We start from the raw sequence: 57,671 nt of genomic DNA on the forward strand, positions 1-57,671 counted from the left end.
TATACGGTATAAGCCTGATCAACACCGCCTGACCAGACACTTTTCGATAGTTGTTTACTATATCCAACAATGCGGTTAGGTGCAATTTGCTTCAAACTTGCTTCTTCAATTTCATAAGGATATTCACTTGGGATTTGTAGATCGACCATGACGCGGCCAGTGTCTCCACGATGGTACGTATAACGTTGCAAGCTGCTACGCGTACCCGCGGTTAATTCTGCCGTAATATCATAATCGGACAAATCTACCCGATAATAGCCTAAAGGGGCTTTTTCGGTCGACTTATCAATTCTGGATCGGTAACCACTATCAGGCTGGTGCTCGTCACCGATACGAATCTGCAAAGGACCTGTCGTCGGAAAAGTCCCCAAACCGGTCATGGTCCATTCATGGATATGGCTAAAAGTCCCGATCGACTCAATGGTAGGGTCATATCCAGCTTGCCAGCCGCTATTCTGATTATCCGGACTCAACTTCACCATGCTAAACGGCATCCAAGGACCCGGAGCGATCATCCATCGTGAATGGGCGGCCCCCATCATGGTATTGACATAAGTCGCGGGGCTAGCTTCGCTTTGCGCCGACCGGAGCACCTCACCGCTCTCCTTCAGCTGTCCATTAACAAACAGCGCGTATTTGCTTTTTTTGGATTGCTTAACAGCCGGCATCGGCGCTTCGAAAATGTAGCGTCCTGAATCAAGCTGCCGCTTAAAAATAGATTGTCCCTCCAATTTGACTTCAAGAACGGGGCTTCCTTTTAGGGAAGAAATATCGATCAACAAGGGTTGATAACGCTTACTTGCTTGTTCTATTTCATAGTCAGCGGTTTCTACACTTCGGATTAAGGCATCATTTGTCGATTTTAAGGAAACTGTGGAGGGTCCTTTCAATAAGAGGTTATCGAAAACAAGCCAACCACCTTGAAGGCTTGTCAATTGAATCTCATTGAAACCATTTCTTAACAAATTAGGTGGTATTGATATTTCAATCCGTTGTGCATCTGTATTCGAAAAAGGACCGACGGGTTCGGCCTTTCCTTTACTGCTTTTTAGTTGAAAATGATGAGCCTGTCCGTTGATGGTAACTTTCAATACCGGCGCATGGAGTGGATCAGTCTGCAATATATTAGCTTCGAAATAAAACTTGTCAGCTTTATGCAGATGCGCTAACTCAAAGTCAATATTTAGGACATGCGAACGTATACCCGCAGTTGGTCCGGTACCTCCCCATTTCGTTGCCGGCCCCGGTAGTACATAAGGCCACTCCTTAGTAGGATCTGAATAACCGATCAGAAAAAAACGATCTTCAAAACCGAAATCATGTGCAATAAATTGCTGATATGCATTGGGTGCCAAGGCCATCCCCTGTGGGCTATGATCGGACTTACCAATTTCCCATAAGATTTTTAAATCCTCGTTAGCACGCGCGGTCAGGGAAACCAATACGGTAAGCAAGGCCCATGTGTATTTTTTTATTCGCATCATTCTTTTTATTGATTTAAACAAGCTTCATCTTTCACGAAGGCCACCACCACTTTTGCTTTCTTTTGTCCCAAGTTTCGAAGGCTATAACCATGAGCTGCTGCCGGGATTGCAAACGTTTCTACGAAGTTAAACACATGCTTCGATCCATTAGCAGTTGTCAACTCAATCGACTCTCCTTCTACCAACATCAATACATGACATTGCCCGTGCGTTAAGATATTAACACGATCGTCAAATTCGTAACGGTCAACCGTGTAGAAATGTTCAGGATGTGTTGGCAAGTGAATCACGCTGCTCTGTTCATCGAGCACCTGTTGTACCGGTTTTGAGATCAGTGTATCTATAACAGCCTGCCCCTTTCGTGAGAAATCTAAGTTATCAAAAGCCCGATCAATATTTAAAGGTCGTGGATTTCCTTCTAAATCCGGACGAACCCAATCGTACATCTTGAAAGTAAAAATATAAGGTGTCGCACTGATTTCCAGCACCAGGTTATTCTTACCGGAAGCATGGACTGTCCCGTTCGGAATCAGGTATAATCCATGCTTTTCAGCAGGAAATTTCTGCACGTAATCTTCAATATTCAAGGCTTCATTTTTCTCGAAACTTTGCTCCAGTGCCTGTTTGAAACGTTTGGGTTCGATGTTGTCCTGAAAGCCAAGATAAACCTTCGCATCTACCTCACAATCAACAATATAATAAGTTTCATCTTGTGTAAAACTTTCGCCAAAATTTTCTCGAATGTAAGCGGTTCTTGGATGGCACTGAATGGATAGATTTCCCCCCTCATAGGTATCCAGAAAGTCGAAGCGAATAGGAAACTCGTCACCAAAACGTCGATGTGCTCTTCCTAATACATTTTCGCTTTCCTGATACATCAGTTGATCGAAGGAAATCTCTAGCTGGTTTCCTCCGTCTGTTAGCACCAGGCCGTTTTCAGGGACAATCATCTCAAAAGACCAAGCATAATTAGGAACTTCCTGGTCTAGACCAGGTAAATGATTTTTTAACCATTGTCCTCCCCACACACCGGGTTCGAACCAAGGTCTGACCCTAAAAAAAGATTGTGACATCTGCTTAAGGGTCTTCCGAAGGGCGTCGCCATACATCCAAGAGATTGTATCCGATTCTTGCTGATCTGCCATGATACTGATGTGAGGCAGTAGCGCCTTTTTATGTTTATTCAGGACAACCCAATCAACAAAATAAAAACGTTTGTAGGTTTGTTTGTTATCTTGCAGTCGTTGCGCACCCAGATTGCGTACCAAACCGGCGCGCATACGCTTTTGGATGATGTTTTTAGGAAGATCGATATAGACTATCGGTGCCGTTGAACTACAAAGTGCAGCGCCGCAGCCATATACTACTATTTGCTGTGCGCTGCCATTGTAAATCAAACTTTTAAGTCGGCCTCCATCAAAAAAATCGACTAAGGATAAAGACGTTTTCGTTCCAAAGATCGGATCGTCACCTCCAAGAAAAGGCTGTACCATGGTTTCAATGCTCGATGTTGGCAATAAAGCTTGATCAACCGACACGAATCGTACTTCTTTACCAAGGCTTTTAAACGATGCTTCCAAATTGCTCACCACGGTATGCCAATCGACACCAATATAACCATCAAGTAAACAAAGAGGTAAATCGCCTAAAATATTGGTAACCAACGCATCAAAGCCTTTAAAAATTTCGCCTTGCGCCGGATAAGTCGGGCATATTTCATAATTCAGGTTTACTTTTCCATTGGCTAATTCCATTTCCTTTTGTTGTTGTTCCATAATATTAATCTTTCTTTTTCGTATCTTCTTTTATCCTTAGTCGAATTTTAAGTAATCAGCACATTATTTCCTATTCATGTTAGTAGCCAGGGTTTTGCGTTAAACTAGGATTCCTTTGCAGTTCATCCGTTGGGATTGGTAATAACAAATTCTTTTCTTGTATAATTGCGCCTTTATCATTTGCATGGCCAATAACCGGTTCAAAACGGATATCTCCGCCGCCATCTCCGACTGGTACCGGAAACATCCGCGTGCGTTGGATGTCAAACCATTGCCGGCCTTCAAATACCAATTCGCGGTAGCGCTCTTTCCAAACCTCTTGAACAAATTGCTCAACCGAAAGGCCAGCTAAACTTTGTCTCAATTGATTGATATCAGATTTCCACAGCGCTCTTGCCCTAACCTGCAAGAGGTAATCAACAGCTTCACCCGTTACACCTTCCGAAAGGGCGATAGCCTCGGCAGCAACCAATAGCACATCCGAATAGGTATAAATCGGCAAGTCCTTTCCCGAACTAGCTGTTTCAAAGGTCGCTACATCATCCATCCACATATAAGGAGCCGTAACAAAATTCAGGGTTGTACCATTAGATCGGGTTAATGACGAATGGAAGTATTGTTTTTCCTGAATACGGAGGTCATCCGTACGGTTATAACCTTGTAAAAATCTGGTTGAAGGCCCATAAGCGTTATTGGTAATGGCAAAGACCGTAGAGGATGCCGCTGTAGCCGGGAAAGCCCAGTGTACGTGAGTGGAAGTAGAAATACCTACCGCGAACTCATAATAGTAAATGTATTCCGCACTATTATTATCCACCAAACGCAGTTTATTATAGGCCGTACTATTCAGATTAACCGCACCATCCGCGCTACGATCGTGCGTAGTTAGCTGGTAAACCCCACTACTGATAACGGACTTAGCAACCGATGCACTTTTCGCATACTCCGCTTTTTGTAGGGGGTAACCTCCCATCGTAAGGTAGACATCTGCTAGAAGCGTGGCAGCCGTACCCCTGGTTATCCTTCCACCGTTGTCTGGCATGATCGTCTCCGCAAGTTCTCCTTCATTCACGGCAAACTCCAAGTCAGCGGTAATCAAGGCGTACACTTCTTCCAGAGGGCTCTTGGGAACATTTAAATTCTCTAAGCTTTCATAAGGTTCGGTAATCAACGGCACTTCGCCAAAAAGTCGAGCGAGTTGAAAATAACCCATCGCCCGAAAATAACGCGCTTCTGCCAACAGCTGATTACGCTGCGTATCTGACAAACCGGGTGTTGCAGGAATGTATTTAATCGCATTATTGGCACGGGCAATACCCCTATACAAGATGCTCCAAATATCCTGAAAATAGGTAGACAAATTGGTTGCATTGAAGGTCATGTTTTGGGCATGCTGTACATGCACCTCCTGCCCCTTAAATTCATTGTCGATATACCCGGTTAAATACGGGCCGAAGAACATTTTCGCACCGGAATAATGCGTACCCGACCCATCGTAAAGCTGTGGCGCACCCGTTCTGTACAATCCGTTAACGGCATTGATGGCATGCTCCGGCTGTGTGAAATATTGACTGCCGGCTATTTCATCTTTAGGTTCCTCTTCCAGAAACTTTTCACATGAGCTGAAAATGACAGCTACTGCAATTAAATATATAATGATAATTGGTTTCATTTGATCAACTTTTAAGATTTTCAATGGATTCATATCGCCTTACTTAAAATTGAAAACTAGTGCCTAAAGTGAACGTCCGAGGGCGCGGATACTGGTGAAAGTATATATTCTGTCCCCATTGATTCGTTCCCCAGGAAGTAGCTTCCGGATCGTAACCTTTAAAGCTGTCGGATTTGATTAAGAAGGCATTTTGGACGCTTGCATAAATCCGCCAGTTCTTCAGGCCAATTTTGCTCAATTGTGTGTTGCCAAAATTGTAACCCAAACTGATGGCGTTAACCCGAAGGTAAGAGCCATTGGCCACCCAATGATCGTCAACTTCACTATTCTGTCCGGAATATGGGCCGTTACGAATTTGTTGAATCATGGTATTTTGATTCTCCTCTGTCCAGCTTTCCGTCAATGTCCATCTAAAGCCATTGGAATAACCGGTACGATCTTCCATCGAGTGGAAGAACTGTTGGAGGATATCTACGCCCATTACAAATTGTAAATCAACATTTAAATCAAAGTTTTTATAGCGAAAGTTGTTGATAAAACTACCGGTCCAATCAGGTAATCCTTTACCAATAATGGTACGCTCGCTGCTGCGCTTCGCTTCACCGGGAATGGCGCCCACTTTAGCGGCTTCAGCAGCTTCATCCGTACTCCAAGTTCCCAGTCGTCGGTAACCCCAAAAAGAGCTCAGACTTTCACCAACCCGGAGAATGGTTTGGCTGCCCGACACCCAGTTTGGCCCGGGGAAGATATCTTCATCATTCGCTCCTAAGGCTTCGATCTTATTTTTATTATAATTGAAGTTAAGCGTTGTTTCCCAACTGAAATCAGTGGATTTCACCGGGCTACCGCTGATCAACACTTCAACACCTCTATTCGATACAGAGCCAATATTATCCCGAACGGCAGCAAAGCCGGTAGAAGTTGGAACGGGGCGATCCAGCAATAGATCGGTTGTGAGCTTATGGTAATAATCGAAACCGAAACTTAAGCGACGATTAAATAGCGATAAATCCATCCCAATATCAAACTGTTTTGTTTTCTCCCATTCCAAATTCGGATTCGGCAAACGGTTGATATAACTCTGGGAAACGCGTGTACCATTGATCAATGTTGTTTCTGAAGATATGGTACCTAAGGATTGGTAAGTTGGAATCTCTGTATTGCCTGTTATACCATAACTCGAACGCAATTTTAGTTCATCGATAGCCTCCAAATCCGCTAAAAAACGTTCTTGAGATAACACCCAACCCAAACCCACGGATGGGAAAATACCGTATTTATTGTTGGCGCCGAAGCGTGAGGAACCGTCGACCCGTCCTGTAAAGGTCAGCAGGTATTTACTTTTATAGCTGTAGCTTCCGCGCAAAAAATAGGAATTCATTGACCAACGATCATAGGATGAGGTTGGTGCGCCGGGCTGACTGGCGGCCTGGATGCTATTGAAACGGAAGAAATTATCAGAAAAGCCTCTTGCTGAGATCGCATCGGTTTCGGCAGTTCGTTCTTGCCAACTCAGTCCCAGGACACCGTTGATACGATGATCGCCAAGCTCTTTATTGTAATTTAAATAGGTTTCTTCCTGCCAGTAGAACGAATGTTGATTCTCAATATAGGCATAACCAAGCGGTGCAGAAATGTTGATTAAATCTGTCGGATCGTAATTCTGGATGAGGTTATCTTGCTTATCGAAACCAAATTGTGTGCGTAAGTCAAGTCCAGGCAGGATGTGAAAGGTTGCGTAGGTGTTTCCGAATATCTGTGTCCGCTTCCGAAAACGATCTTGGGTTGTTAGCACATGTACCGGATTAGGGATGGCTTCAAGCGAATACGCATCACTGATCATTCCACTGTGCGCCCAAGTACCGTCAGGAAATTTCACCGGAAAAATCGGAGGCATTTCCAACATCGACCTTCTGGGCATTTGGTGGCCTCCCTCCTCTTCAAATTCATTCCCGCGGTTATAATTCACGAGTATATTGGTTCCCAACGACAACCATTTCTTTGGATTGGCATCATAAGCAAGTTTACCGTTAATACGTTCTAACCAGTTATTGAGCATAATACCCTCCGTTTTATTGTAATTCATAAAAGCACCGAAGGAAGATTTTTCTGATTTTCCCAGTACCGATAATTGATGGTTATGCGATACGGCGGTTCGCGTAGCCTCTTCTTGCCAATCGGTATCATACAGGGGATTTCCCTGTGCATCGAATAGCCGTGGATCTGATTTAGTAAAGACAGGTGGTGTACCGCTCGGATTATATTTGCTATAATTTTGAAAACCTCGCTCAATTACCTCCAAAAATTCCGCCGAATTCAGCACCTCCAATTTTTTAGGCAATACCCCCATACCTACAAAGCCATCGTAACCAATGACAAGACCTTCGGTTGGTGCACCACGCTTGGTGGTCACAAGAATGACCCCATTAGCACCCCTGGCACCATAGATCGCAGTTGATGAAGCATCTTTCAAGACTTCCATGCGCTCAATGTCATTTGGATTAAGGAATTGAATGTTCTCCATTACCACGCCGTCTACCACATAAAGTGGGTTCGACGAAGAATTAATCGTACCTAAGCCTCTGATCAGTACCCGAGGACTGCCCGTCGGCGAACCTGAGTTTAGAAATACATTTACACCTGATACTTTACCTTTTAAGCCTTGTAGCATATTGTTGGCAGGAACATTTAGTAATTCTTTTGAGGAGACAACAGCAACAGAACCCGTGAGGTCAGATTTACGCTGGGTGCCGTAACCCGTAACGACGACCTCCTCTAAGGCTTCATCATCCGATTGAAGATTCATGTTAAAGGTACGTTGCTTACCCACCGTAATTTCTTGCGGTTGCATACCGATGTAACTGAATACCAGCACAGCTCGTTCGCTTGCTACCGTTAGTTGAAATCGTCCTTGAGCATCGGTAATGGTACCATTTGCCGTTCCTTTTTCACTGACACTGGCGCCGGCCAAAGCCATATCGGTCCCCGTACCCTCGAACACGCGCCCGGAAATTGGAATGCCTTGCTTTGCAATGGCATTCGATTGAGTTGCTAACAGGATTAATAATCCCAGGAAGTAAAACTTCCAGCGTTTGTACATTTTTGTTTCTTTCATCTCATTTAAGTTTTAATAAAGGTTAGTTTATAAGTAGACGTTATTATTTATTGTTATTTTCCCCGCGTCTGTTTTGATTGAATTTCTCCTGCCAATAGGTTTCGATGGTTTCCAACGTTTTTCCTTTGGTTTCCGGTAAAAGATAGTACACCGCGAAAAAGGCGATTGCACAGCAGACCGCAAAAAAGCGGAAGGTCCAAGCAGCTCCCCAACTGTCGAGCATAATGGGTGTTAATTGACCAACGATGGCGTCTGCGATCCACATCACCAACACGCTTAAGGCCATCGCCTTTGCACGGATAGCACTTGGAAATATTTCGGAGGCTACGACGAACTTGAGTGGCCCGATGGAAAACGCAAAAAAGAGTAGAAAGCCAAGAATAGGAAGTGCCAGCAACCATCCATAGTTTTCCATGTTAACATTTAAGAACCAAGCTGTTAATAGCAAGCAAATTGTAGCACCGGCAGAACCGACGAGATAAAGTGGACGTCTCCCCCAGCTATCTACTTTCCAAATAGCGATTCCTGTAAAAATGACATTAGCTAAACCAAAATAGATTTGCGTTTGCAAGGATCCGCTTAAGGAAAGTCCGGATTGCACTAAGATCGTCGGGCCGAAATAGATGATGGCATTAATACCGCTCAATTGTGAAAATAAGGGTAATAACAAGCCGAGCAGAAGGGCCTGACGGTACACAGGCTTCCAAAGAGACACCTTAATCATCCGCTCGGGCGATGATGCAGTACTGATCACTTCGGTTAACTGTAGACGTCGCATCACCTCCGCCGCCCGGTCGTCCCTCCCCTTTTGCATCAACCATCTCGACTTTCAGGAATACGATAAAGTCCAAACCAGAACAGCAGGGCCGGTATAGCCCCCATAAGAAACATCATGCGCCAGTGCGAGCCATCAGTCCACTGCCAATTGTACTGGAGCACTGCCGCATTACTGAGATAAGCTATTAAAATGCCAATGGTAACCGCCAACTGATAGCAAGTGACCATACGACCGCGCAAAGAAGCAGGTGATACCTCAGCGATATACAGTGGTACCACAATGGAAGCAACTCCCACGCCAACACCGCTCAAGCACCGCGCTACTAACAAGGTAAAGAAATCAGGGCTCAAACTACACCCTATTGCCGACAGAAAAAAAAGTGCTGCCGCCGCGATCAAAAGCGACTTCCTACCGTAACGGTCGCTCAATTTACCGGCAAAGGCGACACCTACAATACAACCGATTAGCGCAGATGACACAAACAATCCCTCCTGAGAAGCGCTGAGTGCAAAATCTGTCTTAATCAGCGGGATAATGCCCGAAACCACGGCCATATCGAAACCAAACAGGAAGCCTCCAAGTGTAACAACTACAATAATAAAAAGCAGGTATATCCTCATAATTCTTTTTGGTTTGAGAGTACATATATCTAATATGTACACACATACAAACATATGTCTATTTTTTTAATTCTGCAAATAATCTTATTTTAGCCTACCAAATGGAGAAAATGAAACTTCAGATAGATCATAAAAGTGCGGTTCCTTTGCATATACAGGCCGAAATGCTCTTGCGAGAACTGATTAAATCACCGGAATACCAGCAGGGCAAATTGCTGCCCAACGAAGTAGAATTAGCCAAACGATTGGCCATTTCGCGTACAACTTTACGTTTGGCCATTAATAAGCTAGTCTACGAAGAGTTATTGATCCGCAAGAAGGGTGTCGGTACGAAAGTGGCTTCTACCAAATTCAGCTCAAAATCGAAAAACTGGCTGAGCTTCTCCCAGGAGATGAAGAACCGAGGCATTGAAGTCAAGAACTTTGAATTGCATGTGAGCTGGGTATTACCCGAACCGCATGTTGCCGATTTCTTTGAATTAAAAGAAGATCGAAAAGTATTGAAACTGGAGCGTTTACGGGGAAAAAAAGATGATCCTTTTGTCTACTTTATTTCTTATTTCCATCCGCGCGTAGGACTCACGGGCGATGAGGACTTTAAACGCCCCCTCTACGAAATACTTGAGCAGGATTATCATATCGTAGCGGACCTATCGCAAGAAGAAATCAATGCAAAAGCGGCCAATAAATTTGTTGCGGACAAATTAGAGATTAATCAGGGCGATCCTATCTTATTCCGAAAACGATTTGTATTCGACCGAGCGGGCCGCCCAATCGAATACAATTTAGGTTATTACCGCGCCGACAGTTTTACCTTCACGGTAGAAAGTCGACGTGATTGATATAAAACCCTGTCTTCCTTTATTTTAAATTAAAAAACAGTATTCTTCTGTCATAGGTACATCGCTCACTCATGATTTACTAATGAAGACTTCGATTTAAAAAAGTTTGTTCATACAAGCTAGATTTTAAAGGAAACAAAGAGTAAGCTGAGGCCTCCCTTCATTTGCATGCCACTTGATACATAAGAAGATATTACTATATTTGCATAGTATGTACACACATACATAATTTATACAATAATAAGTTGATCGTAAAAAATCGCTTAGATCTATTTAAGCTTAATTATGAAGAATATAAAAAATCTATGCTATCTATTCATTATCTCCCTTAATTGGATTACAATTTTAAAGGCCCAAGAGGTAGAAGATCTTACCCGATACGTTAATCCCAATATTGGTACTGCTCACAGCCGTTATTTCTTTTATACACCTGCCGCGGTACCTTTTGGTATGGCCAAGTTAGCCCCTAGCACCAATGGAAGTTATGGCAATCCATCGGGCTGGGAAGCAGTTGGTTACGACGAGCGGCATCAATCGATCGAGGGCTTTCCTAATTTTCACGAGTTTCAAATCGGCGGTGTTGTTTTTGCACCTACAGTAGGCACTTTACAAACGCGCCCCGGTAAATTAGAAGAGGTTGAAAGCGGCTATCGATCGCGTTTCGACAAAAAAGACGAATATGCTACGGCGGGATACTATCGTGTCTATTTAAAAGATTATAAAGTTACGGCAGAATTAACGGCAACCGAGCGGGTTGGTTTTCATCGTTATACCTTTCCCGTAACAGATTCGGCGAACATAATTTTCGATATTGGTCATCAAATGGGTGAAAGCGGGCCCGTAGTGGATGCCTCTGTTCATTATGAAGGTCAAGTGGTTAAAGGTTACGTGGTTACAAAGCCGGCTTACGTGCAGAAGTATCAGCCGAACGCGAATGTAACCCTCTATTTCTACGCTGAACTGGATAAAAGGCCCACTTCCTTCGGCACTTTCACCGACAGCCTATGCTATCAAGGACAGCAGAAAGCACAGGGTAAAGGCGTGGGTGCCTACCTACGCTTTGGCACACGGGAAGGCGAGCAAGTCAACATTAAAGTAGGACTTTCCTACACCTCCGTGGAAAATGCCCGGGAGAATTTAATCGCTGAGGCTTCCAATCTTTCGTTTGAGGATGCCAAACAACGTGCATATCAACGTTGGAATCAGTACCTTGGCAGAATTCATGTAAATGGAGGCAAAGAGGCGGATAAGGTAAAATTCTATACCGGCCTGTATCATGCGCTTTTGGGCAGGGGGTTAGCAAGCGATGTTAATGGGGCTTATCCTAAAAATGACGGCAGTGTTGGCCGGATTCCGCTAGATGAGGTAGGAAAGCCGATACATGCACATTATAACACCGACGCGATATGGGGGGCTTTTTGGAATCTGACACAGTTATGGTCAATTGCCTATCCCGAGTACTACGAAGATTGGATTCAAAGTCAGTTGCTCGTATATAAAGATGCCGGTTGGCTGGGCGACGGGATTGCCACTAGCAAGTTTGTTTCAGGTGTAGGGACTAATTTCACCGGATTGGCTATTGCCGCTGCCTATAACGTTGGTTTGCGGAACTACGATGTAGCGCTTGCTTATGAGGCCGTGCGGAAAAATGAGTTGGAAAGTGAAAAGCGGATCCCAGGTGCCGGAAAGCTGGATGTCGGCGTCTTTGTAGAAAAGGGCTTCTCTCCTTATATCGCGGATGACACCGGGAAGCCTGAATTGAATCTACATGGTTCACCTTTTGGTGCTTCTCATACGCTTGAGTATGCTTTTTCAAGTTTTGCTGCAGCTCAATTCGCTAAATCTTTAGGTAAAAAGGCGGATTTCAAAAGGTTCTCGCATTTGGCTAATGCCTGGGAAACGCTGTATGATCCAAGCACAAAATTTATCAGACCGAAGGATGAGGAGGGCAATTTCTTACAGGATTTTGACCCATTTGCTCCGTGGCGGGGCTTTCAGGAGGGAAATGCCTGGCAGTACACCTTTTACGTACCTCACAACCCTAAAGGGCTGGTGGATCTTATCGGTGAAAAAACCTTTAATGATCGTTTAGACAGTATTTTCCGTGAATCGCAAAAAAATGTCTTTGGCGGCGGTAAAGAAATCGATGCTTTTGCGGGTATACAAGGTCTGTACAACCATGGAAACCAACCTAACCTTCATGTCGCTTGGCTTTTTCACGCTTCCGGTCGGCCCGACCTAACGCAAAAGTGGGTGCATGCTATTTGTGATGAATTTTATGGTACTGACGGTATACATGGTTATGGTTATGGCCAAGACGAAGATCAAGGGCAGTTGGGTGCTTGGTATGTTTTGGCCGGTATGGGATTATTCGATGTCGCCGGATTAACAGCTCCCAACCCCTCTTTACAGATCGGTACGCCCTTATTTGATGAGGTAGTCATCAATCTGCCACTTGCTGAACGATCAAGGAAATTTACGATAAAGACTAAACGAAGTAAAAATGGACCCTGCTATACGAAGTCTGCTAAGCTGAATGGAAAGGTCTTAGAGGCCCTTCAACTTCCTTTTGAAGCACTTATTAAGGGTGGCACGTTAGAATTGAATATGGTACCTCGATCGTGAAATTTAACAACGATGCATTGTCGTTATATTTAGATAGAAACAGCTCTCCGTTGGAGAGCTGTTTCTATATGAACCTATTTTCTATTCGTATAAGGCCTAAGCTCCTTTAGTAGCCGGGATTTTGCTTGAATTGATCTTTATTAGTGACTGCATCCAGCTCACTTTGTGGAATCGGCCGTATTTTATGAAACTCTTTAATATGGGGCGCCGCATCGGGATTGTGGGCTTGTACCCGCTCGACCAATTTATTGGTTCGTTTTAAATCAAACCAACGCAGTTGTTCACCTGCAAACTCCCTAGCCCGCTCATCTAAAATAAAGTCGAGCGTCACCGATGAAGCGCTTACCGTCATGTCTTCGGGATTTTGTTTATTCAACGCTGCACGTTGTCTGACAATATTTATATAGTTCGCTGCCTCCGCCTGATTACCCAACTGTAATTCGGCCTCGGCAGCAATCATATACATTTCTGCCAGTCTAATGATGAAAACGTCTCTGGCACTTTCTGTTTCGTTCGCAGACGCCCTGGTAGGATCTTCAAACTTTTTCAAGGAAATATAATGAAAGCGATCTGCCGGTATACCGTTCTCCCGATAAACATCGTTGATATCATAAATTTTATAAGCTTTGCCTGCACGAGCATCTGATGAAATCACATATTTACTGCAAAAAATAGCCGTATCACCGAGGTTCATACCTTGCGGTCTCTTTCCGGCATCCGTTTCATTGCAAAACCAAGTAGTTTTAAAGGACGCCTCGTAACGGGCATCTATACGCTCATCAAATAAATTCAACAAAAATTTGGTGGGCATATAGCGCACATTTGGATAACCATTGTTGACATCTCGTAGCATTCCCGGCTGTGTATCATATTCCATCAAATACATCGAATGTCCCACATTACTTCCTTCATTGAACTCCAAATTGGTTGAATAGTTCAACCCCCAGATAACTTCCTGATTTTTCTCATTATCCATTTTCCAAAGGTCAGCATAATTCGGCATCAGACTAAAGCCATAGTCGTTAATCACATGTTGGGCATGATCTAAGGCTTCTTGATAACGACCTCTAGTCAAATAAACACGCGCAATAAACGCTTCAGCAATAGGCTTGGTAATTTTCCCATAATCGGTATTGCTTAGCGGTGCATGCTCCACCGCGAATTGTAGATCTATAAAAATCTGCTCATAAACCTGATCGACCGGCGTGCGATTGGCGACCGTAACAATACTTTCAGTCGGTTCCAACGTGAAGGGAATGTCGCCAAATGATTCTACCAAATGCCAATAATACCAAGCGCGCATAAAACGCAACTCTGCTTCTAAGACCGGAGCCTTAACAGCTTCCACCCCCGCTTCCGGAAGATATTTCAATGCGGTATTGGCTAAATTGATACCGGCATAACAAGGTTGCCAAAGGTTGGACTTCACCCATACATTGTCGGAAATCAAGCCTTGATAGTTCATTAAAGGAGGCTGGGGATAAACACCATTTGTTCCGGAATTGCCACTATTAGCCCCTCCTGTCCAAATATCCGTCCCCATTTCGAGCAAGGCATAACCTTGTTCTTTTCCATATATTTTTTGGTTGTAAGTATAGGTGCCATTGGCCGCTGCTTCAATCCCTTCCGGTGTATTGAATAAACTTTCGACGGTAGCTCCGCCCGGATTATATTCATCCAGAGAGCAAGATCCCAATAAGAAGGAAAGAAAAAGGGCACATAGGCCTTTAGGTTTTCCGATTGCAATTTCAAGATAATTCTTCATAATTTTTGTTGCGCAATGCGCTCATTAAAATCCAACATTAAGACCGAAAACGAACAGACGATTTAAGGGTTGATCTATAACCCCCTCGCCTTCAGGGTCAAAATCCTTCAAGCTACTGAAAGTGTGCAAATTTTTACCCGAAGCATATATCCGAAGGCTTTGTAACTTCCATTTGCTTATAAGGGCTGAGGGAAAATTATAACCCAATGTGATATTTCTGATTTTTACATAAGATGCTTGTCGCTCGGTAAGCGTAGTTACGTAATTGGAGTTTTTATTGGCATTCGGCCTTGGATACTCATTCGTTGGATTTTCAGGTGTCCAGTAGTCGATGCGTGCGCCGTTTTCTAAGCCATTTCTTTTATACTTGGCATAGTAATCGGAACTGATCCATTGGCCAACCCGTGCTACCAACAGAATATTCAAATCAAATCCCTTAAATCGCAAATCATTACTTAAGCCGGCTGTCCATTTTGGAACGCGCTGGCCTATAATCGTACGATCAAAGGCATCGATTTTCCCATCGTTATTCAGGTCCGCGATTTTGATATCACCCGGTTCGGCACCATATTGGGCGGCCTGTTCTTCTTCTCCTAATTGCCAAATGCCTATTTTTTTATAGTCATAATAAATCTGAGCCGGTTGACCTACGATCAGCGATTCGCGATAGTCATCTGCAATCACATTGCCGTTCGGTAAAGCAACAATTTTTTCATTATTACGTGCAAAGGTTAAGTTAGTATTCCAGGAGAATGAGTTCTTTTGGATGTTATGGGAAGTGAGACTTAATTCAATCCCTTTATTTTGTGTTTTTCCTATATTCCTATTCACGGTGGTGACGCCGGTAGAAAGCGGTAAGGTGTAAGGGAAGATCAAATCGTCGGTTTTCGCGTGGTAGTAGTCAACACTACCTGTCACTATATTGTTAAAAAGACCAAAATCTACCCCGATATTCATCGTTTTTGTTAGTTCCCATTTTAAGGTATTGTTACCGATAAGTCCATTAATGACATAGGCATTGGCAGCATTGGCATCGTTAAAAGAAAAGTTCTGCACTACCACGGAATTCTGCGTAGCATAAGGACTGATTACATCATTACCTGACACACCATAACTAACTCGAAGCTTCAAATCGCTGAATACCTGCTGATTTTTCATAAAATCTTCATCCACGATACGCCATGCTGCAGCGGCCGACGGAAAGAAAGCCCATTTGTGACCGGCTGCTAATTTGGATGATCCATCATTTCGCCCGGTTAGCGTTAACAGATATTTTCCTTTATAACTATAGTTAATCCGACCGCTAAATGATAATAGTTTGCTTTCCACATAACCACTTCCATAGAAAGGGTTTTGGTTTGCTCCACCTATATTATAATAGTATTGGGAAGGAAATAGTTGGTTATTACCACCTGCATAACTATTGGTATTAGTCCACGAAAGGTAACTTGTTACGCCTGTTAATTGCAAAGAGTGGTCTGCGAATCGCTTATTGTAGGTAATAACGTTTTCCCAGCTAATGTTTCGATCTTGGTTATTGGTAATGGAGGCTTGCGAACGGGAACCTTTTCCATCGATGGTATTTTTTGAGTAGAAATTACCTGCTTCCGAGGTGGAAAAGATCGCACCAAAAGTTGACTTAATCGACAAATCTTTAATCGGCTTCAACTCAATGTAACCGGAAACAGTAGCTCGATTGGATTTGGTGTTCCGTTTATAGGCGTCAGGCTGTTCATCTGCTAAAGGATTGATTAACGTTCCCTGCAAGGGGAACAAGTTGAATTCACCATTTTCATCGTAAGGAAGTCCCAACGGTGCTATTTTGGACGCCTGGTTAAGCGGATCACGACGGATATCATTGTCAATGTAAGCAAATTGCGATTGCAAGCCGACGTTCATCCAGCTGTTAATCGTTTGATCGATATTCAATCTCCCGGAATAACGTTTATATTCGTCCATTTTTAGCAAACCCTTTTCCTGAAAATAAGCACCGGAAAAATACACTTTGGTATTTTTCCCTCCACCACTCACACTGAGTTGATGATTTTGTTGGAAACCATTGTGCAGTAAAAGGTCACTCCAATTGGTGAATTGTCCGTTTTGAAAAGCTTGCAATTGAAGTGGATTCAAAATTTTATTGTCATCCGCGGGCGAATTCCACGTTCCAACAGCACGGTAAGCTTCACGCCGGAAATCAACATATTCCTGCCCGGTCATAAACTCACCGTAACCCGCTACTTTCGAGACACCGGCATAGGCATTGTAATTTAGTCTCGGTTTTTCGTTGGCTCCTCTCTTTGTCGTAATCAAGATTACGCCATTTGCCCCCCTCGACCCATAAATCGCCGTTGAAGATGCATCTTTTAGTACTTCTATTGACTGGATATCATTAGGATCAACATCCTGTGCTGCGACACCTTGTATACCATCAACAATGTAAAGTACATTGTTAGAGCTTTCAGGGTTTGCGATCGATCGGTTACCACGCAACTGAATCGATGCCCCTTGGCCGGCATAGCCGTTGTTGCGCGTAATGTCCGCCCCAGGTACGCGGCCTTGCAAGCTTCCGCGGGGCTCGTTACAGGCACCTTGGTCAAGTCTTCCCCCTTTACGGAAACCACCGATCCGGTTAAATCACGCTTTTTAACTTCGCCATAACCTATTACAACCACCTCGTCCAACGCTTTCTCACTATCTTGCAAGGTGACTTGGATACTAGACTGACCGGCGCTAAGTGGTATTTCTCTTGTTACATGTCCCAGGTGATTAATAACCAGAATGAGGTCACCTCCAGCTGGCAGGCTGATAGCAAATCGACCATCTGTATCGGTAGATGTTCCAACTTTTGTACCTTTAACGGACACACTTGCACCAACAATCGGTGTGCCTTTTGCATCTTTTACCGTACCTGTAAACTTTGCCTGCTGCAGCAAAAGATTCCCTTTAACCTCGAACGCACTTGCTTGAAAAATGAGCAGCAGCAGTATCAAACAAACCAGCATACTTCGGGATACACATAAAAAGGAGGACATAACTCCTATCCTAAGATAATTTATCATAAATTATTAATCTTATAAGAGAAGCAAGCCATTTACTGCCTGCTTGCGGTTAGCTTTAATGCGGGCAAGTTAGGTGTTAAACAAATATTTAACCTATATAAAATTGGCATTTTATTGTATCATTTTAACATAACAAAGATGTCATATAAATCGTCTTTGCTCGCATTCTAAAATCCACTGTAGCTTGGAAGTCGACTTAGGTGTTGAAGGACACAGAATAATTAACTAAAGCAGTTAGGAAAAAGCAAATGAACCTTATTACTTTCAATTCTATCGCATTCTGAACGAGATGCCTACTGTTCCACTAGGTCTTTGTTTAGGCTTTAGGTAAACGAGATTCGCGATAATTCGTAAGTTTTTTTCTTTAAATAAAAGCTTGGCAGTATAGAAAGTAGCCAAGCCCTTATTATATTGCCATAATTTATTCTGATAAGGCTTTTAACATGGCCTTCCTGCTCGCTCTAAAATTTTTGATACTCGTATCATACCAATCGAATCTAAACACCATATTATCAATGATCTTCTTCGCTAAATCAGGGTTCTTCTTTGTCAGCATTTGCAAGAGTGTGTAATCGTTAATACCATCTCGCATGGCTTCTAAACGTATTGAACTATACAATTTTTGATAACCCGGATAAACGATCCAGGAATCTCCGGTTGGCAAAATATTCCCTCCTTCGCTATTGATGCCGGTTGTTTCCTCATAAGGATCTTGGTTCCAGTAATTAAAACCCCAATGTAGATAACCATCAATCTGATATTTATAATTTATCCAGTGGATCAATCGGGTTTTTATAAGTGGAAGATCGATAAACCGATTGGCATAATTGCCTCTAGGAGACAGGCAGGTATAGAACCACACTTCATCGCCTGCCTTTTTACGGTCTTGATAGAACGTGAAATCTTTATTTAAAAAATCAAGTTGAGGAACCCATAAATCAATTGTTTCTGCTAGATCTTTGCTATGACAGGCCTCCATAATTTTGATTTGCGGTGCGATGGATTTAACATAGCTTGCTATGGCAATATAGGATTCCTTGTTGTCACCGGTAGGTTCGTCGGCAATGTGTTGATAATAATCGCTTAACCATCCCTTTTCTTCTAAGTGGGCGATAAGTGCTTTAAAGAACCGGGCATAGAAGTTCTTCGCTCTTGGGTCTTCGATTGGCAACTGCCTGAAGCGAGTAGAATCGGCCAGAGGCTCAGGAACCCTTACAATAAAGGGACTACTCCAATTGCGCGCCCGTTGACCAATATGGCCACCCTCAATTCTCCCTAAGACACCCGCTTTGCGAAAAATATCTACCGTTTGGTCAAATCTTGAAAAATCAATGCTTAAATGTTCCCCTTCCATTTTGTAAATAGCTAAATCCAGCGGTGAAATAAGCGCTGTATTTTGTCCATAAGCAGCCATTTTATTTGCCAAAGTTTCTATTAAACGCCAGTATACCGGGCCAAAGGATTTTACTTGTTCCCCTTTATTCAATAGAGCCAAGCGTTCGGGCGCTAAACTATACCAGTTGGTTACCCATAACTCTTGTTTCGCCAAACGAACATTGTGCACATGAATAGCAAACTCTTTTCGTATTTGCATATCCTTTGTTCTAATGTCCACTTTTACCGGATATGTCCCTGCTTTCGTTTCCGCAGAAATCGGTATGCTTATATAAAAAGCCTGGGCTAATCCTGCCTGAAGACTCAATGGTTTATCATCCAATATGGGATCGGGATAAAAACCTGTATTCGAAACGAGTCTGTCCACCGCCGGATCGGTGTATTGGCGCCCCGCTCGTACAAAGCCAATCGCACCGCAGGATATTCCTTCATTCGGTAAACCAGGTGCGTCCACAGATAGCTCCACTTGATCCAAGTTTTCGCCACTGCGAAGGACTAACTGAGCACTCGCCACTTCGCCTTTAGCTACATCAATCTCATGGAAGCTATCATAAGGGAGGACCGTCTCGGGAAATATTTTCTCCAAAGGATCTACCATAGACGCACAAAGCTGAGCATTAGCACTTTTCATGGAAACAACGATTCCAAAACTTAACAAAACGCTTGCTAAGCCATTTTTAATCAATTCTCTTAGTTGCATGTTTTTTGTTTTAGTATTTGACAATTGATGGTAGCTTGACCTAACACTACCTGATAAATATGGAATGTAAAGAAAAAAGCAAGCCGTTCTCTCGAACAGCTTGCCACCAACCAATCAAAATTACCACCCGGGATTCTGCTTAATTTTTGGATTTAAACTGATCTGATCAAGCGGAATGGGTGATAAATAATCTCTATCAAGCTTAAACTGATACCCCGCATTTAAGGCACCTACTTGCTGATAATATTCGATATATCCATCCGCGTCTACAGGAAAGCTCCTTACAGCCGTAGCGATATTTTCAGGCACCCCTGCTACTTCCCATTGTGCTCTTTTGGCTCCTTTGGGCTTCCAGCCACTGATTTTCTCGTCAATAGCGGCCCACCTGAATAAATCATCCGAGCGATACCCTTCGCAGGCAAGTTCTACACGTCTTTCCCGGCGAATCTCGTTGAGCAACGGACTGATGTCATCGAATTCCCAATTAGGATCGCGTTCAATGTTGGCAACGGATAAATCGACCATACCAACACGCCGTCTCAGCAAATTAATACTTCGATCAGCATCTGCCTGTGTAAATTGCCGGAGTTCGGCCTTAGCTTCAGCATAGATAAGAACGGCCTCAGCAAAACGAAAAATGATTTGTCCGGTAGTACCCAAATCCTGTTGTTGATTATAATCTGGATTATGGCCTTTGTACACTTGATAACCGGTTAACGATTTGTTTTCGTTAGCAACATCAAACGTGGGGTATTCGAAGATAACAACGGGTTGTCCACCTGGGCGGTTATCTGTGATGATATGGCTGCCATCCGGCACATAGATTGTTTGTTTTAAACGGGGGTCTCTATTGGCAACGACATCGTGCAAGGTTGCATCACCTTGGTAGAGATCACTTGACCCGATAGGCTTTCCATCTATGCACAAATAGGCATCTACTAAATCTTTGGTTACACCTCTCCCTCCACCACTTGGGGTATAGCGGTGCCAGCGATGCCCTAAGTTTAGGCTCAAATTATACGCGCGCCAGAGCATAACCTCATTGTTGGAGCTATAAGTTACCTGGTTAAAGAGACGCCAATAATCATCATCGGTCGAAAACGACGCTAGACCGTACCCTCCACTATTGTCCAACAGTGCGGAGCTCACGGAGGCAGCCTTTTCTAAGAATTTGCTTCCATCCGATCCAGAAACGCCAAAAGGTGTACCGGCATGGTATTTTTCCCAAGTGCCCTCAAAAAGTGCTATTCTGGCTTGAAAGAGCATGGCAATTTCCTTGTTGATACGCGAAGCTTCCGCCGAACCTTTTGTAGGCAAATATGCGATGGCTTTGTCCAAATCATTCATCAGGGAGTCGACTACAATATTTCTAGGCAAACGTTCATTATAAACTTCTTCCGACGAAGTGTTTAGTGGAACATTGATCCAAGGTAGATCGCCAAAACTTTTCAATTTATCAAAGTAGAAATATGCCCTGAAAAAGAGTGCCTCTCCCACATATGCTTTGATTACATCGAAGGACTCGTTTACTTTGTTATAATTAGCCAAAAAATAATTCACATTCCGAAGCGCCGCCCAGTCGCCATAAGCACCGTAGCCGCCGTCAGTTCCAGGAACAACTCTTTCGCCATTTAAGGCTGAATTATAGCTGGTAGCGATCATATTATCGCTGCCATTCGCATCCAAGCCATAAATACCGATCGATCCCCAACCATTATAATTGGGTAACATCGTATTATAAAAATTATTGGCGTAAAGCTTCAAGTCGTTAGCCGTTTTCCAATAATCTGCGTCGCTGATATTGGTTTCAGGAGTTTGCTCTAACAAATCCTTCTGGCAGCTGCTGGAGAAAAAGCAGCAAAGCATAAGCAAAGCTATTGTTTGTAGTAATTTCATATCGTTTGAATAAACTTTAAAAAGACAAATTCACACCCGCTGCATAGGTCCGCTGTAAGGGATAGATCTTGGCATCGCTAATCGACAGCTCGGGATCCATTGTTTTGATCAAATCAGTAATCGTGAAAACATTTTCTACACTGACATAGAATCGCACTTTACTGAAACCTATTTTTTCCAACCAAGACTTGGGCAGTGAATAGCCCAGCTGAATATTTTTCAATCTCAAATAAGCTGCGTTCTGCAAATAACGCGTTTGTGTCTGCGTATTCTTTCCATTCTCGCCAGTTAAGTAAAACTTCGGAAAATAGCCATTGGGGTTATCCGGACTCCAACGATCTTGGTGCACGTTGAAAGGTGAGCTTTGCCATTCGTCGCCCACAATACCCCAAAAATAATTGGACCCAACCCATGCATCACGCTTTGCGATTCCCTGGATAAAAAACATAAAATCGATATTTTTCCAGCTGAGATCCCCCGTGAAACCGTAAGCGAAACGGGGCGTATTATTACCGATAACACTTCTGTCTCCCGGATTGGAAATCGTGTTGTCGCCAAAATCAATAATGCCGTTGTTGTTCAGATCCACATATCGTACATCTCCCGGTTTCCATGTCTGGCCAGATATACGCTGTTGCGAGGGAGCCGCATCAATTTCTGCCTGATTTTGGAAAAGGCCATAAGTAGTATAGCCCCAGATATCGCCCATTTGCTGGCCTGCATACCAAGTACTATTTAAACCTGTTGGATTCGGATAACGGGTTACCTTTCCTCGATAATCACTCAATACTGCGCGTAGACCGTAGTTAACCTCTCCGATTCGATCGCGCCATTGTAAACTCAATTCGAAGCCCCGCGTTTCCATGGCTGCGTTATTTGCACTAGGAGGCGTATTACCTAAGACACTAGGTAAAGCCTGGGCGGGCCCGGCAAAATCGTCCGCTTTACGGATATACCAATCGAAGGAGGCATTCAAACGATCCTGCAATAAGCCGATTTCGGTTCCGATGTTCAACGAGGTGGTCGTCACCCAGGTTAAATCCGGATTGATCAAGCCCGGTGGTGACACAGCTGCTTGTTGGTTACCCCCAAAAAGCCAATTAGTACTCGGTGGACTTGAAGTACCCAAACTTGGATAGAATGGGTACCAATTCGGGTTGCTCGGGTCCGGATCAATAAAAGCCTGATCGCCCAGTGATCCATAAGAGCCTCTCAATTTAAAGCTATTGACTGTTGTTTTAATCGATTCAAAAAAGATTTCTTTATCGACATTCCATCCTACGGAAACGCCCGGATAGAACTTCCAACGAACCGGACCGAGAAAGCGTGATGTACCATCATAACGCCCATTGAATTCGAATAGATATTTTTGCTTATAGTTGTAATTAAAACGTCCGAAAAAACCATCGGAAGCCAGTTTTCGAGTAAAATCACTGATAGACGGTGCCGGTCCATAAGTTCCGGATAAAGAGGGGATATTATCGGAATAGAGTTGGCTATTGCTGGCCGCATAACGCTGATAGTCCGTGTAATCACGAACAAAACCACCCATTATACTAAAGAAATGATCGTCCAGTTGCTTTTCATATTTGGTAAATGCGTTGACGATGTGATGCTGAATACGGTAGTTCGATCGGCTAAATCCGTTCGGATAAGTACCACCTATCTGGTATTGCGAACCATCTGGACGTACTGAATAGAGCGTCTTGGTGTGAGCGTTTTGATCTTGGAATGTCCCATCAAATGTATAATTAACCGTCGCCGTCCAGCCGGTCGCCAATTTGAAGATAAACTCGCCGGTCAATAAAGCTTTGTCAAGCGTTGATTTGGATCGTCCACCTTGTTGGTGAAGCAATACATCGCTGGCATCTGAATAATTGCCATCAGGATTAAAAAGGGGAACACTTGGCCACTTTCGAGCGATCTGATGCATATAGTTCCCTCCTGTTTTTCCTGAATAGGTATTAGGTGAGTTGCTAAGTTCTTTTGAAAAGCTTCCACGGTAGCTAAAGTCTAACCACTTCGCTACCGATGTGGTGATGTTGGTACGAACGTTAAAGCGCTTATACGAATCATCACCATAATTGTACATACCGGCCCTATCGTTATACCCCAAGCCGACGTAATAAGTGGTATTTTCGGAACCACCGGAAACACCTACATTATGTTGTTGGCTGAATGCGAGATCTTTAAAGTATACTTTAAACCAATCATTGTTAGCGTTTCCATTCCCCCAGGTATAATAATCATTTGCACCGGGTTGCGGATTGGCGATCGTTTCGTCCTTAAAGGATCCGTTTTGATAAGCAATGATACGATCGATCGTTTCCTGACTAAATATTTCACTTCGCCCTCCATTCGTCGCTGCCTCATTATACAAGTTGGCAAAATCCAGTGAATTCAGCATGGTTGGCAAATTGATCGGCGCGGCCCATCCCAAGGTATTATTGTAAGTAATAGCTGGTTTACTTCCTTTTTTACCTTGTTTTGTTGTAATTAAGATAACACCGTAAGGAGCGCTTGATCCATAAATAGCCGCGGATGCTGCATCCTTCAGCACAGAAATATTCTCGATATCATCCGGATTTAATGCATTGATATCTCCTCCTTGTACACCATCGATAACGACCAGTGGTCCGCCAGTCGTTCCCAGTCCCGTAAATCCGCGGACATTGATATTCTGTGTAGCATTAGGTGCTCCGCCACTGCTACCGGTGATAATATTGAGACCTGGCATCTGCCCTTGCAAAGCCTGGCTCACACGCGATATGGGCCGATTTTGTAACACTTCACCGCTAATCTGCGAAACCGCGCCGGTTACAAGCGCTTTGTTCTGCGTTCCATAACCTACTACCACCACTTCATCTAAGTTGGCTAGATCTTGTTCCAAAATCACTTCAATTAGGTTTCCTGTAACAGCAATTTCTCTTGGGGTATAACCCAGGTACGTGAAAACCAACATGGCATTATTTTTACTTAGATTGAGACTGAACCTTCCTTGTGAATCGGTTAAGGTACCATTCTTCACCCCCTTTTCTTGAACGCTTACGCCAGCTAAGGGCAAGCCGGCTTCGTCTTTCACTAAACCACCAACTCTAAGCTGTTGTACCACACTTTGTATAGGGGGCGTTGACTGCTCGACTTGGTTACGAATGACAATCGATTTGTCCTCTATACTATAGGCCAGTGTCTGACCGGCTAAGGCTTTTTCAAGACTTTCTTCCAAAGAAGCATGTTGTAAGTTAATCGTAACAGGCTTTGCCTGCTGTAACAGCTTACTATTATAGAAAAGACGGTAGCCGCTTTGCTTGCTGATTGATTTCAAGATGGAGGCTAAGGGTGCGTTTTTTACCGAGAGATTAATTTCCTGCGAGAACACTTTACCCGACACCTGCAGTAATGAAAGCAGTAATATAAAAATTGTTAACTTACTGATTTTTAATACATTTAAACCAAAAAAAGTCCAAGAAGATCGGTGACTTTTAGGCCAATAGGGTGCTTTGTATTGAATAGTTAAATTCATACATTTGTAAATTAAGTTAGTCGATTAGTTTATTTAACTTTTTAGGCAAATTGACTTGCGCCAATTTAAACCGGCAGCGCGGCATCGCTACCGGTTTTTTCATATACGATTTTTACATAGGCATCTTAGTTTTTACGTAAATCTTTCTGTTATTCATGTCAAATTTTAATTCCCCGGTTCTTTCCATCATGTCTAAGACTTGTTTCAAATTGGCATCTCGGGGTATATATCCACTATAGATATTGTTCGCAACACTTCCAAAATCCACTTCCACGTCATACCATCTAGCCAATTGCTTCATGATTTCGTATATGGGTGTTTCATTGAAAACAAAGTCCCCATGCTTCCAAGCCAAAACTTCTTCTATGTCTGCATCACTTACCGAAGTCGCAGCTGCTGCTTTACTTAAGGTCAACTCTTTTCCGGGATTTAACTGTAAAATTTGCCGGGTGCGCTTGTTTATTACGTTTACACGACCTGTGACAAGTGTCGAGGTTTCGCTGGGCTCGTCCTGATAAGCCTTTATATTAAAGCTTGTACCGAGCACCTGAATATCTTGATATCGCGTATGGACCGTAAATGGTTGGTTTTCTTGTTTGGAAATCTTCGACTCGACTTCAAAATAGGCTTCACCATCAAGTTCAACCTCCCGCCGGGCCTTACTAAATCGAACAGGAAATTTGAGTTTGCTGCCGGCATTGAGCCATACTTTGGTTCCATCACTCAATATCACTTTGTACTTTCCACCATTTGGTATCGCAATCTCATGATATACCAAAGCTTCGCCTTCCCTTGTTGCATCCTTATTGTAACCTATAACTGCTTTTAGTTTACTTAACACTTGAAACCCATCTGTATTTTCGCTTTCGCTTCGGGTTGAATCCAGCTTGATTTTAGTGCCATCTGCCAGCGTTAGAATTGCCTGATCTTTAGCTGCTGTTATCTCTTCGGGTGGTTGAATTATCGCACGGTTATGATGGTGATTTTGATAGTAAAAGAAAATAAATCCGGAAACGAAACATATAACGATAGCGGCTGCATAACCGAAATTTAACGAAAGTCTGCTCTTCGGACGCCCCCCACAGAAATGGTCCTCCATTATTTCGCTTAGATAATGATCTATTTCGCCCGATTGGACAAGATGATAGAACGCTTCCAACTCCTCTTCTGTAGCGGAGCCGGCGCGGTATCTGTGGATTAATTCTTTATAAAAAGCGTCTTTGTTCATCTCGTTTATGCAGTTTATCGGAACTACATAATTTAAGACACTCGAACGCTCATTTAGGGTACCTAAGAAATAAAACTTTTTTAAAAATCTGCGAATTGTAAATTAGCTTTTCATGGGTTGCGTAGATTTGCTTTCACTGATTTATCTGCAATCATTAAAAAAAAATTAAAAAAACAAGATGATTAATACTGAATCATCTTGTTTTTTCCCGTTCGTACCTTATTCGACGAATTTTTTGGCGTATCGTAACTTGGTTTGGATTATCGTTCCGCCGCAAAGTTCCCGCAGGCATCAATGGAAATCAAAATCAGGACAAATGCTTGCTTACTTCTTCCACTTCAACCTCAAACTATTGCTTACTACACTTACACTACTTAATGCCATCGCTGCACCTGCAATCATGGGATTCAGCAAGAAACCATTTATTGGGTAGAGTATACCTGCGGCAACCGGAATACCGATAACATTATAGATAAATGCCCAAAACAAATTTTGTTTAATGGTAGTCACCGTCTGCTTTGACAAGCGGATAGCCTGCGCTATTTTAGTCAAATCTGAGGAAATGATAGTCATTTTCGCAACATCCATTGCAATATCACTTCCTTTTCCCATTGCTATACTTACATCGGCAGTTGCAAGAGCGGTGCTATCGTTGATACCATCACCAACCATCGCCACTAATTTGCCTTGCCTTTGCAATTCTTTTATAAAATCGGCTTTGTCCTGCGGCAAAACCTCGGCCTTGTAGTGCTTAATGCCTGTTTGTTGTGCAATCGCTTTAGCGGTTGCTTTGTTATCACCGGTAAGCATATATAGGTCAATACCCATATCTTGTATTTCCTTGATGGCCTGTATCGAAGTAGCTTTAATTTGGTCAGCAATCGCAATGACAGAAAGTGCTTGTGTGCTATTGGAAAACCAAATAACGGTTTTAGACTGCTCACCCCATTGGCTAGCTTGCTGTAAAAGCTGCTCTGCAATAGTAATGTTATTTTCCACCAACAGCTTTTTATTACCGACGTAATAGGTTTCGTTATGATAGTCGGCTTTTACGCCTTTACCTGTGATGCTGTCAAACCGTGATAAAGCGGTGGTTTCTATTCCTCCTAAATGTTTTACCACGGCTTCTGCCAATGGATGCTCTGACTGCTTTTCGATACTCAGTAGAATATCTTTGGCTGCATCATCATTATTCAACCACAGCATACCGGTTACCTGCGGTCTGCCTTCCGTAACTGTTCCGGTTTTATCTAATACGATTGCATTTACTTTTTTCGCTAATTCAAGACTTTCTGCATCCTTAATCAAAATACCTTTTTCAGCACCTCTTCCCACACCTACCATAATGGCCGTCGGTGTCGCCAAGCCCAGAGCACAGGGACAGGCAATTACCAATACCGTAACGGCTGCCAATAAACCTTGTACAACTCCATTATCTCCTCCGAGAATAAACCATAAAAGGAATGTAAAAATAGCAATAGCAATCACGACAGGAACAAAAATACCAGCAATCTTATCTACCAGCTTTTGTACAGGTGCTTTGCTTCCCTGCGCGTCCTGCACCATTTTAATGATTTGTGCAAGCATGGTTTCCTTGCCCACTTTTACCGCTTTGAACCGGAAGCTACCTTTCTGGTTAATGGTACCGGCAAATACTTTTTCGTCTTCCTTCTTTAATACCGGTACAGGCTCACCACTCAACATACTTTCATCTACATAAGATGTTCCCGATATAACCAAACCGTCCACTGCGATTTTTTCTCCTGGTTTTACGAGAATTATATCACCCTCATTCACATCTTCAATCGCTTTTTGTCTTTCATTACCATTAGTTTCAATTACAATAACTGTTTTTGGCTGCAAGCCCATTAGTTTTTTGATCGCGGAAGAGGTATTACCTTTTGCTTTCTCTTCTAATAACTTGCCTAACAGTATGAATGCAACAATGACAGCCGCTGCCTCAAAGTAAACGTGTGCGTGTAATCCTCTTTGATGCCAGAAATCCAAGAAAAGCATATTAAACACGCTGAACAGATAGGCTATACCTGTACTTAGTGCTACCAATGTATCCATATTGGCAGAACGGTGCTTCGTCTGTTTCCACGCGTTGACAAAGAAGTCTTTACCTAACCATAAAACAACAGGGGTTGAGAAAAACCACATTATTTCATTGGCAAAAGGCATATCCATTAAGAACATCCCAATGATCACTACAGGAAGCGATAGTAATACGGCCCATATCGTTTTATTTTTTAGCTTCTTAAATTTATCTGCATGGATAGCTTCTAATGTTTCCTGCTGTTTGGTTTCATCTTCAATCAGTAAATCGTAACCTACTCCTCGAACAGCCTCTTGCAGTTTGGCAGCATTGGTCATATTTGGCAGGTACTCAACCGTAAGATTGCCAGTTGCAAAGTTTACAGCGGCGCTGACAACCCCGTCTTGGTACTTGACAATGCTTTCAGCGCTTGCGGCACAAGAAGCACATGTCATGCCTAATACCGGAAATGAATTTTTGACTGTGGGAACTCCATAGCCTAAATCTTTAATGACCTTCACAGCTTCCCCAATTACGGCGTTATCCGTTACCCTAATAGCTGCCCTGTGGTTATTCAGTTCTACTTGGTGGCTTTCTACTCCACTTATCTGTGCAAGCCCTTTCTCGACTATTAATGCGCAGTGTTCACTTTCTACATCGGTTAATGGAATATAAACTGTTTCTTTAGTCGCCATATGCTGATTGCTTTGTTTTTGCAATACAAAATTGGCAACAATATCACCATGTTTTATTATGAAATTATAGGATTGATTTGTAAGATTTACTTATATCTTGTCCAACAGCTTTGACCATTAATTTGATATTGTTATCAATATGCTAAAAATTAAATGAAAGCTGAGATGGCAATGTTCATCCAAAAGAAAATGCACCAACGTACCTCTAATGGCCCCTCGATAAGGGCTTTGAGCGTTTTCATCGTTTGAACCATATGTTTTTTTATTGCATTTCGACTTATACCCAACTCACGAGCTACTTGATCATAGGTTTTTTGCTCTTCGCGGCAAAGCTTGAATATACGTCGAGCGGTAGGTGTTAAACCATCCAACGTTTCATGCAAATAACGTTGATATTCTTTCAATTGAACTTCGTTTTCTGTCGTTTTTTCATTGGTTGGATAATAGCTCAGTACTTCTACCATCGTAATACGGGAATTGCTTGCCTTTCTTAAAATATTCAGGGTGTGATTTCGAGTGATCGTGAAAAGGTAGGCCTTGAAAGATTTTATTTCCACTAAACTCGCTCGATTATGCCATATTTTAATAAATATCTCCTGACAGACATCTTCGGTTAAATCCGGTGATTTAACATATGCTAAAACAAATGAATAAACCCGTTTAAAGTATTTACCATATAGTGTGTAAAATGCTTTTTCGCTACCATTCGCCAATTTCTTGATTAAGATAGATTCATCGGGATTAAAATAGGCCTTCATCTTTCAAAAATTTGTACCCAACCGTGTAAATAAAAGTATCGCTTATACGAGCGCATTGCTTTTCCCAAAATGTCTTTAAGACAGGTATGATCAGTTAGCTTTTCACAATGCTAGAGAAAAAAAAAGAGTATAACAAACCAGTTACAAACGCAACCGTTTGCGTAAAATAGCAGATTATCTTTTTGACGCTCCGATTCATCGCTCGGAAAAACATCCGAATTAATCGCTAATATAAACGGCCAATCATCCTATCATTTTGATAAAGGCCCTATCAAGATGATAGTTTTTTTTGCAAGGCCTAAGAAGGCAAAAAGAATTAAACAACTAAAATACAAGCAATTAAATAAAACAAGACACGATTGGAATGCTTTTGGCACCCTGCGGTCAAAACAATATTAAAAATGAACAAAATCAATCAAGACGAAATTCCGGATATTATCTCCGCCGAGATCCCGGAAATAAAACGCGAGATAAGCGAATTATCAAGGGAAAACCTCGCAGGGGCGCTTCAAGTGGTCGTAAGCTATATTCGCGACCGGATAACCGTACATGAAATTGCGAAGGTCATCTATTCCATCTCCCTTGTAGGCTGGATATACAATTGCGGGAACGAAAGAGTTAAAGATCTGATAGAAAATCTATTTGTACGCTCGTTCAACGGCATGCGGAAATTATGCAGTCAATATGAGTGGGGCTTAATTGAGAAACGCATTCCCATAAAACTATTAACAGTATATACCAAGCAGCAGTATTAACTGAACGCTATGAGAAAGTTACGAAGCAAATTGAGAAAAAAAGTCATAAAACCACAATGGAATAGGCCATTTGCTATCCTTATTTCTCTCTTTATTATTTTCATTATCGTCGGTATCATTATCCGTGTGATCAATTAAAAGAAAACAAAAATCATGCTCACCCTTCTTCTAATACTTATCGGCATTCTCTGTTTTGCCCTTTTCTTCAAACTGGTGGATTATTTCGAAAAAATATAAAATCATGACAGCGCTATTTATCATCTCAATTGGTGTTTTTGCATACATTCTGTACGTCTTGCTAAAACCTGAAAAATTCTAAAAATCAATATTCAGTACTTAGGTACATCCACATTTAGTTAAAAAAAAATGAACACAGAAATATTTGGAGTCGTTTTCATGTTCCTTCTGACTTGCGTCTTAGCGATTCCGTTAGGAAAATATATAGCTAAGGTATATAGTGGCGAACGCACTTGGCTCGACTTCCTTTTTGGCAATATAGAAAACACTATCTATCGACTTGGCAAAATCGATTCAAAACATGAAATGAGCTGGAAACAACATTTAGTTGCTTTATTGACTATAAATTCCATATGGTTCCTTGTCGGTATGTTTATTTTGATGAATCAAGACTGGCTTCCCTTAAATCCGGACACTAATCCGGCCATGTCTGCTCATTTAGCATTTAACACGGTTATCTCCTTTGTGGTCAATTGCAACTTACAACACTATTCGGGAGAAAGTGGTCTGAGTTATTTAGGACAACTTTGGCTGATGTTTTTGCAATTTGTAAGCGCGGGAACCGGAATGGCTGCAGCAGCCGTATTATTTAATGCACTTAAGGAACGAACTACAGACAAGCTCGGAAACTTTTACGTGTATTTCCTGAAATCTTGTACACGTATTTTACTTCCCATTTCACTTCTCGTGGCTATCCTACTTGTATTTAATGGTACACCTATGACTTTCGAAGGGAAAGATACAATGATTTCGTTGCAGGGAGATACGGTTCAGGTTGCTAGAGGACCCGCTGCCAGTTTTATTGCTATTAAGCATGTTGGAACCAATGGCGGAGGCTTCTTTGGTGCAAATTCAGCACATCCCTTTGAAAACCCTAATTATCTGACCAATATGGTAGAAATGGTCGCGCAAATGATTATCCCATTAGCCATGATTTTTGCATTGGGCTATTATTTAAACCGGAAGAAGCTTTCCTATATGATTTTTGCCACCATGACGGCTGGGTTCTTAGCTCTAGCTATTCCAAACGTACTCATGGAGATGCGAGGTAATCCTGCGATTGGAAGCATGGGAATTGACAATGCCTTAGGCGCTATGGAGGGTAAAGAAATTAGGTTTGGAGCCGCGGCCTCGGGATTTTGGAGCATCGCCACCACTGTCATTTCCACCGGCTCCGTGAATGCTATGCATGACAGTACCATGCCGTTATCCGGCATGAACGAATTGTTAGCGATGATTACCAATAGCTTTTATGGAGGTGTGGGTGCAGGCATACTGAATTTTTATATCTTCATTATTCTCGCTGTTTTTATTAGTGGATTAATGGTAGGTCGCACACCCGAGTTTTTGGGAAAAAAGGTAGAAGCCCGAGAGGTAAAAATAGCCATTATTATTGCGCTTGTACATCCCTTTCTAATACTAGCCGGTACGGCCTTATCGGTTGCCTTACCTCAACTTACACTAAGCACGTTAAATAATCCCGGTTTTCATGGCTTCAGCGAAATGCTTTACGAATTTACTTCTTCATCCGCAAATAATGGCAGTGGATTTGAAGGACTTGGGGATAACACACCCTGGTGGAATATCAGTACAGGTATTGTATTAATTCTTTCACGATTTATTCCCATTATTGGTCCGGTTGCTATCGCCGGCTTACTTGCCAACAAAAAGTATACACCCGAAAGCGCGGGAACATTAAAGACGGATACAGCAACTTTTGGCTTGATGGTATTTGCTGTCATTGTGATCATTGCCGCGCTTACTTTCTTTCCCGCATTAGCATTAGGGCCTATTGCAGAATATTTTACCATGAGATAAATGACAGTCTATTACTTGGTGGAAGGCAATCAGAACAAAAAATTATTTACAAATGAAATCAGAAAAAAAATCACTGTTTCAACAAGAGCTCGTTAGTGAAGCTTTTAAACAGTCGTTCATAAAACTCAGTCCCCGGATCATGTTCCGCAATCCCGTTATGTTTACGGTGGAGATAGGGACCTTTGTCATGTTCGGTGTATGCATTTGGACACTCATGGGCGAGAAATCGCAAGGGAGCATTGCCTACAACCTATCTATTTTCTTTGTGCTTTTTATAACCCTCCTTTTTGCCAATTTTGCAGAGGCTATAGCAGAAGCACGAGGTAAAGCCCAGGCCGACTCATTGAGAAGGACCCGGGAGGAGACTCCAGCCAAACGTTTGGCACCCGATGGCAGCGTTACGCAAATCGCGTCTTCCTCCCTTCGAAAAGGAGATGTTTTCTTTTGCGAGGCGGGGGATATCATACCTACCGATGGCGAAATTATTGAAGGCTTAGCAACAATTGACGAAAGTGCCATCACCGGTGAATCGGCTCCGGTTATCCGCGAAGCAGGAGGCGATAAAAGCAGTGTAACCGGCGGAACGAAGGTCTTGTCTGATCGCATTCGCGTACGCGTAACAACAGAACCCGGAGAGAGTTTCCTCGATAAGATGATTGCATTGGTAGAAGGGGCTAGTAGGCAAAAAACGCCTAATGAAATTGCATTGACTATTTTGCTTGCGGGTTTCACTTTGGTATTTATTATTGTTTGTGTTACGCTAAAACCATTTGCTGACTATGCAAATACACCGATCACCATTGCTGCGTTTATCTCCTTGTTCGTATGTTTAATACCTACGACCATCGGTGGACTGCTAAGCGCCATCGGAATTGCGGGCATGGACCGTGCTTTGCGAGCCAACGTCATCACGAAGAGCGGTAAAGCCGTAGAAACCGCGGGCGACATTGATGTGTTATTGTTGGATAAAACAGGTACCATAACGATTGGCAACCGAAAGGCAACGCACTTTTACCCCGCCCAAGGCGTGGATGACAAACGATTTATAAGGGCTGCGGTTCTGAGTTCATTAGCGGATGAGACTCCTGAGGGCAAATCGATCATTGAATTGTCCATAAATCCTGAACATAAATTTGCTGCCATGGGTACTACCCAATTGAGTGAAGCTTCAAAAAATCGAAGCAAATTGCAATTTATTGGCTTTACGGCCGAAACGAGATGTTCGGGGGTTGATCTCGAAGATGCGACCAAAATACGGAAAGGGGCGACCGATGCAATACGGAACTTAGTCGAAAAAAGTGGAAACAACTTTCCGAAAGAAATAATCGGCCGTGTTGAGGAAATTTCTTCAAACGGAGGAACACCCTTGGTCGTTTCTGAAGAGGACGCCACGGGAAATGTACAGGTTCTAGGCGTCATAGAACTTCAAGATATTATTAAACCAGGCATTCAGGAGCGTTTCTCCCGGCTTCGAAAAATGGGTATCAAAACGGTCATGGTGACCGGGGACAATCCATTAACTGCCAAATTTATCGCAAATAAGGCTGGAGTGGACGACTTTATTGCAGAAGCGAAACCAGAAGATAAGATGAACTATATCCGAAAGGAACAAGCTTCCGGTAGGCTGGTAGCTATGATGGGTGACGGAACAAATGATGCGCCCGCTCTTGCACAAGCAGACGTAGGAGTTGCCATGAACAGTGGTACGCAGGCGGCGAAAGAAGCTGGCAATATGGTGGATTTGGATAACGACCCTACCAAGCTGATTGAAATTGTAGAGATTGGAAAACAGTTACTTATGACTCGAGGTACGCTAACCACGTTTTCGATAGCTAACGACGTGGCAAAATATTTTGCGATCATTCCTGCGTTGTTCATCAGCGCGATTCCCGCCTTGCAGGGACTTAATATTATGGACTTGCACAGCCCGGAAAGTGCTATACTTTCTGCTGTTATTTTCAACGCAATTATTATCCCCCTCCTCATTCCATTAGCGTTAAAAGGTGTCGCCTATAAACCGATCGGCGCCAGTGCCCTTTTAAGGAGAAATCTTTTCATCTATGGATTGGGAGGCATCATCATACCTTTTATCGGCATAAAGTTGATCGATGTTATGGTAGCACTGTTTATATAGAAGTTAGAACAAATCATCATGAAGAAGAATCTTTTTTCAGCAATTACATTAACCGTCTTAACCATCATACTCTTTTCCGGAGTGTATACAAGTGTGGTATGGGCCATTGCACAAATTTCACCGAATCGCGGAGAAGGCGAGATCGTTTTAATAGACGGAAAAAAATACTACACGAACATTGGCCAGTCGTTTACGGTAGACAAGTACTTTTATTCTCGGCCATCAGCGGTTGACTATAATGCGGCTGGCTCTGCCGGCAGTAATAAGGGGCCATCAAATCCGGAATACTTAGCAACTGTTCAAGCGCGCATCGATACACTATTAAAGCATAATCCGGGAATTCGGAAAGCAGATATCCCGGTTGATTTGGTAACTGCAAGCGGTAGCGGTTTGGATCCCAATATCAGCGTTAAAGCTGCACAGGTGCAGATACAACGAATTGCCCGTATCCGTGGTATCGCTCCAGAAAAGATTGCTTCGTTAATCGCGAATCACACGGAAAAACCCGTATTGGGCATGTTAGGACCCGAAAAAATCAATGTCCTTAAACTTAATTTAGCTTTAGATCATATACAATAACGATTTAATTATCAAAATGAAACAAATCATTAGTGCCCTCGCATTTTTACTAAGTACACTCCATATATTCGCGCAAAACGATCATCAATCGCCGTTGACAATAAGTGGCTACGCTGAAATTTATTACTTGCATGATTTCAATCGTCCGTTGAGCAACACACGCCCCGGCTTTGTGTACAGCCACAATCGTACGGATGAGGTTAACGTAAATCTAGCTTTTGTAAAGGCGAATTATACAAACAACAAGCTTCGCGCAAATGTGGCGCTCGCAGCGGGCACTTATATGAATGCCAACTATGCTGCTGAAACGGGTGTACTTAAAAACATCTATGAGGCCAATGTAGGTATAAAACTTTCAAAGCGTCATGAGCTTTGGCTTGATGCAGGGATTATGCCTTCTCATATTGGATTTGAAAGTGCTATTGGAAAAGATAATTGGACCTTAACAAGAAGCCTACTAGCAGATAACTCGCCCTATTTTGAGACAGGCACAAAATTGAATTATACCAGTGCAGATGGCAAGTGGTACCTAGCAGCACTTTATCTTAATGGTTGGCAGCGTATCCAACGGGTAGACGGTAACACAACGCCTGCATTTGGTCATCAGCTTACCTTCAAAGCCAACGATGCCATTACCTTAAATAGTAGTTCTTTTATAGGAAGTGACAAAGCAGACAGCGTACGACAGATGCGTTACTTTCATAACTTTTATGCGCAATTCCAGCTGAATGAACGTCTCGGTATTATTGCGGGCTTCGATTTCGGAGCTGAACAGGATGAAAAAGGCAGCAGCAAATATCATACATGGTATACACCCATCATCATCGCCCGCTATGGCCTTACACAAAATCTCTCTATTACTGCTCGTGGAGAATATTATCAAGATAAAGAGGGTGTAATAATTTCAACCGAAAACCCGGCAGGATTTAGTACTTGGGGTTATTCCATGAATGTCGATTATCAATTGTTTCCAAATGTAGTCTGGAGAACGGAAATCAGACGGCTGGCAAGTAAAGATGAGATTTTCATTAAACGGAACCAATCGGCCACTTCTAACAGTACGACGCTTGCAACAGCACTCGCATTGAGCTTTTAATACTTATTGGCCACTTCCGATAATATAATGCATCAACACATGAAGATAACGTCAATTACATCTATTTTTGGTGAAAGGAATACGTTATCTTCTATAAGTAGACATATCATTTCTTCAATAGCAAGCAAATGGAAGAAGAGAACCAACAAGCTGCACATTTTCTCGACCTGATAAAGAAATCACGGCAGGGAAAGTTCAAAGTGTATATAGGAATGAGCGCAGGCGTAGGCAAAACCTATAGAATGCTGCAGGAAGCACATATGCTACTTAGAAACGGCATAGATGTAAAGATCGCTTATGTAGAAACCCATAACCGTACGGAAACGCAAGCCTTGTTGGCAGGTTTACCGATTATCCAACGACGCAAACTATTTTACCGAGGCAAGGAACTAGAAGAATTAGATGTTCAGGGCGTACTAAATTTAAGGCCGGAAGTCGTCATCATTGATGAATTGGCACATACCAATATAGAAGGAAGCAAGAATGAAAAACGATGGCAAGATGTTTTGGAAATTATTGAATCCGGCATCAACGTCATCAGCGCTGTCAATATTCAGCATATTGAAAGCTTAAATGATGACATACGAAAAATTACAGGAATTGAAGTTAAAGAGCGTATTCCTGACAAAATTATCACATTAGCCGATGAGGTTGTCAACATTGATTTGACAGCGGACGAACTAATCGATCGCTTAAAAGAAGGAAAGATTTATACGGCAGACAAGATAGAAACCGCTTTACAGAATTTTTTTAGGAATGACCATATCCTTCAATTACGGGAGCTCGCATTAAAGGAAGTGGCGGGCCATGTCGAACGAAAAGTTGATGCCGTAGTGCCACCATTAGAGGCGTTGCGATCCGAGCGCTTCCTGGCCTGTATTAGTAGCAATGAACAAAAAGCGAAAACGGTCATCCGTAAAACGGCTAGGTTAGCCAGCTATTACAATGGACAATGGTATGTGCTCTATGTGCAAACGCCCAAAGAGGCTACCGTAAAAATACCTTTGGATAAACAACGTTATCTCATTAACAATTTGAAACTCGCAACAGAATTGGGCGGAACGGTATTGCAGATACAACATAAGAATGTACCGCTTGCTATCTCTGAATTAGCGATCAAGTACAAAGTAACCACAGTCTGTATCGGCAAACCGCGTCTCAATCTGTTTCGCATTATTTTAGCAACGGGTATCTTCAATCAATTATTAAGAAAATTATCTGACAATGATATCGATCTTATTATTTTATCTTGATCCTACTAAATTGTAACGTGTATACTTGTCTAACGAACGTCGCATATAGGAATGTTAAAAAAAACCGAATGAAAACGAAGACTAAACTTACCTTGGGAGTAGGACTTCTCTTTTTGTTGATCGTACTGCTTTCTGTCATTAGCATTTGGTACGTCAATGCATTAAAGAAGGACACAGAGAATATCTTAGTTGCCAATTATAAAACCTTGGCGTATTCGAGACAAATGTTGATCGCACTCGACGATATTCCCGAACGTGCAGGTTCATTGGATACCTTTCGATCAAATCTTGAAAAACAACTGGCTAATCTCACTGAACCGGGAGAAAGAGAAGCGACGAACAAACTAAAAGCGCATTTTAACGAGCTTATTCGCGACTCAGGAAAAAACGACGCCTATTATAAATTAATAAGACAAGATATAGGTGAGATCATGCGACTCAACATGAATGCCATCGCTCGCAAAAGCGATGCTGCTTCTCTAACCGCTGAAAATGCCAACATATGGATAGGTACTACCGGCGCCCTTTGTTTTATTATTGCTTTTACCTTGTTAATAAATTTACCTGGCAACATTGCCAATCCAATTCGGGAGCTCACCAATAGCATTAGAGAAATTACTGCCCATAACTACCATCAGCGGGTGCATTTTGAAAGCAATAACGAATTTGGGGAGCTGGCTCATTCCTTCAATATCATGGCAGAAAAGTTAGAAGAATACGCCGGGAGCAACCTGTCGCGACTTCTAATGGAAAAGAAGCGGATAGAAACGTTGATTAACAATATGCACGATCCGGTTATCGGTTTGGATGAAAATCAGGTAGTGATCTTTACAAACAATGAGGCCTTACAAATAGTAGGTTTTAAGAAAGAAGAAGTTATAGGAAAAAAATAATCGAGCTTGCGTTGTATAACGACCTCTTACGTCTACTCGCAAAAGATTTAAACCTTCAAGAGACGAAGCCAACCAAAAAAGAACCCATCAAGATTTTTGCAGATGGCAAGGAGAGCTTCTTCGAAAAGGAACATATCCCAATAAATATCGTCCCTACGGGCGAAACTAGACCGCAGTTTATCGGCCATGTGATTATGCTTAAGAATATCACTCCGTTTAGAGAACTTGATTTGGCTAAAACTAATTTTATTGCAACAGTTTCCCATGAATTGAAGACGCCCATTTCATCAATCAAGATGAGTTTAGAACTGCTGAACAACAAACTTACCGGGTCATTAAATAACGAACAACAGCAGTTGGTAGCCGGAATTGCGGAAGATAGTAATCGGTTATTACTGATAACCGGTGAGCTCTTAAATATGTCGCAAGTGGAAACGGGAAATATACAATTGAACCTTCGGCAAAGCAAACCTGAAGAGATTCTTCATTATGCATTGTCAGCAGTACAAACTGCCGCCGATCATAAAATGATCCACTTCGATCTGCAAGTAGAAGATCCATTACCGAACGTGAAAGTAGATCCCGAAAAAACAGCGTGGGTCCTGACAAATTTTTTAAGCAATGCCATTCGTTACTCGCCCGAACAGGGCACCATTATTATTTCAATCCGTTTGGAGGCTAAGGTGTTACGCTTCAGTGTAAAGGATAATGGCAGAGGCATTGACGAGCGGTATACGCAACGCATTTTTGAGCGCTATTTTCAAATTCCCGGTAGTAATCGCTCGGGCTCGGGTTTAGGCTTAGCAATTAGCAAAGAGTTTATAGAAGCACAGGGAGGTGAAATCGGTGTCGAAAGTGCGCTTGGTATTGGCAGCACTTTTTATTTCAGTTTTCCGGTTTAGTGGCGTAACTTTCGTTATATTGGCCTATCTAATCTGTTCATTTAATACTACTATGCAATGACAGGAAAGAGAATCGTTATCGTGGGTGCAAGTTCCGGCATTGGCAGCGTTTTAGCAACGCTTTTAGCGGCCAAGGGCAATGCTCTCGGTATTACCGGAAGACGTGGTGCATTGTTGTATGAATTAAAAAACAAGTATCCGGGCAATATTTATGTCTCTTCATTTGACATTCAAGAAACCCACACCTGCCCTGGGTATCTCGAAGAATTAGTGCAGCAGATGGGCGGCCTGGATCTGTTAATTATAAGTGCAGGAAACGGAGAAGTGAATGAGGCGCTTGATTTTTCTGTGGAAAATGAAATGATAGCACTTAATGTGTGTGGCTTCACCTGTGTGGCCGATTGGGCTTTCAATTATTTCCTTCAACAAGGTTACGGGCATCTGGTCGCCATCACCTCCCTTGCAGGCTTACGAGGTAGCAGACAGGCCCCCGCTTATAGTGCTACTAAAGCTTACCAAATTCGGTACTTAGAAAGTCTTCGCCAAAAAGCTTTTCATTTGCAAAAAGAGATTATTGTTACTGATATTTGCCCGGGCTTTGTAGACACGCCTATGGCCAAATCGCCCGTTAAATTTTGGGTAGCCCCTGTCGAAAAAGCAGCGAAGCAGATCGTCCAAGCGATTGACAGAAGGAAGAACACGGCGTACATAACCCGTCGATGGCAAATTATTGCATGGATATACCGTTATTTACCCGACTTTATACATAAGCGTTTGTAATTTTCTATATTAAGTAGACCCAATTAAAATTATTGTATTTGGTTTCAGTCACTTAGTGGTTGCGCAGCAAATATCATTTGACAAATTGAAACTTAGGACTATATTTGCAGCGCATTCAAGTTGATACCAACATCGGGGTGTAGCGTAGCCCGGTATCGCGCCACATTTGGGATGTGGAGGTCGTAGGTTCGAATCCTGCCACCCCGACAACATAGGCAACAAAAGCCTACAAAAAGCCTCTAAATATCACATTTAGGGGCTTTTTTCATTTTTGTCATATCAAGATAATACAAGGCATATCAAGGTTTTTGTGCCCTATTCCGTGCCCTGTCCTTTTCTCGTATTATTGTACTGATAATAGGTGTAATCAATTGTAATTCAGTTGTTTTTAATTTATTTTAATGCCTTTTGATATGTTTTGTTATGCCTTGACTTTTTAAGGGCGGCAAGGCATATCAGAATGGCATAGAAAGGGGCAAATGATATGACAAGCCATCAGACATTCAATTTTCAGTTCTTTCTTAAGAAAGACAAAGCCAGCAAAGGTACCGCACCGCTCTATGCACGTATATGGGTGGACGGAGTACCCGCGGACCTTTCCCTAAAATGCAGGGTCAGTATTTCATCATGGAACCATGATAAACAAAAAATTGAAAGTAAGACCAACGAAGATGAACGTGCCAGTGGTAAGCTAAGGTCTTATAGGAAAGATATTGACAATGCCTATGATGAACTTGTCAGGGACAAACTGCCGGTTTCTTCGGAAGCGATCAAAGCAAAGGTCTTAGGTGTCAATGTTGAGATCAGTACATTGAAAGCGCTGATCAAATACCACAACACGGTAATCGGTAAGGTGCTCACTGAAGGAACAATGAAGAACTACCGGACTACCGAGCGCTTCATCCATGAATTTATTTCGCTGAAAAAAAGAGCGGACATCCACCTTTCCCAGATCGGAAACCAGTTCATCACTGATTTTAAAATTTTCCTGCTAACACGTAAGCCCGATAAAGGGCAACGGCCCTGCTCCAATAATACCGCCATGAAGCACATGGAAAGGCTTAAAAAGATGGTAGGCATTGCCCTTAAAAACAAATGGATCAAGAACGATCCCTTTGAGCATTTTGAGCGAAAGATGGTGAGAAAAGACAGGGAACCACTTGATAGTAATGAACTGGAAAGATTCAGAAAGGTCAAGCTCTTCAAATTCGGCCAGATTATAGTCCAGGATATGTTCCTTTTCAGTTGTTACACCGGATTGGGATACAGTGAAATATGTAATTTCAGTCATCAACATATCATTCGGGACGAAAACGGTGACCATTGGTTGGAGATGGTAAGAAAGAAAACCTTTAATACCACCGAGCAGAAATTTTTTGTACTCCTTTTACCGGAAGCGTTGAAGCTGATTGAAAAGTATAGGAATCATCCCGCATCACTCGCAAAAGGAACAATATTTCCCTACTACACAAACCAAACAACCAACAGGTATTTAAAGGTAATAGCTGCACTTGCTGGGATCAGCAAAAAAGTCACTTTCCATGTAGCGCGTCACACATTTGCAACCACTGTCACATTAGAGAACGGGGTAAGTATTGAAAGCGTTTCGGCCATGCTTGGCCATGCTAGTATCCGTACTACGCAGATATATGCAAAGGTAAAGAAAAAGAAAGTTGCAAATGATATGAAGTCGCTTATGGCGAAAAGGAACGAATCGTTATTACATGCAATTTGATTGGTGATGAAATGTTTTTTGGGTAGTACCCAAAAGGTCATCAACTTATCTGTAAATTGATAGTTAGCTTTGCCAAGAAGATAAAAACAAAAGACATGGCAACTATTGAATTTATTACAAAAGAGGACTTAGAGAAGTTCAAGAGAGAGCTTTTTGCAGAGTTAAAAAGGCCAGCTTTCGGAATACATAAAAAGGAGGAACAAAAGGAATGGCTTAAAAGTTATGAGGTACGTAATCTTTTGGGCATATCTGCGGGCACGTTACAGACATTAAGAAGAAACGGTACGTTAAGGTACTCTAAAATTGGAGGTCTAATGTATTACCGATACGAAGACATAACTGATTTGATTGAAGGAAACAAAGGTTAATAAACATATGTAAAATGGTAAATAAAAAGCTGGTTGAAAAAGTCTACCACGGTACAAATGCGAAATTCGGGAAATTTGATGAACGTTTTAAAGGAAACAATACGGAATATGGAAATACTATTTACGGGTTCTTCTTTACTAAAAAAAATTACTACACCTGTTATTTCGGAAGCCGTATTATTGAAGCGAGCATTTTATGTTGAAACCAGCCGATCTCCGTTTACACGGTATACCTTAAGCTATTTAAAATTTCTTAATTTCAATATTGATTTAATAAAATTTTTGTTCGAAATTGGATAAAAATTTTATAAACCATTCTACATGCCTGATAAAGAGAAAGAAAATGAAAATTTAATACCAATTAGGTTTCATTTCTATTCAATTAAGTTCACTCCTTTTAAAGAAAGCAGCGATTTAAAAAGTAATGATATATTGTTTAAAGTAATAACTTATGTGAGTCAACAATTACAAAATGGAAATGGCTATCTTGTGGACAGATACAATAATAGGAAAGGAACCGAAAGAAGGGAAATTTTCATGAATAACGCAATAATAATGCTGAAAGAAAAGAGAATGCGTTGTTCTATGGCTTTACTAAGAGGAGGAAAACAACCTATGTTGAAACCGGCTGATTCCTTTAACTTAGTGCCTCTGGATAAAGCCAATGGATCTATAGTTGAACAGACCCATTTTTTTATAGATTACAGCGTCACACCTGCCATTATTTGTCTGGAATTTAATAACAATGGCCCAAGAATTTCCGATATTGAATATTATTTTCGTAATGTGTCCAACAAAGAAAGATTGGCAAAGGCTACTGAAGCTACAATATTCATGGACAATACTATTGATAAAACATTGGCATCTTTGCATAACGTTTTAAATTTTGAAATGAAGCTACAGCCCCAAAAAGTTGCGCAGATGGATAATGATTTGAAAGGTTATATCTCCGGTATAAGTACAATGGGAAATAAATTAAAACCAAAATTTATTAAGGTCGAAGCTCTTTTTCAATCTCCGGGTAGCAAGGTTAAAAGCGTTGAGCTTAACAAAGATGCCAATAATATGATTTTGAATTTTTTAAGAAAATTCAAAGGAAGACCATTTAATATAGATTGTTTCGAACATTTTGAAGTGAAATATGAAGATAAAGAAGGCGTCGAAAATCTTTTCAGCTTGCTCAAAGGGAAAAGGGAGGTTGTAAAAGATATTGACCTTCAGGCAATAAGAAAGACAAGTGAATGGTATGAGATTATTAAAGATGATTTCGATCAATTTATCCAAGATCTAGGTCAATAGTCATGATTGATAAGTATTTTAAATCGCCTATACTATATGACTATACGTTAGCATTGGTAATATGCGGTGCGTGTTATTTTTTACATTATAAGGGTTATCTTCAATTGCCAAGTTTTGAAAATACAGTGGCAATTACTAGCGATTTATCTACTATCGCTCTTACGTTAGCTGGATTTATTCTTACATTATTAACAGTATTAATTACTTTCAAGACGGGAGCTAAAACACCCAATGGAAGAAATAACGAAGATGTTCCGCTTTTTGATCTTTTTTTTTCATCAAAGCTTTATTTTCAAACTGTAACCTTGTTAAAAAATTGTATAAAATCATTAATTTTTGTAGCTGTGTTGGGGTTTTCATTAAAGATATTTCTAAACGAAGTTTTATTGAAGTTTTTGTTTTTTACTAATGTACTTGGATTAACAATAATTGTGGCAACATTATGGAGAAGTTTATTGATCTTGACTAAAATCGTGGCACTTCAAAAGGACTAATGATAGGTTATTTTTAAATGGGTTAAAAGTTATATACTTTTGTATAGATTCTTAGAAGAGGCATATTGCTCGAGAGAATAGTAACTTAAGGTTGATTTCGATAATGTAATCGTTACTAATATTTTTTGCTATTTATTATTAATCGGATAAGTATAACTCCACGCGCTTTTTTCGAAAAGGACTACTATTAACAAATAGATTAAGGGTCACAGAACAGCATGATTATTAATTTCTTCATTAATTGGCCGTCCGAGGGAATAATTTTAACATGTTGAGATCCTTTGTGTTACATCCCCTCCTGAATAATATAAGAGACTCATCTCGAATTTTGGCGAGTATTGGATAATATAAATTCAATGAATCTCTGACGCTTTTTTTTTGTAAAACTTCCAAACATCAGTTCAGTATTTAAAGGAAAATATTATTTAGTGATTTCGCATAAATTTATGATATTTAGATTGTGCTATTTTATTGGCATTTATAATGAAACAAAAACATAGTGTTTTTTTATTCGGTGCCGGAGCTGCACTGTCTTGGGGTGCCCCAAAAACATCAGAACTAACTGAAATGGTACTCAACAGTGGCTATTTGGTAAAGGGTGAAGATGTCACTATTACCCAGTTTATCTATAATGTGCTATTAGACAATGGTTACCAAGAGAGAGATGTCAATTTTGAGACTATTATAAATGTCATCGAAGAGTTAGTAGTATTTTATAGTAAGTTCGATTATCGATCATGGCGGACAAGTGGCGGTATTCCATCTTTACCACGATGTTTTTCTAACGCAATATTCGAAGACAAGTTGCTTAATTTTGAAATAGTTGGAGGGATAGTCAAACATGGCTATCAAATTAAAACAAGAAAACGATATGGGGCTGAATATATTTCATCTCATTGTTATCACGATGAGGCGCCAGAGCAGTTTTTCTTTCAACATCTCCTGCTTGAGTTATATACAGCTATCACAACTCGAATTATTGAATATGCATATCATTCTCAAGAATCCTCAAGCATAGATACAGAATCAACTATAAGCCAAAATTTCATTAAATGGATGAAACAATACCTAAGTAAAAATTCTGTAAAGCTTTATACATTGAACTATGACAGGTTGTTTAAGATCCTGTTAGAAAAAAGTGGACATAAGATTTTCGAGGGCTTTGATTGCGGGGAATTTATTCAAGATGAGCAGATTCGCGCTAATATTTTAAAGATTCTTTCCGATTTTGACACCAATTCACACTACAATCTTCATGGGTCAATATATTGGGATCTTGAGGGTTTGGACAAACACAGTTTGCCTAACGCTGAACTGTTTCTATCATCCTATCCCAATTTGCAGTCAAATTATTCTCCCTCTTCATTTCAGATGGAAAAGGGTAAAACAATGTTGTTGACCAATATTATTACTGGATATCAAAAGGCCCAACGCGGAATGTTATCTCCTATTAAGCAGATGCAAGCATCATTCGATAGATCCAGCGTCACTGCATCGCATTTGTTTATAATTGGATATTCGTTTGGAGACGAGCATATTAATGAAAGCATCAAAATAGCTTTGCGATATAATAAAGATATTATTGTGCATGTTGTTGATCCAGGATTTATAAAAAATGATATAAACCAACAATTTATAGAAAGATTTGTAGGATCTAGATCTGAAAATCCAATATTGAAAAAACTGGAAATAAATTTATATAGTATTTTTGACTGGCCACGTAAGAATATACACAATGGGCTTTGAAGAGTATCTTAATAATCCTCTGTTGTGGGTTCATTCAGTGTTTCCTAAAATCTGACTTTAAATTTAACTTCTGAAATGACAACTTTTAAACCCCCTATTTTACGTAATGACTTTGTTTTTATAGTAAACGAGGATAAATACGAGTTAGCTTGTTTAGCTCTTTCATATCTATATAAACCCAATCAGTATTTACCAATTTTCTTATTTTCAAATATAGATTTTACTCAAGAGGGCATCATTGCTGAATCAGATGTTAATGCAATTCGTCGAAGGCGTGCTCATGAGTTTTCAGTGTTTCTGAATAATGCCTTAATCGAAAATCAAAAGTGTGAAAATATCATTTTACTTGGAATTAACGACGGCCAAAAATCCTATCTGGATTTTCTTGAACATTACTATGTATTGGATATTCAGGATTATGGAGATATAGAAACTTATCTAGGTGGTTTTGGCGCTAATAAAGAGGAAACTATCGAATGTTCTATGCAACAGATATTCCAAGGCACAATTACTGCAATAAGGCGAGATGCTATCCTCAAAATAATCAATGATGATCAAAATATCGAGGAAAATTTTGAAGTACATGAGCAAGATGGACTAGTTGTCATAGAAAGTTACAAAGACTCAAGGTCACTTTTAGCTATGAATTATGCATTAAGTATTGACTCTGAGATAAAGTTTGTTGAGAAGCTAGAAGAGGGTGAAGATGAAGAAATTTTATCCCTTTTGGAATCTTGGAACAGAAAGAGGGAAGAACCGCTGAATAAACTGAAAGAAAAGATCTTTAATAGAATTGGAGACATTGATTTTGGTATGTATAATTTTGTAACCTTTTTCACACAAGGTCTACCATACTCGCTTATTGGAATAGAAATCCCCAATTCCTACGTCAATATTGAACTTCGCCCTGATTTTTTTCTCTTTAATTCTTTTATTTATGAAAAGTTTGGTGGACTAGGTTCGGCTGTGATCTTTTCGCCCGGAAAGTTCTCTAAATTCTCTAAAGAGGAGGTGGATGACCTAGCATCTTTATTTGACTTCGAAAACTTCTATATTAACTTTTTAGCAGGAGGGAATGCCACTGTATACAATCTAAAAACGGTAGTAGAAAATTACCCTTTTGACCTTTTACACATCTGTAGTCATGGAGGCGATGTAATGGGAACAAACTGCATAGTGCAATTTTATGATAACCATTCTAAAAAACATACAATTGAGTTTGATGAAGTATTAAGCATTGCTTTAAACCCTTATGAGGATTCCCATTTGGTAGAAACCCTGTATTATTTTAAAAAACTTGATGGATTTGAATGGAGAAGTGAGGAACTTAAAGCAGAGAGTTATTCCAGTGAATTTTATGCGACTATATTGCCTGCAATTAGAAAGGCTTATGCTTCAAGAAAAGTAATAAAAAGAAATAAAGTCGAAAGAGTTTTTAACTCAAATAGTATAACCTGTTCGGATTTTAATTATTCTGCTATTTTTGATTCTGTAGGGGGCAATAAAGTACACCCCATTATTTTTAATAATATATGTTGGTCATGGGCTAAGGTTTCAACATCATTCATTTCATCAGGGTCAAGAGGTTATGTCGGTACACTGACAGCCGTACAAAACGACAAAGCTATTCAGTTTGCCAAGAAATTTTATGATAATGTTTTTGATAATAATATTATCTCTGCTTTTCATATTGCAAGTTCAAATTACCTTAAAAGTGAAAGTTCTAATATTTATATTTATTGGGGAGTACACTTTTCTACTTTAAAAAATAAGAGAGCTCAACAGTTCAACAAGGTAAACGTTTTGCAATATTTGAAGGAAGAGTTACATGGATGGATTAGAAAATTACACCTTAAAGAAGGAAAAGTCGATGTAGAACTAACGAAGGGAAGAATTTACGTTATTAAAAGGCTTTTGGATATCCATTATAGGAGATAATAAGAAATTAACGGCCAGGCAAAATAGTTCCCATAAATCTTTAACCACTCCCTAACAGATTGTCAAGTAACCATATTAGTTCCCCTCAACTTTGACTGAAAATAAAGTCAAAGCCATGAAAAGGAACACACAAAAAAAGCTATTAAAAGAGCAGATCTACCCAAAGATCTGAAACCTATTATAAGGCCAGTAGGAAATACCCGCACAAGGATTACGCAACTCCTTCGGTCTTTCATACCACTCCATCCACTCGAAGACACCAGCGAAAATTATCAGTAATTGCCTAACTAAGTATGGGAAGTCAAGATCAAAAGTAATTTCTATAACCGAAGTTCAGACTACGTTCGGGCAGGTCAACGACGGCCCACGAGGGTGGGCAGCAAAGATGTATTTTCGTATACGAAAATATCTTTTCCGTCCTTGAGGCCGGGGACTTTGCTCGGAACTCGCAAAGTCTGAACCTTCTAAAAGTGTAATTTATGCCCAAGAAAAAAATCAAAGATCAAGAACAGGTACTTACTAATCCGATTGTTATAAGGGTCACCTTGAATGAGTTTAATAAGCTTGAAAAGGTCAGAAAAGAAAGTGATTGCAGGAGCATTGGAGAAGTGGTCAGAAAGATACTTTTAAAACAACCGATAACCTACCTGCACAAGGATATTTCTATGAATGGTCCTATGGAAGAGCTTGCATTGATAAGAAAAGAGATTAAAGCTATAGGTATAAATATCAATCAACAGACGCATCGTTTCCATACCAGTCAGAATGAGGCTGAACGGGCCTTTTTCGCTCTTAAAACTGCCAGCGTTTATAAGCAGATGGAACCTAAGCTGGAACATCTGTTAAGTATTGTTTCAAAACTTGCTGAAAAATGGTTGCAAAGATCATGATAGGTAAAAGTATTCGGGGCATATTGCATTATAACGAGCAGAAGGTTGCGGAAGGTTCTGCTACGCTGATTATGGCCAGTGGGTTTGCAGATGACATCAAAAAGTTGAATTTCGCTCATAAACTTACGCGATTTGAACATCTAACCGATCTCAAACCAAGTGTAAAAACGAATGCACTTCATATTTCACTTAACTTCCATTCAAGCGAAAAATTGGCCGACGCTGAAATGCAACAGATCGCAGCAGCCTATATGGAAGGTATCGGGTTTGGTGACCAACCTTTTCTGGTATATCGGCACCACGATGTTTCCCATCAGCATTTCCACATCGCAACGGTAAATATAAAAAAGGATGGCAACTCTATCGACCTACATAACATAGGAAGGATAAAATCGGAACAGGCAAGAAAATTCATAGAGAAAGAATTTGGCCTGATAAGAGCGGAGAGCAAAACATATCATCCAGAGCCAGCTATAAAGGCAATTGATCCTGAGAAAATACAATATGGTCATTTGCCTACCAAAAGGGCAATCGGCAGTGTGGTTACGACGGTGATGAATAGCTATAAGTTCACGTCACTTGCAGAATTTAATGCAGTGCTCAAACAGTTCAATGTCGTGGTAGACAGGGGGAGTGAGGAAAGCGAAATGTTCAGACAAAAAGGTCTTCTTTATTCAGTACTGGACAGACAGGGCAATAAAGTTGGAGTTCCGATCAAAGCAAGCAGCTTTTATAGTAAACCTATCCTTAAACGGTTGGAAAGAAAGTTTGAACAGAATGTCGAGAAGAGGAAGCCGTATCGCGATGATCTAAAAGAGCGGATCGACCAGGTGCTTAACAGGTATGAAGGCGTTACTAAACAGACCTTGAATACCGAATTACAGAAAAGTGAGATAGCGCTTGTTTTCCGCCAGAACGAAGAAGGGTTTATATACGGCACCACGTTTATTGATCACCGGTGTAAAACCGTTTTTAATGGCAGCAGTCTTGGGAAAGCTTACAGTGCAAAAGCCCTGAAGGAAAAACTTGCCGAAAATGATAAGGTCAAGACCTATCTGGCGAAACCAAAAAGAATAAACAGTTACCTAAAACCCCACAATGAAAAAAAGCACCTTCAACATGCCGGAAAAATCAACTTTTCCAATCTGACTGTCTCCACTACAACCGATAAAATACTGAAAGACCTTCTTAATCCCGAGTATACCGGATATGCACCTTCTATTACTTCCAAAAAGAAAAAAAGACAGATAAAGCGAAAACAACCATGAACACAGGAGAAGATATACAGGGCTTAAGGAAAATTATAGACTTTTCTAGACTGATCAGCATATTCATATTGGCTATCCATTTTTACCTATGCTGTTATAAAGTTTTTGAACAATGGGGCTGGACAGCAGAAATTACCAATCGAATCATAAGTGTTATTGCAAAGACGGGCCTTTATTCCCACATCTTCTTGCCCAAACTTGCTTCACTGGGTTTGCTGTCAATATCCCTGTTGGGAGCAAAGGGCAAAAAGGATGAAAAGATGAAGGTAAGGGTGATCGTTTGCTATATTATTACCGGACTGTTACTTTACTTCATAAGTATACTTTGTTTTTATCTCCCTACACGAATAGCGGTCATTGCAGCACTCTATATGCTGATGACATCAATAGGCTACCTCCTGATCCTAACAGGAGGCGTATACCTCTCAAGGCTATTAAAAGAAAAGTTTAGCCATGATATCTTCAATACCGAGAATGAAACCTTTCCACAGGAAGAACGGCTGTTGGAAAACGAATTTTCCGTTAACCTTCCGACAAAATATCAGCTTAAGGGAAAGATAAGGAACGGTTGGATAAACTTCATTAATCTTTTCAGAGGATTATTGGTAGCAGGAACCCCTGGCGCAGGGAAAAGTTATTTTGTCATCCGCCATATCATTGATCAGCATATAAAAAAGGGGTTCTCAGTCTTCTTATATGATTTTAAATTCGATGATCTGTCCAAGATTACCTATAATGCATTATTGAGATATCGGAAGAATTATGCTGTGAAGCCAACCTTCTGGGTGATCGATTTCGAGAAAATATACCACAGGTGCAATCCATTGGATCCAGAAAGTATGGACGATATTACAGACGCCACAGAGGCAAGCCGCACCATTATGCTTGGGCTTAACCGCGACTGGATAAAAAAGGAAGGTGATTTCTTTGTAGAGAGTCCCATAAACTTCCTAACAGCCATTATCTGGTTTCTTCGGAAGTATGAAAATGGGAGATATTGCACCCTGCCGCATGTTATAGAGCTAATGCAGATGGATTACGATCCGCTTTTTGCGGTATTACAACAGGAGGAACAGATCAAGGTATTGATCAACCCATTTATATCCGCCTTTCAGAATAATGCAAAAGAGCAGCTTGAAGGACAGATCGCCAGCGCAAAAATCGGATTGGCCAGATTATCCTCGCCCCAATTATATTATGTTCTGAGCGGCAATGATTTTACCTTGGATGTTAATAACCCAAAAGCTCCGAAAATTGTATGCGTCGGCAACAACCCGCAGAAACTACAGGTGTTCGGCCCGGTACTTTCTCTCTTCATTTCAAGGATGATAAAACTGGTCAACAGGAAAGGACAGCTTAAAAGCAGCCTTATTTTTGATGAGTTTCCAACGATCTACTTTAACAATATTGATAGCCTTATTGCCACAGCAAGGAGCAACAAAGTAGCTACCGTATTAGCCGTTCAGGATTTCAGCCAGCTAAAAAAAGATTACGGGGCCGACCAAGCTGATGTAATAACCGGAATTGTCGGAAATATTATCAGCGGACAGGTGAGCGGCGATACTGCAAAAAAGTTATCGGAGACATTTGGCAAAATTGTTCAGGATCGACAGAGCCTGAGCATAAACAGCAGTGATACATCCATTTCCAAATCTACGCAGTTGGATGCGGCCATTCCGGCAAGCAAGATAGCAACACTTTCATCAGGCGTGTTTGTTGGCATTGTTGCCGACAACCCAGACTGTAAGATACCACAGAAAATTTTTCATGCAGAAATACAAAATGACCATGAGGCAATAAAGGCAGAAGAAGCTTCTTATAGAGATATACCGCTTGTTGAAAAGGTGACTTCAGAGGACATACAGGAAACCTATCTCAGTATAAAGGATGATATACAGCAGTTGATAACAAAAGAGCTGGCAAAGATAACCGGGTCACTACCCAAAGAAAATGACGCCCTTCCAAAAAATATTCCAACGCCTCCTGAACAGACTTCCCTGTCTTTATAAAGTACTTTTTTAATCGATTGTAAAATGGGTGGTTAATCCGCGCCACCCTAACCACCCATTTTATTAAAAAAATAATTTTTCCTTTATGAATAAAATTCAGGCTATGGTGGAATTACGACAAAGACTACAATCCCTAAAAACAGCTAACGAAAAGACCATCATGTTGTTAGAGGATCTCTTCTCCCCAATTTCATTTAAACGAAGCTGGGTGATTTCCTATCCTACAGGTATTTCTACTGCATATCTTTATTATATCACAGGTGGTCTGGTAAGAAGTGTGGTTTCCAAATCCAGTGGAGACTACTGCTTGTGGATAATCGATAAAGGATTTATAGTGCCGGGTAATGGCTTTCTATCCGGAACAAAAAAAGAGGAACTTATTCAGGTTTTAAATGATACAGAAGGATACGCCCTTAACCTTTTACGCGCAGATGCCATTGCACGCAACAACATCAATATGTACAGAATGCTGCTGGAAATTTATGAAGAGGCCGTAGTGGAAGGTGCCGGAAGAGAGATCATGCTGCGAATTAAAAATGCAACAGACCGATATAATTACTTTCTTATGGAATATCCTGATCTTGCCAGAAAACTGACCATTGAACAACAGGCTCAATACCTACAAATTGACAGAAGATATCTGTACAAGATTATCAAATAAAACCACTACAGTAAAATCGCAGGTTTTCTCTACACCAAGCCGAAAATAGGCAGATTTTCACATAAGCTATTTTTATGGGGTGAAACCATTTTATTCCGCGCTACATTTCTTTCAAATCCCCTCTAGTTCGACATAAGAGCTGCTTAATCGTGATTAATGACCTAAAATTTATCGTTTTTGTGACAAGAATCTGTGTCTTTTACGACAAAGCCATGTCTCATATCCGACAAAAGTTTTCGAAAACTGATACAAAAATTTATTTCTCACTTTCAGAACTTTATCATATTAGATAACAGCTTTTAAGATACCCATATGGATGCCTTGTATATAGATATAAAAAGAAAAAGGAAAAGAAGAACTGGCAAGAGATAACACTGGAAGTAATTGGTATTCTTCTCATTGGTCTTTTTGGTTTAACTGCATTTGACAAGGCAATTCGCTTTGAGAGGTTTTACAGTGAATTGGGTAAATCTCCATTTCTTATGAATTATGCTTTCATAACTGCAATAGGGACGCCATTGGTTGAGTTGGCAGTGGCCGTTGTATTAAGTATAGATAAAACAAGATTAAAAGGCTTGTACGCATCGGTTTTTCTTATGAGCTTATTCACCGCATACATATATATGCTTGTAAACTTCAGCTACTTTACTTCATGCCTGTGCTCGGCTGCTATAGAGTCACTTTCATGGCAGCAACATTTAATATTCAATATTGTGTTTCTGGTACTGGCGATCATTGGAGTTTTAATAGAGGAAACCAATCCACAGAATCAAATACCAAAGTCATGAAAAAACTGTTAAACAATTTATATCCGCATTCGCCACCTTAACTAAGATGTGCTATATCACTGACGATCTATCTGAAAAGCGAATTTTTAAGAACTAACAACAAATAAAATGAAGCTATCATGATCTATTCAAACCAAACAGGATATGAATAAATCTGATAGCTTCATCACCACTAAAAAATAAATTTAAATAGATGAAAAAAACAATTTTAAGAATCACATTGGCTGCTGGGTTGGTCGGTGTGGCAAATTGGGCAATGAACAATGACATTGTAGCAAAGGCCTCGGTGCTAAAGGTTCAGGAAGAGGAATACCGTATTACAGATTCATCACATCCGAATTTTAATCTGGTGGGACCCGAATCTGAAATTTCGCCTTTGTGCCAAGGTTCTCAGCAAACCTGTGCGGAGCCAACGGATCAGAATTCTACTGCTCCAAACTTAGAGTGGAACGGAAATGAAAATAAATTTTAGATTTTCAAACAATGAGCGGAGAATCCGCTCATTGTTAACATGATGAGATGAGAGTTTTTGTTTCTTTGCTGATTTCGCTTACATTACCCATTCTGATAATCTATGGGTTATGGGCAATGGCTGATTTACCTAATAAAAAAGACAATGGTTTTCACCGGAAAATTCTCATGGGCCAGTTTGAAGAGATCAGCAGGTCTATATTAAAAAAACAGACAACTGCAATATTGGGAACGTATGGCAAATACACGTTTTTGGAGACAGATGATCCCAGGTTTTTGTTAAAATTTAACAACGATTCTTATCAGACATCGGTTATGACCATTGGCAATTTTTCGCCAAGTTTAGGGAATAAAAAATACAAGTACCAGTTATTAGGTGCTCAGCTCTATCGTTACGACCGCAGTGGAGAAGTTGAAATTTTTAATCTGGATAACAATATACCAAAACTGTTCTCACGATTTGAAGCGCCTCCGGTGATTTATTACGTGCCTATTTCAGATAATAGATATGGCTATTTAAAATACACCGGTATTGAAACATTCAAGCAGTTTTGTATCGGCCGTTTTAATGGCGTTACAATATCCTGTGATACCGGTAATGCCATTTTATCCGAACCAAAGGGGCTGATAGCGGATGGGCAATTAAATTTTGATGATTCCACCCAGACTTTTGTCTATACGCACTATTATAAAAATGAGGTAACAACTTTCGATACCTCATTACACCTAAAAAATATCGTTCACACTATCGACACAGTTACAAACAGCTTAAAAGAAGGCGAAAATGGTGCAAGGTTTGCGATAAACCAAAAGAGCTGCGTACACGACGGACTACTGTATATATCGTCCAATCTAAAAGCAGATAATGAATCGCGATCCCATTATACCCGGCATATTCCGATTGATATATACGATATAAAGGCCGCTTCCTATTCAGGCAGCTTTTATCTTCCGGTTTCCAAAGGTAAACTGATCAAATCAATGAAGTTTATATCACGGTATAAAATATTGGTGTTATACCATAGCAATGAATTACGTCTTTTTACTGTCAGAGATCTGTTCAATCTGTAATGGAAAGGATATCGATCACCCGCTTTTCCTTCTTTACTCCCAAACCGTATCTGGCCATTTCAGATTCAAAAATATCCTCGTCAAAAGTTAGCATGTTGACTACTTTTCCCTGCTTTCTATCGAGAAATGGAGACTTACTGAAGTCAATTACGATGTCAATAGGCTCGGATATATTCGTCTCATTGATAAACGGCTTTGCCCGGAACATATTCAAGTTCTTAACGAGGTGGCGCATGTTCCATTTCCTCATAATTATCTTTTCAGTGGTTATGGCTGCATTTTGATCGCCACCCTTATAAACAAGGCTGTCGGCGACTTTCGTTTTATCCTTGACATAAAGAACCAGACATTCAATATTTCTTTTTACTATTTTCCCTTTTATGGGGAAAAACCGATTAAAATCATCAAACATGTATTGATAGACCAGCGTATCTGGGACAAACTCCCGAAGTTTTAATTCATAACTGTATAAATTATGCTTATTGTATTCCTGTCTGGTTTTCCACTTTCGGAAAGGTAAGTCCGGGAAAAAAGGAATCTTTGTGTTAACGTCAGCATATAGCCTCCTGATGGAATCATCTTTTATATTGACCTCAACACGATACGGATTGACATTCCCATCTCCTTTGTTTTTCCATAACATGTATATGCAGTAATAAAGACGTATAACGGGGTAGTTCGAAAAAAACGCCCGATTGACGGTTTTATACTTCGTACTGTCAGTGCCGAAGCTCGGGGCTCCTCTGTCAAACATGCCGCGATGTGGAGCATTTGGGTTATATTTTGAAAGCATTGATCGGTACAGCACATCATCGCTGTCAGCATTACTTAACCCCTCTTTTTCATAATTGAAATTTTCTCTTTTGACCGGCAACCTAAGTTCTTCGTTCGCTAAAAACTTTTGGATATTTTCTTTACTTATTTCGCTCCCGCCTGTAATGGCAACTACAACGCCCTTATCGTTGATCCATACTTCGTGGGGCAGGGTTAAATATGGAAAGTATCTCTTTAATATTTTATCGTTCGTAATAATATTTGACTTGATTTCTTTGGGAATTAAATTCTTTTTATAAATGTTATTGACCAGACTATCATTTTCGTAGGTAACGTAAAATATTTCCAGTTGATCGGCGAATTTCTTTTGTAAGTCAGATAACTTCGGCATTCCATTAAGACAGGCAAAACACCAGGTTGCCCAAAAGTCAATGATCACATACTTTGATTTGATTTTTTTTTTTGGGGACTATCAAAGCCGTTGATTGCAGTAAGGTCTATCGTATCTCCTACTGTTAATGGTTTAATAGGAATATTTCTTTCGTTTTGGCAATGGCTTTCAGTTGGAAAGTTCATTCCCGTTAATATCACCAGTACAAATCTTAATTTTCTTATGTAGTTTCTCATTTCAATTCTCTTGTTAATAACCTTCATTTTGGATTAAAAAAGGATTCGTGTCCAGCTCCTGTAAGGGCACAGGCCAATAAACATCAGTAGATTGCCAGTTTACCCCCTTGATCGTTTGTAGTACTGTGGATGCAAGGCTCAGTCGTTTAAGGTCAAACCAGCGATGACCCCATTCCATAAATAATTCATGCCTGCGCTGTGTTCGGATCTCATCTATCGTCTCCTCGATGCTGTTAATAACTACTTCTTCCAATCCCGCCCTTTTACGGATCATGTTCAAATCCTGTAGGGCGTTGGCAATATCGTTCTGCCTTGCCAAAGCCTCTGCCCTTATCAGGTGCTGCTCGGCAAGTCGAAACACAACTAGGTATTCCGATAATTCAGTACCTATCTGCACTTTATATTTATGGGGGGAATGATAAACTCTATCAGCGATTGTTAAGGAGCTTATCCATTCATGTTGTCGCTTATCGGCATTGGAAAATGATTGTAGGAAATCTTCAATCAGAAAGTAATTTGGAATCCTGCTGCTAGATGTCGGAATTAGTATTCTTCCGATATTGGTGTTATAGCCGGGAAATACCGGTATTAGCTGCCAGATTGTTTCTTCACTTGCTTTTAAAAATACTGTTGAAAGCTCAGGAAGTGAATATAAACCACTATTGATGATCTGGGAAGCTTTCTCTTCCGCTAGTTGCCATTTTTCGCGATAAAGATAAACTCGAGACAACAAAGCGGCGGCTGCCAAACGGTTGGGCCTGACTTTATCCAAAACCGGATAGTCTTCCGTCAATAACGTTTCAGCCTCTGTAAGATCCCTTTCAATCTGTTCATAGACGCTAGCTATTTCGGTTCTGCCAAGGCGCTGGTTAGCCTGATAGTCGGTTTCCAATATCAGCGGAACATCTCCGAATAGGTTCACCAGATAAAAGTAGCAGAACGCCCTGATAAATTTCGCTTCTCCCAGTAGTTGATTCCGTACAGACTCACTTAGATTAGATGAAGATAAAAGTCCTTCAATTGCCATGTTGGTGTTGTAAATGCTACTGTATGCCATGGACCAAAAACTACCGACCAATGTGTTGTTAGTCTGTATATTGCTGTTTAGAAATTCAAG

42 protein-coding genes, 1 tRNA gene and 1 pseudogene (2 of these 44 running past the window's edge) are annotated in these 57,671 nt (G+C 40.9%); 27 read left to right on the forward strand and 17 right to left on the reverse strand.

The features are described 5' to 3' along the window. The 6 genes from QT327_RS00735 to QT327_RS00760 all read right to left on the reverse strand — a co-directional run. On the reverse strand, positions 1-1,484 hold the 5' end (the start) of the coding sequence (locus QT327_RS00735; protein WP_242627158.1) for a GH92 family glycosyl hydrolase. It extends 1,672 nt beyond the left edge of the window; 1,484 of the gene's 3,156 nt are visible here — the first part of the coding sequence; the start codon lies at positions 1,482-1,484; its stop codon lies off the left edge, out of view. A 5-nt stretch (positions 1,485-1,489) separates the two neighbouring features. Further along, positions 1,490-3,259, reverse strand: a complete 1,770-nt coding sequence (locus tag QT327_RS00740) for a class I mannose-6-phosphate isomerase (protein ID WP_130855387.1) — start codon at positions 3,257-3,259, stop codon at positions 1,490-1,492. 79 nt (positions 3,260-3,338) lie between these two features. Beyond that, positions 3,339-4,931 carry a RagB/SusD family nutrient uptake outer membrane protein gene (locus tag QT327_RS00745; RefSeq protein ID WP_289551625.1) on the reverse strand — a complete coding sequence of 531 codons (1,593 nt, stop codon included), beginning with the start codon at positions 4,929-4,931 and terminating at the stop codon, positions 3,339-3,341. A 43-nt stretch (positions 4,932-4,974) separates the two neighbouring features. Next, the gene (locus QT327_RS00750; protein WP_289551626.1) at positions 4,975-8,046 is read right to left on the reverse strand and encodes a SusC/RagA family TonB-linked outer membrane protein; all 3,072 of its coding nucleotides are present in this window, start codon (positions 8,044-8,046) and stop codon (positions 4,975-4,977) included. 43 nt (positions 8,047-8,089) lie between these two features. Next, a complete protein-coding gene (locus QT327_RS00755; protein ID WP_289551627.1) occupies positions 8,090-8,860 on the reverse strand; it encodes an MFS transporter in 771 nt (256 codons plus the stop codon). Next, complete coding sequence (locus QT327_RS00760) at positions 8,860-9,444, reverse strand: MFS transporter (RefSeq protein WP_289551628.1); 585 nt, start codon at positions 9,442-9,444, stop codon at positions 8,860-8,862. The genes QT327_RS00755 and QT327_RS00760 overlap by 1 nt, the downstream gene beginning before the upstream one ends. A gap of 110 nt (positions 9,445-9,554) precedes the next feature. Here QT327_RS00760 and QT327_RS00765 point away from each other — a divergent pair, with 110 nt between their 5' ends. Together QT327_RS00765 and QT327_RS00770 are read left to right on the forward strand one after the other, a co-directional pair. After that, the gene (locus tag QT327_RS00765) at positions 9,555-10,286 is read left to right on the forward strand and encodes a GntR family transcriptional regulator (protein ID WP_130855384.1); all 732 of its coding nucleotides are present in this window, start codon (positions 9,555-9,557) and stop codon (positions 10,284-10,286) included. 285 nt (positions 10,287-10,571) lie between these two features. Beyond that, positions 10,572-12,911 (forward strand): GH92 family glycosyl hydrolase, encoded by a 2,340-nt coding sequence (locus QT327_RS00770; RefSeq protein ID WP_289551629.1) that lies wholly within the window; start codon positions 10,572-10,574, stop codon positions 12,909-12,911. A 106-nt stretch (positions 12,912-13,017) separates the two neighbouring features. Here the strand turns inward: QT327_RS00770 and QT327_RS00775 are convergent, their stop codons facing one another. From QT327_RS00775 to QT327_RS00815, 9 genes and pseudogenes are all read right to left on the reverse strand, one after another. Then, complete coding sequence (locus QT327_RS00775; RefSeq protein ID WP_289551630.1) at positions 13,018-14,676, reverse strand: RagB/SusD family nutrient uptake outer membrane protein; 1,659 nt, start codon at positions 14,674-14,676, stop codon at positions 13,018-13,020. A gap of 24 nt (positions 14,677-14,700) precedes the next feature. Beyond that, the gene (locus tag QT327_RS00780; RefSeq protein WP_289551631.1) at positions 14,701-17,238 is read right to left on the reverse strand and encodes a SusC/RagA family TonB-linked outer membrane protein; all 2,538 of its coding nucleotides are present in this window, start codon (positions 17,236-17,238) and stop codon (positions 14,701-14,703) included. Positions 17,239-17,399: 161 nt separating this feature from the next. Beyond that, positions 17,400-17,735: pseudogene (locus tag QT327_RS00785) on the reverse strand (carboxypeptidase-like regulatory domain-containing protein); the annotation flags it as partial. A 421-nt stretch (positions 17,736-18,156) separates the two neighbouring features. Further along, the gene (locus QT327_RS00790; protein WP_289551632.1) at positions 18,157-19,830 is read right to left on the reverse strand and encodes a DUF4091 domain-containing protein; all 1,674 of its coding nucleotides are present in this window, start codon (positions 19,828-19,830) and stop codon (positions 18,157-18,159) included. A 120-nt stretch (positions 19,831-19,950) separates the two neighbouring features. Next, the gene (locus QT327_RS00795) at positions 19,951-21,726 is read right to left on the reverse strand and encodes a RagB/SusD family nutrient uptake outer membrane protein (RefSeq protein WP_130855379.1); all 1,776 of its coding nucleotides are present in this window, start codon (positions 21,724-21,726) and stop codon (positions 19,951-19,953) included. Positions 21,727-21,742: 16 nt separating this feature from the next. After that, entirely contained in the window at positions 21,743-25,249 is a 3,507-nt protein-coding gene (locus QT327_RS00800) for a TonB-dependent receptor (RefSeq protein ID WP_289551633.1), read from the reverse strand. 112 nt (positions 25,250-25,361) lie between these two features. Beyond that, positions 25,362-26,477 (reverse strand): FecR family protein, encoded by a 1,116-nt coding sequence (locus QT327_RS00805; RefSeq protein ID WP_289551634.1) that lies wholly within the window; start codon positions 26,475-26,477, stop codon positions 25,362-25,364. Positions 26,478-26,801: 324 nt separating this feature from the next. Beyond that, positions 26,802-29,210 carry a heavy metal translocating P-type ATPase gene (locus tag QT327_RS00810; RefSeq protein WP_130855376.1) on the reverse strand — a complete coding sequence of 803 codons (2,409 nt, stop codon included), beginning with the start codon at positions 29,208-29,210 and terminating at the stop codon, positions 26,802-26,804. A gap of 149 nt (positions 29,211-29,359) precedes the next feature. Then, positions 29,360-29,968 (reverse strand): RNA polymerase sigma factor, encoded by a 609-nt coding sequence (locus QT327_RS00815; RefSeq protein ID WP_289551635.1) that lies wholly within the window; start codon positions 29,966-29,968, stop codon positions 29,360-29,362. 401 nt (positions 29,969-30,369) lie between these two features. Between QT327_RS00815 and QT327_RS00820 the strand changes: the two genes are divergently transcribed. The 25 genes from QT327_RS00820 (at position 30,370) to QT327_RS00930 (ending at position 55,153) form a co-directional block, all read left to right on the forward strand. Then, positions 30,370-30,723, forward strand: coding sequence for a DUF7674 family protein (locus tag QT327_RS00820; RefSeq protein ID WP_013667489.1), 354 nt, complete (start codon positions 30,370-30,372; stop codon positions 30,721-30,723). A 241-nt stretch (positions 30,724-30,964) separates the two neighbouring features. Further along, complete coding sequence (locus tag QT327_RS28095) at positions 30,965-31,042, forward strand: potassium-transporting ATPase subunit F (RefSeq protein WP_354004802.1); 78 nt, start codon at positions 30,965-30,967, stop codon at positions 31,040-31,042. 47 nt (positions 31,043-31,089) lie between these two features. After that, the gene (kdpA, locus tag QT327_RS00825; protein WP_130855373.1) at positions 31,090-32,778 is read left to right on the forward strand and encodes a potassium-transporting ATPase subunit KdpA; all 1,689 of its coding nucleotides are present in this window, start codon (positions 31,090-31,092) and stop codon (positions 32,776-32,778) included. Between the two features lie 52 nt (positions 32,779-32,830). After that, positions 32,831-34,912, forward strand: coding sequence for a potassium-transporting ATPase subunit KdpB (kdpB, locus tag QT327_RS00830; RefSeq protein WP_289551637.1), 2,082 nt, complete (start codon positions 32,831-32,833; stop codon positions 34,910-34,912). An 18-nt stretch (positions 34,913-34,930) separates the two neighbouring features. Beyond that, complete coding sequence (locus QT327_RS00835) at positions 34,931-35,491, forward strand: K(+)-transporting ATPase subunit C (RefSeq protein ID WP_130855371.1); 561 nt, start codon at positions 34,931-34,933, stop codon at positions 35,489-35,491. Between the two features lie 16 nt (positions 35,492-35,507). Further along, positions 35,508-36,587 (forward strand): porin, encoded by a 1,080-nt coding sequence (locus QT327_RS00840; protein ID WP_289551638.1) that lies wholly within the window; start codon positions 35,508-35,510, stop codon positions 36,585-36,587. Between the two features lie 128 nt (positions 36,588-36,715). Beyond that, the gene (locus QT327_RS00845; RefSeq protein ID WP_013667494.1) at positions 36,716-37,840 is read left to right on the forward strand and encodes a sensor protein KdpD; all 1,125 of its coding nucleotides are present in this window, start codon (positions 36,716-36,718) and stop codon (positions 37,838-37,840) included. 68 nt (positions 37,841-37,908) lie between these two features. After that, entirely contained in the window at positions 37,909-38,733 is an 825-nt protein-coding gene (locus QT327_RS00850) for a HAMP domain-containing protein (protein WP_289551639.1), read from the forward strand. Positions 38,734-38,744: 11 nt separating this feature from the next. Then, positions 38,745-39,635, forward strand: coding sequence for a sensor histidine kinase (locus tag QT327_RS00855; protein WP_289551640.1), 891 nt, complete (start codon positions 38,745-38,747; stop codon positions 39,633-39,635). A 57-nt stretch (positions 39,636-39,692) separates the two neighbouring features. Beyond that, on the forward strand, positions 39,693-40,415 hold the full coding sequence (locus tag QT327_RS00860; RefSeq protein WP_013667496.1) for an SDR family NAD(P)-dependent oxidoreductase: 723 nt from the start codon (positions 39,693-39,695) through the stop codon (positions 40,413-40,415). Between the two features lie 133 nt (positions 40,416-40,548). Continuing rightward, positions 40,549-40,622, forward strand: a tRNA-Pro gene (locus QT327_RS00865). A gap of 277 nt (positions 40,623-40,899) precedes the next feature. Further along, the gene (locus QT327_RS00870; RefSeq protein WP_289551641.1) at positions 40,900-42,150 is read left to right on the forward strand and encodes a site-specific integrase; all 1,251 of its coding nucleotides are present in this window, start codon (positions 40,900-40,902) and stop codon (positions 42,148-42,150) included. Positions 42,151-42,245: 95 nt separating this feature from the next. Next, entirely contained in the window at positions 42,246-42,518 is a 273-nt protein-coding gene (locus QT327_RS00875) for a helix-turn-helix domain-containing protein (RefSeq protein ID WP_289551643.1), read from the forward strand. Positions 42,519-42,532: 14 nt separating this feature from the next. Then, on the forward strand, positions 42,533-42,721 hold the full coding sequence (locus QT327_RS00880) for a hypothetical protein (protein ID WP_289551644.1): 189 nt from the start codon (positions 42,533-42,535) through the stop codon (positions 42,719-42,721). A gap of 118 nt (positions 42,722-42,839) precedes the next feature. Further along, positions 42,840-43,817, forward strand: coding sequence for a hypothetical protein (locus tag QT327_RS00885; protein ID WP_289551645.1), 978 nt, complete (start codon positions 42,840-42,842; stop codon positions 43,815-43,817). A 2-nt stretch (positions 43,818-43,819) separates the two neighbouring features. Further along, complete coding sequence (locus QT327_RS00890) at positions 43,820-44,311, forward strand: hypothetical protein (protein WP_289551646.1); 492 nt, start codon at positions 43,820-43,822, stop codon at positions 44,309-44,311. A gap of 483 nt (positions 44,312-44,794) precedes the next feature. Further along, positions 44,795-46,057, forward strand: coding sequence for an SIR2 family protein (locus tag QT327_RS00895; protein ID WP_289551647.1), 1,263 nt, complete (start codon positions 44,795-44,797; stop codon positions 46,055-46,057). Between the two features lie 75 nt (positions 46,058-46,132). Then, the gene (locus QT327_RS00900; RefSeq protein WP_289551648.1) at positions 46,133-47,995 is read left to right on the forward strand and encodes a hypothetical protein; all 1,863 of its coding nucleotides are present in this window, start codon (positions 46,133-46,135) and stop codon (positions 47,993-47,995) included. A gap of 479 nt (positions 47,996-48,474) precedes the next feature. Further along, a complete protein-coding gene (locus QT327_RS00905) occupies positions 48,475-48,885 on the forward strand; it encodes a mobilization protein (protein ID WP_289551649.1) in 411 nt (136 codons plus the stop codon). Next, complete coding sequence (locus tag QT327_RS00910; RefSeq protein WP_289551650.1) at positions 48,867-50,153, forward strand: relaxase/mobilization nuclease domain-containing protein; 1,287 nt, start codon at positions 48,867-48,869, stop codon at positions 50,151-50,153. Before QT327_RS00905 ends, QT327_RS00910 begins: the two co-directional genes overlap by 19 nt. Beyond that, a complete protein-coding gene (gene mobC, locus QT327_RS00915) occupies positions 50,150-52,162 on the forward strand; it encodes a conjugal transfer protein MobC (protein ID WP_289551651.1) in 2,013 nt (670 codons plus the stop codon). The genes QT327_RS00910 and mobC overlap by 4 nt, the downstream gene beginning before the upstream one ends. Positions 52,163-52,247: 85 nt before the next feature. Then, positions 52,248-52,823 carry a Crp/Fnr family transcriptional regulator gene (locus tag QT327_RS00920; protein WP_130858297.1) on the forward strand — a complete coding sequence of 192 codons (576 nt, stop codon included), beginning with the start codon at positions 52,248-52,250 and terminating at the stop codon, positions 52,821-52,823. 374 nt (positions 52,824-53,197) lie between these two features. After that, positions 53,198-53,611, forward strand: a complete 414-nt coding sequence (locus tag QT327_RS28100; RefSeq protein ID WP_354004803.1) for a MauE/DoxX family redox-associated membrane protein — start codon at positions 53,198-53,200, stop codon at positions 53,609-53,611. A 193-nt stretch (positions 53,612-53,804) separates the two neighbouring features. Continuing rightward, a complete protein-coding gene (locus tag QT327_RS00925) occupies positions 53,805-54,083 on the forward strand; it encodes a hypothetical protein (protein ID WP_289551653.1) in 279 nt (92 codons plus the stop codon). Positions 54,084-54,130: 47 nt separating this feature from the next. Further along, positions 54,131-55,153: a hypothetical protein gene (locus QT327_RS00930; RefSeq protein ID WP_289551655.1), complete on the forward strand. Its 1,023-nt coding sequence runs from the start codon at positions 54,131-54,133 to the stop codon at positions 55,151-55,153. On the opposite strand, the gene QT327_RS00935 is transcribed toward QT327_RS00930, so the two are convergent. Together QT327_RS00935 and QT327_RS00940 are read right to left on the reverse strand one after the other, a co-directional pair. Then, positions 55,143-56,381, reverse strand: coding sequence for a TlpA family protein disulfide reductase (locus QT327_RS00935; RefSeq protein ID WP_289554399.1), 1,239 nt, complete (start codon positions 56,379-56,381; stop codon positions 55,143-55,145). The genes QT327_RS00930 and QT327_RS00935 overlap by 11 nt on opposite strands. A gap of 186 nt (positions 56,382-56,567) precedes the next feature. Then, positions 56,568-57,671, reverse strand: partial view of a RagB/SusD family nutrient uptake outer membrane protein gene (locus QT327_RS00940; RefSeq protein WP_289551657.1) — the 3' portion only. It continues 264 nt past the right edge of the window; the window shows 1,104 of its 1,368 coding nt (coding positions 265-1,368); its start codon lies off the right edge, out of view — the gene reads right to left on this strand; it ends in the stop codon at positions 56,568-56,570.

The sequence above is a fragment of the Olivibacter sp. 47 genome, assembly GCF_030372825.1.
Lineage (GTDB): Bacteria > Bacteroidota > Bacteroidia > Sphingobacteriales > Sphingobacteriaceae > Olivibacter > Olivibacter oleidegradans.

What these genes read in the sequence shown, in the direction of transcription:
- QT327_RS00930 (WP_289551655.1), top strand. Translation starts at nt 54,131, where the DNA reads ATGAGAGTTTTTGTTTCTTTGCTGATTTCGCTTACATTACCCATTCTG.
- QT327_RS00810 (WP_130855376.1), bottom strand. Translation starts at nt 29,210, where the DNA reads ATGGCGACTAAAGAAACAGTTTATATTCCATTAACCGATGTAGAAAGT.
- QT327_RS00750 (WP_289551626.1), bottom strand. Translation starts at nt 8,046, where the DNA reads ATGAAAGAAACAAAAATGTACAAACGCTGGAAGTTTTACTTCCTGGGA.
- QT327_RS00925 (WP_289551653.1), top strand. Translation starts at nt 53,805, where the DNA reads ATGAAAAAAACAATTTTAAGAATCACATTGGCTGCTGGGTTGGTCGGT.
- QT327_RS00800 (WP_289551633.1), bottom strand. Translation starts at nt 25,249, where the DNA reads ATGAATTTAACTATTCAATACAAAGCACCCTATTGGCCTAAAAGTCAC.
- QT327_RS00900 (WP_289551648.1), top strand. Translation starts at nt 46,133, where the DNA reads ATGACAACTTTTAAACCCCCTATTTTACGTAATGACTTTGTTTTTATA.
- QT327_RS00760 (WP_289551628.1), bottom strand. Translation starts at nt 9,444, where the DNA reads ATGAGGATATACCTGCTTTTTATTATTGTAGTTGTTACACTTGGAGGC.
- QT327_RS00890 (WP_289551646.1), top strand. Translation starts at nt 43,820, where the DNA reads ATGATTGATAAGTATTTTAAATCGCCTATACTATATGACTATACGTTA.
- kdpB (WP_289551637.1), top strand. Translation starts at nt 32,831, where the DNA reads ATGAAATCAGAAAAAAAATCACTGTTTCAACAAGAGCTCGTTAGTGAA.
- QT327_RS00805 (WP_289551634.1), bottom strand. Translation starts at nt 26,477, where the DNA reads ATGAACAAAGACGCTTTTTATAAAGAATTAATCCACAGATACCGCGCC.
- QT327_RS00835 (WP_130855371.1), top strand. Translation starts at nt 34,931, where the DNA reads ATGAAGAAGAATCTTTTTTCAGCAATTACATTAACCGTCTTAACCATC.
- QT327_RS00740 (WP_130855387.1), bottom strand. Translation starts at nt 3,259, where the DNA reads ATGGAACAACAACAAAAGGAAATGGAATTAGCCAATGGAAAAGTAAAC.
- QT327_RS00870 (WP_289551641.1), top strand. Translation starts at nt 40,900, where the DNA reads ATGACAAGCCATCAGACATTCAATTTTCAGTTCTTTCTTAAGAAAGAC.
- QT327_RS00905 (WP_289551649.1), top strand. Translation starts at nt 48,475, where the DNA reads ATGCCCAAGAAAAAAATCAAAGATCAAGAACAGGTACTTACTAATCCG.
- QT327_RS00775 (WP_289551630.1), bottom strand. Translation starts at nt 14,676, where the DNA reads ATGAAGAATTATCTTGAAATTGCAATCGGAAAACCTAAAGGCCTATGT.
- QT327_RS28095 (WP_354004802.1), top strand. Translation starts at nt 30,965, where the DNA reads ATGACAGCGCTATTTATCATCTCAATTGGTGTTTTTGCATACATTCTG.
- QT327_RS00880 (WP_289551644.1), top strand. Translation starts at nt 42,533, where the DNA reads ATGGTAAATAAAAAGCTGGTTGAAAAAGTCTACCACGGTACAAATGCG.
- QT327_RS00815 (WP_289551635.1), bottom strand. Translation starts at nt 29,968, where the DNA reads ATGAAGGCCTATTTTAATCCCGATGAATCTATCTTAATCAAGAAATTG.
- QT327_RS00845 (WP_013667494.1), top strand. Translation starts at nt 36,716, where the DNA reads ATGGAAGAAGAGAACCAACAAGCTGCACATTTTCTCGACCTGATAAAG.
- QT327_RS00755 (WP_289551627.1), bottom strand. Translation starts at nt 8,860, where the DNA reads ATGCAAAAGGGGAGGGACGACCGGGCGGCGGAGGTGATGCGACGTCTA.
- QT327_RS00795 (WP_130855379.1), bottom strand. Translation starts at nt 21,726, where the DNA reads ATGAAATTACTACAAACAATAGCTTTGCTTATGCTTTGCTGCTTTTTC.
- QT327_RS00765 (WP_130855384.1), top strand. Translation starts at nt 9,555, where the DNA reads ATGAAACTTCAGATAGATCATAAAAGTGCGGTTCCTTTGCATATACAG.
- QT327_RS00850 (WP_289551639.1), top strand. Translation starts at nt 37,909, where the DNA reads ATGAAAACGAAGACTAAACTTACCTTGGGAGTAGGACTTCTCTTTTTG.
- QT327_RS00840 (WP_289551638.1), top strand. Translation starts at nt 35,508, where the DNA reads ATGAAACAAATCATTAGTGCCCTCGCATTTTTACTAAGTACACTCCAT.
- QT327_RS00770 (WP_289551629.1), top strand. Translation starts at nt 10,572, where the DNA reads ATGAAGAATATAAAAAATCTATGCTATCTATTCATTATCTCCCTTAAT.
- QT327_RS00875 (WP_289551643.1), top strand. Translation starts at nt 42,246, where the DNA reads ATGGCAACTATTGAATTTATTACAAAAGAGGACTTAGAGAAGTTCAAG.
- kdpA (WP_130855373.1), top strand. Translation starts at nt 31,090, where the DNA reads ATGAACACAGAAATATTTGGAGTCGTTTTCATGTTCCTTCTGACTTGC.
- mobC (WP_289551651.1), top strand. Translation starts at nt 50,150, where the DNA reads ATGAACACAGGAGAAGATATACAGGGCTTAAGGAAAATTATAGACTTT.
- QT327_RS00885 (WP_289551645.1), top strand. Translation starts at nt 42,840, where the DNA reads ATGCCTGATAAAGAGAAAGAAAATGAAAATTTAATACCAATTAGGTTT.
- QT327_RS00920 (WP_130858297.1), top strand. Translation starts at nt 52,248, where the DNA reads ATGAATAAAATTCAGGCTATGGTGGAATTACGACAAAGACTACAATCC.
- QT327_RS00820 (WP_013667489.1), top strand. Translation starts at nt 30,370, where the DNA reads ATGAACAAAATCAATCAAGACGAAATTCCGGATATTATCTCCGCCGAG.
- QT327_RS00790 (WP_289551632.1), bottom strand. Translation starts at nt 19,830, where the DNA reads ATGCAACTAAGAGAATTGATTAAAAATGGCTTAGCAAGCGTTTTGTTA.
- QT327_RS00895 (WP_289551647.1), top strand. Translation starts at nt 44,795, where the DNA reads ATGAAACAAAAACATAGTGTTTTTTTATTCGGTGCCGGAGCTGCACTG.
- QT327_RS00860 (WP_013667496.1), top strand. Translation starts at nt 39,693, where the DNA reads ATGACAGGAAAGAGAATCGTTATCGTGGGTGCAAGTTCCGGCATTGGC.
- QT327_RS00745 (WP_289551625.1), bottom strand. Translation starts at nt 4,931, where the DNA reads ATGAAACCAATTATCATTATATATTTAATTGCAGTAGCTGTCATTTTC.
- QT327_RS00910 (WP_289551650.1), top strand. Translation starts at nt 48,867, where the DNA reads ATGGTTGCAAAGATCATGATAGGTAAAAGTATTCGGGGCATATTGCAT.